We start from the raw sequence: 41,675 nt of genomic DNA on the forward strand, positions 1-41,675 counted from the left end.
CCCCGCCCCCCCCCCCCCCCCCCACCCCCCCCCCCCCCCCCCCTGACCCCTCCGCCTTTGGGGCGGGGGGCGGCCGCCCCGGCCGGGGGGGGCGCCCCCCCCCCCCCCCCCCCCCCCCCCCCCCGCGTCGGGGTTCAGTGCGATGTCAGGCTGCGAGCGCTGTGGCGCTGCGGGTCGTCACCGTCACCGGTGCGATTCCGAGGTCCTCGGTCGCGACATCCTTGGTCTCCCGCGCGGTGAGGGCCGCCGCGGCCGCGATCAGGCAGATCGTCGCGGTGAAGATGCTGATCACCACCCAGCCGCCGTCTCCGACGCCTCCCAGCGCGGTCACGATCGACGGTGCGAAGCCCGCCATGAGGAATCCGAGCTGGGTACCGATCGCGAGGCCGGAGAACCGGACCCGGGTGGAGAACATCTCGCCGTAGAACGCGGGCCACACGGCGTTGGCCGCTGCATAGCCGAACGAGAAGGTGAGCACGGCGAGCACGAAGGTCAGCAGGTGGTTGCTCTGACTCATGGAGAGCATGTAGAAGGGCATCAGGAAGGCCGAGGCGAGTGCGCCATAGATGAAGACGGGCTTGCGTCCGATGCGGTCGGCAAGGGCGCCGAACAGCGGCTGGGTGATCAGCGCGCCGATATTGGCGACGACCACGAGCCAGAGGGTGAGTCCGGCGTCGAGCCCGACATGCTTGCCGTAGGCGAGAGCGAGATTGGCGAAGACCGTCGAGACCGCGGCGATGAACGCGCACAACACAACCCGTGTGACATCGCGCCAATGGTCACGCATCAGGGGCACCAAAGGCAGGCGTGCGATCTCGCCGGATTCGCGAGCCTCGGTGAATTGCGGGGTCTCGTGCAGTCGACGTCGGATGAAGAATGCGACGAGAACGACGACGGCCGACAGCCAGAACGGAATGCGCCAGCCCCACGAATACTTCGCGTCGTCGGGAAGTGCCATGAAGGGGATCAGGACGAGCGAGGCCAGGATGAGTCCGCCCTGGGTTCCCGTCAGCGTCCACGAGGTGAAGAACGCACGGCGGTGGTCGGGTGCGTGCTCGAGTGCGAGCGAACTGGCGCCTGCCTGTTCACCGGCGGCTGAGAATCCTTGGAGGAGACGGCAGATCACGAGCAGTACGGGAGCCAGCCAGCCGATCTGATCGAAGGTCGGCAGGCAACCGATGACGAACGTCGACAGCCCCATCAGCACGAGCGTGAACATCAGTACCCGCTGGCGACCGATGCGATCACCGAAGTGGCCGAGGATCAACGCTCCGATCGGGCGTGCGATGTAGGCGACACCGAACGTGGCAAATGACATCACCAGTGCCGCGTTGTCGTCGGATGGGAAGAAGACGTGCGGGAAGATCAGTGCTGCCGCGGAGCCGAACAGGAAGAAGTCGTAGTACTCGACGGCACTGCCCATGAACCCCGCGAGTGCGGCGTGTCGTGGTGTGCGTTTCCCGACGGCTCCGGTGCCGTCGGATTCGGTTGTGGTCATTGGGTGCTCCTCTGGTGCGATTGTGCCTGGTGGCAGGCGGTTCAGGACGCGTTTGCGACGAGTTGGCGGAAGTGGCGGGTCATCCGATCGGCATCCGGGTGCAGCCCGGTGATCAGCGCGAATGCGTCGACGGCCTGGTAGACGGCCATGTGGCCTCCGTCGAGGGTCGGTGCGCCCGCTGCGCGCGCGGCCTGCAGCAGCGCGGTGTCGAGGGGGCGATAGACGATGTCGGCCACCCAGAGGTCAGGCCGGAGCAGTGAGGCGTCGAACGCGATGCCGGGATGTTCGGCCATGCCGGTTGGTGTCGCGTGGACGACGCCGGAACTCTCCGGAAGCAGTGCGGGGAGCTTGTCGAACGCCGCGGCGTCGACACGTGGCAGTGGGTGGCGGGTGGCCAGGTCGTGTGCGAGGGCTCCGGCGCGGTCGACGTCGAGGTCGACGACGGTGAGATGGGCGGCACCGAGCCGCAACAGCGCATCCGCGACCGCCGTTCCCGCGCCGCCCGCGCCGACCAGCACGACGTCGGCGAGGTCGGCGTTGGGCAGCCCCTCGGTGAAGCCGTGTGCGAATCCCGTTGTGTCGGTGTTGTATCCGACGTCGCCGTTGTCGGTGAACAGAACCGTGTTCGCCGCGCCGAGTGTGGCCGCGACGGGATCGACATGGTCGAGGTGCGCCATGACCAACTGCTTGCACGGGTGGGTGACGTTGACGGCGTCGAATCCGAGCGCGCGCGCCCAGGACAGCACCTCGCCGATGCGGTCGGGGGAGATGCCCGCCGCGGTGAGGTCGATCGGGCGGTAGCTGTAGTCGAGCCCGAACGCGCGGCCTTCGGCCATGTGCATCGCCGGGGTCAACGACGGCCCGACGCCGGTGCCGATGAGTCCGACCAGAAAGCTGGTCTCGGAAGGTTCCATGAGCTGTCTCCGTAATGTACGAACTAGTACGTTCGCAATCGAGTAGAGCACTGTGCTCCGCGTCTCGTCAACAGTTTCGTGTGATTGGAATCGCACAAGAAGACGCAGAGACTCCCGTTGGGCGGGGTGTGTTCAGGCGTTGGTGGTGAGCCACCCGACGACGACGTCGCCGATCATTCTGCGCAGGTGAGCGCGGTTCGACGTCTCGGTCAGATCGAGGTCGAAGAGGTAGCCGAAGGTGTAGCGATTGGCCACCTGGAACACGCAGTACGAGCTGATCACCAGGTGGACGTCTAGCGCGCTGACGTCGGTCCGGAACAAGCCGGCCGTCCGACCGTCGGCGAGGATGTCGTCGAGGAGCGACGTTGCGGGGGCGCTCAACTGGGGGAGGTCGGTGAGTCGTCGGATGAAGTCACCGCGATGGATGTTCTCGATCGAGACCAGACGGATGAAGTCGTCGTTGTCGATGTGGTGGTCGAAGGTGACCTCGGCGAGTCGTCGGATCGCCTCGATCGGATCTGCGTGGTCGACGCGCAGCTTCTGTTCCGCCTGACGGATTCCGCGGTACGCCCGGTCCAGAACTGCCAGGTAGAGGCCCTCTTTGCCGCCGAAGTAGTAGTAGATCATGCGCTTGGTGGTGCGCGTGCGTTCGGCGATCTCGTCGACCCTGGCGCCCGAATATCCCGATTCGGCGAAGACCTCGGTGGCAACGTCGAGCAGTTCGGCACGCGTGCGCTCGGGATCGCGCTGGAGTTCGGATTTCGGCTTGGCGGCCACGATGGGAGCTTACTTGCGAGGCATCTGCCCACGACGAACCATTGCCACCACTATGTACCAATTGGTACATTGATGTGATGAAGACCTCGATCGCGACCGTCTCGGTGTCTGGCTCACTTGTCGAGAAACTGCACGCGTGCGCCGCAGCGGGCTTCGACGGTGTGGAGATCTTCGAGCCCGATCTCATCGCCGCCGATCAGTCGCCGGAGGAGATTCGAGCTCTCGCACAAAGGCTCGGCCTGGCGCTGTATCTCTATCAACCGTTGCGCGACATCGAAGGTGTCAGTGAAGCGAGATTCGTCGACAACCTGCGACGCGCTGATGCGACATTCGCCACAGCTGCGCGACTCGGCATCGACACGGTTCTCGTCTGCAGCAATGTCGCCACCACGACCATCGACGACGACGCGGTGTCCGCCGATCAGCTCCGACGTGTGGGCGACCTCGCCGCCGGACACGGACTGCGCATCGCCTTCGAAGCCCTCGCCTGGGGAAGGTTCGTCGACGACTACCGACGTTCGTGGCGGATCGTCGAACTCGCCGACCATCCGGCAGTGGGTCTGTGCCTCGACAGTTTTCACGTGCTCTCCCGCGGGCATGATCCGTCGGAGATCCGCGCGATCCCAGGGGAGAAGATCTTCTTTCTCCAGCTCGCCGACGCCCCGGCGCTCTCCATGGACGTCTTGTCGTGGAGCAGGCACCATCGCTTGTTCCCTGGCGAGGGCGCATTCGATCTGGAGGGCTTCGTCGGTCATGTTCTGGCTGCCGGCTACACCGGCCCGTTGTCGTTGGAGGTGTTCAACGACACGTTCCGGCAGACCGACCCGGTGCCGACCGCGGTGCACGCGCACCGGTCACTGCTGTGGTTGCAGGACCGGCTCGACCTGATCGACATCCCCGACCCCAAGCCTCCGTCAGGATTCGACTTCGTCGAGATCAAGGCCGAGGACACCCGTGAGGTCGAGGCGATGCTGCACCAGTTGGGCTTCGTCGGACGGGGCCGACATCGGAGCAAGCCGGTCACCCTGTGGACAGCAGGTCAGGCGCGAGTAGTTCTCAACGAGCAACAGGCGCGCGACGAGTCGCCGCACATCGCAGCCATCGGACTCCAGGTATCCGACCCGGACGCGGTGAGCAGACGCTCCGCAATCCTCGGCGCCGCCGCCGTCAACCGCCGCACACACGCGTCGGAGCACGCGTTCGGCACGACAATCGTGCCCGGCGGCACCGAGGTCTTCTGGACAGGAGACACGCCCGACCAACCCGGTTGGGTCGACGAGTTCGACGACGGGCTGCCGACGACGCCCACGTCGATTCGCGTCATCGACCACGTCAATCTCACCCAGCAGTGGGAGACCGCCGACGACGCACGGCTGTTCCTGATGAGCGTGTTCGGTCTCGACGTCGACGACCCGGTCGAAGTGCCGGGGCCACGCGGGCTGATCCGCAGCGAGGTGCTGCGTTCTGTCGACGGCGGCGTGCGGATTCCACTCAACGTCGCCCCGCACGTCCTCGACTCCGAGGCCATTGCGCAGCATGTCGCATTCGCGTGCGACGACGTGCTCGGACTCGCGCGTCGCGCGCACGAGGCCGGCCTGCAGTTTCTGCGCGTTGCGGACAACTACTACGACTACGTTCGTGGACGCTTCGGCATCGACGAGGAACTGCTGGCGCAGCTGCGTGAGCTGGGGGTGCTCTACGACCGCAGTTCCGATCCGGCGGGCGGGTACCTGCTGCACTTCTACACACGCACGGTTGGCCGGGTCTTCTTCGAGTTCGTCCAGCGGTTCGACGGCTATGACGGGTACGGCATCGACAACGCACCCGTGCGACTCGCCGCGCAGCAGTAGCGCAGCAGCCCTCCGAGTAGCGTGAGTGGCATGCTCACAGCTCCGTTGCCCGATGAATTCGCGCGTCGTCGCGAGCGGTTTCGTGCACTGATCTCGACCGGCCCGGCGCCCGTCGACGTCTTCGTGGTCTCCGACCTCACCAACATTCGCTACCTGAGCGGGTTCACCGGCTCCAACGCCGCGCTGTCGATCTCCGCCCTAGGCAGCGACGGCGACCGGATCTGCACCGACGGGCGCTACCTGACGCAGGTCGCCGAACAGTCGGGAGACCTCGTCGCTGTCATCGCGCGCAACTGCACCGAGGAGCTCATCGGAGCCGCTATCGCCGCGGGTGCCTCGCGGGTCGGCTTCGAGTCGGATGTCCTCACGGTTGCCGCACATGCCACTCTGACGGGCGGTCTCGGGCAGGGGAGTGAACTCGTCGGACGGACCGGACTCGTTGCCGAGTTGCGTGAGGTCAAAGACGACGCAGAGGTCGAACTGCTGCGGCGGGCCTGTGCCATCGGCGACGTCGCACTCGCCGAGATCATCTCCGACGGTGTGATCCGTGCCGGGGCCACCGAACGCGAGGTGGCACGTGCGCTCGAGAACGCGATGTTCCGCCACGGTGCCGACGAGATCTCCTTCGAGACCATCGTCGCGGCGGGTGCCAACTCGGCGATCCCGCACCACCGCCCGACGTCGACGGTCCTCGCAGACGGTGACTTCGTGAAGATCGACTTCGGGGCCGTCGCGGGCGGCTATCACTCGGACATGACCCGCACCTATGTGCTCGCGCGCGCAGCGGACTGGCAGCGCGAGATCTACGACCTGGTGTTGACGGCACAGACTGCGGGCCGTGAGGCGCTGAAAGCGGGCGCCGACCTCAGGTCGATCGACGCCGCGGCGCGGTCGATCATCGCCGACGCCGGCTACGGGGACCAGTACGTGCACGGCCTCGGCCACGGCGTCGGACTCGAGATCCACGAAGCGCCGGGCATCGGAAAACTGGCGACGGGTACACTACCTTCCGGCGCAGCGGTGACTGTGGAGCCCGGTGTCTACCTCCCCGGAAGAGGTGGCGTCCGGATCGAGGACACGCTCATCGTGACAGATGGCGAGCCCGACCTGCTGACCACCACCGACAAGACCTTCACCGTCATCTGACGGCCCGCGCACGCCGATGCGCAGGAGATGCACACATACCGACGTAGAAGATTGAGGAACTGATTCATGGCGACCACCGCCGATTTCAAGAATGGTCTCGTACTCCGCATGGACGATCAGCTTTGGCAGATCCTGGAGTTCCAGCACGTCAAGCCCGGCAAGGGACCCGCGTTCGTGCGTACCAAGATCAAGAACGTGCTCAGCGGTAAGACGGTCGACAAGACCTTCAACGCAGGCGTGAAGGTCGAGACCGCGACCGTCGATCGTCGCGACATGCAGTTCCTGTACAACGACGGCACCGACTACGTCTTCATGGACGCACAGGACTACGAGCAGTACCCGATCGCGCCGGAGACCGTCGGCGACGGCGCACGCTTCCTGCTCGAGAACATGACCGTCCAGGTCTCCCTCAACGAGGGTCAGCCGCTGTTCGTCGAGCTCCCGGTCACGGTCGAGCTCGTCGTCACGCACACCGACCCGGGTCTGCAGGGTGATCGGTCGACCGGCGGCACCAAGCCCGCAACGGTCGAGACCGGCACCGAGATCCAGGTGCCGCTGTTCATCAACACCGGCGACAAGCTGAAGGTCGACTCGCGCGACGGCAGCTACCTCGGCCGCGTCAACAGCTGACCGCCCGGCTCCGTCAGCGAAGGTAGATCAGTGAAGCAACCCGGAACCCGGCACAAGGCCCGCCGCCGCGCGGTGGACCTGTTGTTCGAGGCTGAAGCCAAGCAGGTCAGCCCCGCGCAGCTCGTCGCGGAACGGCGCGAATTCGTGCGCGACGACGAGAGCGTCGGCGAGATCCACGACTACACCGCGACGGTCATCGAGGGGCTCGCCGACGACCAGGCACAGATCGATTCCGTCGTGGCGTCGCATCTGAAGGGCTGGACGCTCGAGCGGCTTCCCGCCGTCGACCGTGCGATTCTCCGTCTCGCGACGTGGGAGCTGTTCAACTCGACCGACGTCGATCCGATCGTGATCGTCGACGAGGCCGTCGAATTGGCCAAGGAACTGTCCACCGACGACTCACCCGCGTTCGTCAACGGTGTGTTGGCAAAGATCGCCGAGCTCGCCCCGCAGGTACGGGCGGCGCAGGCGGCCGGGTCCGACGGGCAGGGCTAGAACAGCCCTATGCCTACCGGCGTGTAAAGTATTCGGCGACAGACATCCTTTAACGATCCGTCCCGTGAGGCGGAGAAGGAGGTCCATACATGGGCGAACGTGTTCTGCTCGACGCCGCGGATGTGTCCCGCACCATCGCGCGCGTCGCGCACCAGGTCATCGAGAAGACGGCTCTGGGCTCACCCGATGCACCCCGCGTGGTAATCATCGGAATCCCGACGCGTGGAACAACTCTCGCCGATCGGCTGGCCGCGAGGATCAAAGAGTTCTCCGGCGTCGACGTTCCCGTCGGATACCTCGACATCACGCTCTATCGTGATGATCTCCGTGCCAAGCCGCACCGCCCCCTCGAACGCACGATGGTGCCCGCCGGTGGCGTCGACAACGCCGTCGTCGTCCTCGTCGACGACGTGCTCTACTCGGGCCGAACCGTCCGCGCGGCACTCGACGCGCTCCGCGACCTCGGCCGTCCGGCGGCAGTCCAGCTCGCTGTCCTCGTCGACCGTGGGCACCGCGAACTACCGCTACGCGCCGACTACGTCGGAAAGAACATCCCCACCTCGCGCGACGAGACCGTGTCGGTACACCTGACCGAGCACGACGGCGTCGACGAGGTCGTGCTCGGCTCGAAGGGGTCGAGCGACGAGCAGGCGGATCAGTGATGCGCCACCTACTCTCGACTGCCGACCTGACCCGCGACGACGCCACCGATCTTCTCGACGAGGCCGAGCGCTTTGAACAGGCGCTGACCGGCCGCGAGATCCGCAAACTCCCGACGCTGCGCGGACGCACCGTCATGACCGTGTTCTACGAGAACTCCACCCGCACAAGGGTTTCTTTCGAGGTCGCGGGCAAGTGGATGAGCGCCGACGTCATCAACGTGAGCGCGTCGAGCTCGTCGGTCAACAAGGGCGAATCGCTGCGCGACACCGCGAAGACGCTGCGGGCTGCGGGAGCCGATGCGCTCATCGTGCGGCATCCCGCGTCGGGCGCGGCACATCAGATCGCCGCCTGGACCTCCGGCGGATTCGGCCCGGACGGCCCGGATGCGGAGGGCACCGGACCCGCGGTGATCAACGCGGGTGACGGCACCCATGAGCATCCGACGCAGGCGCTGCTCGACGCCCTCACGCTTCGTCAGCGACTCGGCAGTATCGAGGGACGTCGAATCGCGATCGTCGGGGATGTACTGCACTCGCGCGTCGCGCGGTCGAATGCGCATCTGCTCTCCACCCTCGGCGCCGACGTCGTGCTGGTCGCGCCGCCGACGCTGCTCCCGGTGGGTGTCGACGAGTGGCCGGTCGAGACGTCGGGCAACCTCGATGCCGAACTCCCGGGCGCCGACGCCGTGATGATGCTGCGGGTGCAGGCGGAGCGCATGAACGGTGGCTTCTTCCCGTCCGCACGCGAATACTCGGTGCGCTACGGCCTCAACGAGCGTCGGATGGGGTTGCTGTCCGACGACGCCGTCGTGCTGCATCCGGGTCCGATGCTGCGCGGCATGGAGATCGGTTACTCGGTGGCCGACTCGCCGCGCGCGACCATTCTCGAACAGGTGCGCAACGGCGTGCATGTCCGCATGGCGGTGCTCTTCCGGCTGCTCGCGGGCACAGAATCAGGAGGTGCGCTGTGACCGGCCCCAGCTCGGCAGCAGGATCGGTTGCCACGGGATCGGTGCTGATCCGCTCGGTCCGCCCGTACGGCGAGGGCGACCCGGTCGACGTACTGGTCACCGACGGCGAGATCGCGGAGATCGGAACGTCGATCGACGCCCAGGGCGACATCGAGGTCGTCGACGGCAACGGTGCCATCGTGCTTCCCGGCTTCGTCGACATGCACACGCATCTGCGCGAACCCGGCCGCGAAGACACCGAGACCATCCGAAGTGGTTCTGCCGCAGCAGCTCTCGGCGGATACACGGCCGTGTTCGCGATGGCCAACACAGCTCCCGTCGCCGACAACTCGACGGTGACCGACAACGTCTGGCGTTCTGGACGCGAAGTCGGACTCGTCGACGTCTACCCGGTCGGGGCCGTCACCGTCGGACTCGAGGGCAAGCAACTCGCCGAGATGGGCATGATGGCGTCGGGAGCTGCGGGCGTCCGGATGTTCAGTGACGACGGAAAATGCGTCTCCGACCCGCTGCTCATGCGTAGGGCACTCGAATACGCCAAGGGGCTCGGCGTGCTCATCGCGCAGCACGCAGAAGAGCCACGCCTGACTGTCGGGGCCGTCGCGCATGAGGGTCCGACGGCGGCACGGCTCGGACTCGCGGGCTGGCCGCGCGCGGCCGAGGAGTCGATCGTCGTCCGCGACGCCCTGCTGGCTCGCGACGCCGGGGCGCGGGTGCACATCTGCCACGCGTCGACCGAGGGCACCGTCGCACTGCTGCGCTGGGCCAAGGAGCAGGGAATCGACGTGACCGCAGAGGTCACCCCGCATCACCTGCTGCTCGACGACTCGCGGCTGCTGGGCTCCGGGAGCGAAGCGAGCGGGCCAGGTTTGGGAGCCTACGACGCGATCAACAAGGTGAATCCGCCGCTGCGTGAGGAGCGCGACAACGTGGCGCTGCGTCAGGCCCTGGCCGAGGGGATCGTCGACTGCGTGGCGACCGATCACGCGCCGCATGCCGCGCAGGAGAAGTGCTGCGAGTTCACGCAGGCCAAGCCAGGAATGCTCGGGCTGCAGACCGCGCTGCCGATCGTCGTCGAGACCATGGTCACTCCGGGTCTGCTCGACTGGCGTGGCGTCGCCCGCGTCATGAGCGAACGTCCTGCGCAGATCGTCGGGCTCACCGATCAGGGCCGCCCGATCGCTGTAGGGGAACCCGCGAATCTGACGCTGGTCGACCCGGAGACGTCGTGGGTGGTGCACGGGCGCGAGCTCGCGAGCCTCTCCGACAACACCCCCTACGAGTCGATGTCGATGCCGGCGACCGTGGTGGCGACGCTGCTGCGCGGCGTGGTCACGGCACGCGACGGCGAGGTGACCCGGTGAGTGCGTCGGAGATCATCATCGTGATCGTCGTCGTGCTGGTGTGGCTCGGACTCATCTCACTGGTCCTGCGCGGATGGCGCAACCGGGGTCGTCGCCAGGCCGAGTTGATCGGCGAGATGCCCGTTGCCCCAACCGAACTCGGCGAGCCGCAGCTCGGCCCCGACTCAGGTTTGTACGTCGGCTCGACGCTCGCGCCGAGTTGGCAGAACCGAGTGGCAGTCGGCGACGTCGGGGATCGCGCCACCGCGACCATCTCGGCCTACCCCGACGGTGTGCTGCTCGAACGGCGTGGAGCCAGCGACATCTGGATTCCCCGCTCGTCGATCACCGCCCTCCGCACCGAGCGAGGGCTCGCGGGCAAGGTCATGACGGCCGACGGACTGCTGGTGATCCGCTGGGTGCTGCCGACCGGAACCGAGATCGATTCAGGAATGCGTGCGGACGACAAGACCGTCTACCCGGGATGGGTGGCCGCATTCGACACACAGCCCGATACAGAACAGAGGAAAGACCAATGACCGCAGCGGTTCTGGTGCTCGAGAACGGCCAGGTGTTCCGCGGCCGGGAATACGGCGCCGTCGGCGAGACGCTCGGCGAAGCGGTGTTCTGCACCGCGATGACCGGCTACCAGGAGACACTGACCGACCCCAGCTACCACCGACAGATCGTCGTAGCCACTGCTCCGCAGATCGGTAACACCGGTTGGAACAACGAGGACGGCGAATCGACCGGCAGTGCGGGCAGCGAGGGCGAGGTCGGCGACTCGGGCAAGATCTGGGTCGCCGGGTACGCGGTGCGCAATCCCACACGGCGCGTGTCGAATTGGCGCGCGACAACGTCCCTGGAAGACGAACTCGAGCGTCAGGGCATAGTCGGAATCTCGGGTATCGACACGCGGACCGTCGTGCGCGTGCTGCGCGACCACGGATCGATGCGAGCCGGGGTCTTCTCGGGTGGTGCGCTTGCCGCCGACGACGAACTCATCGCCCGGGTGCGCAGCCAGCCCTCGATGAAGGGCGCGAACCTCGCGGGTGAGGTCAGTACCGACACGGGTTACCTCGTCGAACCGGCTTCCGACCCACGATTCACCGTCGCCGCAATCGATCTCGGCATCAAGACCAACACCCCGCGCATGTTCGCCGAACGCGGCGTCGCCGTGCACGTGCTGCCCGCGGAGGCCGGTTTCGACGCGATCGCCGAGTTGAAGCCCGACGGCGTGTTCCTGTCGAACGGCCCGGGCGACCCGGCGACCGCCGACGAAGCCGTTGCGCTGACCCGACAGGTCCTCGGCGCCGATCTGCCGCTGTTCGGCATCTGCTTCGGTAACCAGATCCTCGGCCGCGCGTTTGGCCGGAACACCTACAAGATGAAGTTCGGTCACCGCGGCATCAACATCCCGGTGATCGACGCGGCGACCGGCAAGGTGTCGATCACCGCACAGAATCACGGATTCGCGCTCGAGGGCGAAGCAGGCGAAGAGTTCGACACCGACTTCGGCCGTGCCCGCGTCAGCCACGTCTGCGCCAACGACGGAACCGTCGAGGGCGTCGAATTGCTCTCCGGCCGAGCGTTTTCGGTCCAGTACCACCCAGAAGCGGCGGCCGGCCCACACGACGCCGCCTATCTGTTCGACAGATTCGTCTCTTTGCTGGAGGCAGATCGCGCACACGGAACGAGGTCCTAATGCCGCGCCGCGACGACATCAATCACGTCCTGGTGATCGGCTCCGGCCCGATCGTCATCGGACAGGCCTGCGAGTTCGACTACTCGGGCACCCAGGCATGCCGCGTGCTCAAGGCCGAGGGCCTGCGCGTGAGCCTGGTCAACTCCAACCCGGCGACGATCATGACCGATCCGGAGTTCGCCGACGCCACCTACATCGAGCCGATCACGGCCGAGTACGTCGAGAAGGTCATCGAGGCCGAGCGCGACTCCGGTCATCCGATCGACGCCGTGCTCGCCACCCTCGGCGGACAGACCGCGCTGAACACCGCTGTCGCCCTGCATGATCGGGGTTCGCTCGAGAAATACGACATCGAACTCATCGGTGCCGACTTCGACGCCATCCAGCGCGGCGAGGACAGGCAGATGTTCAAGGACATCGTCGCCAAGGTCGGGGGAGAGAGCGCGCGGTCGCGCGTCTGCCACACCATGGAAGAAGTGCGCGAGACCGTCGCCGACCTCGGGTATCCCGTGGTCGTGCGCCCGTCGTTCACGATGGGTGGCCTCGGTTCGGGTATGGCCTACAACGAAGACGACCTCGACCGCATCGCCGGTGGAGGCCTCGCGGCGTCGCCGACCGCGAATGTGCTCATCGAGGAGTCGATCCTCGGGTGGAAGGAATACGAACTCGAGTTGATGCGCGACAACCGCGACAACGTGGTCGTCGTGTGCTCGATCGAGAACGTCGACCCGGTCGGAGTGCACACCGGCGATTCGATCACCGTCGCACCGGCGATGACCCTGACAGACCGTGAATACCAGAAGATGCGCGACCTCTCGATCAACATTCTGCGCGAGGTCGGCGTCGACACCGGCGGCTGCAACATCCAGTTCGCGCAGGACCCGCGCGACGGACGACTCATCGTGATCGAGATGAATCCGCGAGTGTCCCGCTCGTCGGCATTGGCTTCCAAGGCAACGGGTTTCCCGATCGCGAAGATCGCCGCGAAGCTCGCCATCGGCTACAGCCTCGACGAGATCACCAACGACATCACGAAAGAAACGCCTGCCTGCTTCGAGCCGACGCTCGACTACGTCGTGGTCAAGGCACCCCGTTTTGCGTTCGAGAAGTTCCCCGGCGCCGACGACACGCTGACCACCACGATGAAGTCGGTGGGCGAGGCGATGAGTCTCGGCCGCAGCTTCGCCGAGGCATTCGGCAAGGTGATGCGTTCGCTCGAGACCAAGGCGGCCGGATTCTGGACCGAGCCGAACCGGCCCGATCCGGCGACCGTCGACCTCGACGCCCTGCTGGAGGAGATCGCGACCCCCAAGGACGGTCGCATCTACAAGGTGATGCTCGCGTTCGACGCCGGGGCCACGATCGAGCAGGTCTATGAGGCGACCGCCATCGACCCGTGGTTCCTCGCCGAGATCGCTGGGATCGGCGCGCTCGGCGCGCAGATCCGCGACGCCGCCGAGCTCACCGAGGATCTGCTCCGCGACGCGAAGTCGAATGGCTTCTCCGATCGTCAGATCGCCGCTCTGCGTGACGATGTCGCCGACGAGAATGCCGTTCGCGCCCATCGCCACGAGCTCGGCGTCCGGCCCGTCTACAAGACCGTCGACACCTGTGCCGCCGAGTTCGAGGCGAAGACGCCCTACCACTACTCGACCTACGAGCTCGATCCAGCGGCAACCAGCGAGATCGCTCCGCAGACCGAGCGGCCGAAGGTGCTGATCCTCGGCTCGGGTCCCAACCGCATCGGTCAGGGCATCGAGTTCGACTACTCGTGTGTGCACGCGGCGCTGACCCTGTCAGAGGCCGGCTACGAGACCGTCATGGTCAACTGCAACCCGGAGACGGTCTCGACCGACTACGACACCGCCGACCGCCTCTACTTCGAGCCGCTGACCTTCGAGGATGTGCTCGAGGTGTACCACGCGGAGTCGCAGTCGGGCACCGTCGCGGGAGTGATCGTGCAGCTCGGCGGGCAGACACCGCTCGGACTCGCCGACCGTCTCGAGGCCGCCGGGGTACCGATCGTCGGAACCAGCCCTGCGGCAATCGATCTCGCCGAGGACCGTGGCGAGTTCGGCAAGGTACTCACCGCAGCCGGACTGCCCGCGCCCGCGTTCGGCACGGCGACCTCGTTCGAGGAGGCCCGCGACACCGCCGCCCGGATCGGCTACCCGGTACTGGTGCGCCCGTCCTACGTGCTCGGCGGTCGCGGCATGGAGATCGTGTACGACGAGGCATCGCTTGCCGACTACATCTCGCGCGCAACAGAATTGACGCCCGACCACCCGGTGCTCGTCGACTGCTTCCTCGAAGACGCGGTCGAGATCGACGTCGACGCCCTGTGTGATGGCACCGAGGTGTACATCGGTGGCGTCATGGAGCACATCGAAGAGGCCGGTATCCACTCCGGTGATTCGGCGTGCGCGCTGCCGCCGATCACGCTGGGCCGATCGGATCTCGAGATGGTCCGACGCTCCACCGAGGCATTGGCCAAGGGCATCGGCGTTCGTGGACTGATGAACGTGCAGTACGCGCTCAAGGACGACATCCTGTATGTCCTGGAAGCGAATCCGCGTGCAAGCCGCACCGTGCCGTTCGTGTCGAAGGCGACGTCTGTCCCGCTCGCGAAGGCGTGCGCGCGCGTCATGCTCGGCGAGACCATCGCCGAACTCCGCGAGCAGGAACTGCTGCCCGCCACCGGCGACGGCGGCACCGCGCCGATCGACGCTCCCATCGCGGTCAAGGAAGCAGTGTTGCCGTTCAACCGCTTCCGCCGCTTCGACGGCACGGGCGTCGACGCGCTGCTGAGCCCGGAGATGAAGTCGACGGGCGAGGTCATGGGAATCGACGCCGATTTCGGTCGAGCCTTTGCCAAGTCGCAGACCGCGGCATACGGCTCACTGCCCACGCAGGGCGCCGTCTTCGTGTCGGTGGCCAACAAGGACAAGCGCGCGCTGCTGTTCCCGGTCAAACACCTCGCCGACCTCGGGTTCACCATCCTGGCCACCGAGGGCACCGCAGAGGTGTTGCGACGCAACGGAATCGTCGCGACGACAGTGCCCAAGCACTTCGAGGCCAAGCCGGGGGAGCGTACGATCGTCGACGCGATTCTCGCCGGTGAGGTCGCGATGGTGATCAACACGCCCTACGGCCAGTCGGGGCCGCGTGTCGACGGCTATGAGATCCGCAGTGCTGCGGTCACCGCCGGAATTCCGTGCATCACCACCGTGCAGGGAGCCAGCGCTGCGGTGCAGGGCATCGAGGCTGCGATGCGAAAAGAGATAGGCGTCGAATCGCTGCAGCGTCGGCACGCGACGCTGATCAACGAGGGGTGATGAATGTGACACGTTCGGACACAACAGGTTTCGCGGTTCACTACCGATCTGCTGTTGCCGAACGTGGCAGGCTGTGCGCCGGGATCGATCCCCACGTCGAGCTGCTCGAGCAGTGGGGGTTGCCCGTCGACACCACTGGGCTGCGGCAGTTCGCCGACATCTGCGTCGACGCGCTCGGCCCTGTTGCAGCCGTGATCAAACCGCAGGTGGCCTTCTTCGAGGCGTTCGGCGCGACTGGATTCGCAGTGTTGGAGTCTGTCATCGCGGGGTGCCGCGCGGCGGGTGCCGTCGTACTCGCCGACGCCAAACGCGGCGACATCGGCTCGACGATGCAGGCGTACGCCCACGCGTGGCTCGACGAACGGTCACCGCTGTGCGCCGACGCCGTCACCGTCTCGCCGTATCTGGGATTCGGCTCACTGTCACCCGCGATCGACGCCGCGCGGCGCGGCGGGCGCGGAGTCTTCGTGCTCGCACGCACATCCAACCCCGAGGGGGCGGGCGTGCAGCTCGCCGCGACGGGGGACCGGGCCGTCGGACAGACGATCGTCGACGACGCCGCTGAACAGAACGCTGACGGATCGGCGACGGTCGGGCTTGTCGTCGGAGCAACCCGTGCGCATGGGCTCGATCTGAGCGCACTGAAAGGCCCCATCCTGGCTCCCGGTCTCGGGGCGCAGGGTGCGACGGCCGCCGACCTCCCCGAGGTTTTCGACGGCGCCGATCCGGCCTGGGTACTGCCCGCGAGTTCCCGCGGGGTGCTGCGCGCGGGTCCCGATGTTGCGGCGCTGCGGACGGCGTTCGCGCTCGCTCGCGACGAGGTAGAGGCCGCTCTGGGCTGATCGTCGGAGTTCCGAGGGCTCCGACGACGAAATGCCCGCCCGACACTGTCTGTGCCGGGCGGGCGCCTGCTCGTTCCTATCACCAGAGGTCGTAGACAGCGTTCGCGTTGGGGAATCCGCTCGCGACCGAGGCATTGACGAAGTAGTGACCACCGGTGGTGCCGGTCATGTTGGTGTTCACATCGCCGCGGACGTTCTCCAGCTCGTAGATCGCACGCGGGCCGAAGGCGCCGACCTGGTAGTTGACGAACACCGTCTCCGACGGTGCGTTCGGTGCGCTCGCGGTGACGACCTCGCTGGCCCCCGGGGCCAGAGCGAACTGAGGTGCGTTGATCCACTGACCGGAGCCAGGCGTACCGCCCGCGTAGAACTCGGTGTGATTGGTGCGGTTGGTGATGGTCATGGCGACGGTCGGCTCTCCCGGATGGTTCACCGGCAAGGTGCCCGCGTGTGCCGCGCCGACTCCGGCGGCGGCCAGTGTGCCGGCAATGCCGAGTCCTGCGACAACGGCTGCGGTGCGGATCGCGAAGGCCTTCCGGTGACGCGGCTTGGTCTGCCCGGTGCTTGCGGCGGCGGTGTTGGCCTCGGGGGTGGTGTTGTTGGCGTTCATGGTGTTTCTCCTTGCGACGGGGCCGCGTCCTTGGGGGGCGTGGTCGCTGTTTCTGACACCAATGACTTTGCCGCTCAGAAGCCCTTCGCAACCTCCGCCGACGGGCTGATCAGCAGGATGATCAGCGCATCCCCCGATCGGTGGATGTGGGCGTCAGCAAAGGGGAGCGTCGAGGACGCGGGCGCGCGACACGCTCAAGCAGTGCATCAATTCGTGGAGTTTGTCGGTCGCAACTGCTGTCACAGCAGTACCAGGCGGAATTCGACGAGCATCGACGAGGTCGAGGCGTCCGGAACACACGTGTCGCGCAGCTGAGCCTTTGACCAGCTGTTTTGTTCGGATTCGCGATCTGTCACAGCGGACGCGTAGGCTCTGCCGGGTCGTCGGTGAGCAGGGAGTTTCCCAACCCTCTACATCACCGAGGCCGACCGAAAACGCGGGGGTGCCTCTCGCAAATGCCTGTTCAGATGGGTACGGTCGCTTTCGCTGCAGTCATTCGACGTGATGGTGCCCCTGATCGGGCGAGTACACGTCGAGACACGCGGCCACACGCCACCGGAGCCTGCCCCGGGCGCCGGTGTAGTCAGTTCGAGAACGAAAGACGGAGGAACCCGTGGCGCTTCCCCAGTTGACAGACGAGCAGCGCGCCGCTGCGTTGGAGAAGGCAGCTGCCGCTCGCCGAGTACGCGCCGAGCTCAAAGAGCGTCTCAAGCGCGGTGGCACCGATCTCTCGCAGGTGCTCAAGGATGCCGAGACCGATGAGATCCTCGGCAAGATGAAGGTCTCGGCTCTGCTCGAGGCGTTGCCGAAGGTTGGCAAGGTCAAGGCGCAGGAAATCATGACCGAACTCGAGATCGCCCCGACGCGCCGCCTGCGCGGCCTCGGCGATCGTCAGCGCAAGGCGCTGCTCGAGAAGTTCCCGTCCTGAGCGGGCAGAACACACACACGAGGGGCCGACTGGTTATTCTGGTCGGCCCCTCGGCCGTGGGTAAGTCGACCGTCGTGAGGCGAGTCCGCGAGCTCGTGCCCACTCTGTTCTTCAGTGTCTCCGCCACGACCCGCGCCCCGCGCCCCGGCGAGGTCGACGGGCGTGACTACTTCTTCGTGTCCGACGCCGAGTTCGATCGCATGATCGCCGAAGACGAATTCCTCGAGTGGGCAGAGATCCACGGCGGACTCCAGCGATCGGGCACGCTGGCGAAGCCTGTCGAAAACGCCCTCGCGACCGGTCAGCCGGTACTGTTGGAGGTCGACCTGGCTGGCGCACGCAACGCGGTACGCCGACTTTCCGAGGCCATCACCGTCTTCCTCGCGCCGCCGAGTTGGGACGATCTCGTCGAACGACTCGCAGGTCGCGGCACCGAAACACCCGAGGCGGCGCAGCGTCGTCTCGAAACCGCCAGAACCGAAATGGACGCGCAGGGCGAGTTCGACCACGTGGTGGTAAACAACGAAGTCGACTCAGCCGCCCGCCAGTTGGTATCCTTGCTGGTTGGATCCGACAATACAAAGCAGGAGTTCGCGTGAGCACGCAGACCAATTTCGACACCCCCGAGATCGTCGACGCACCGTCGTACGACACCCCACTCGGTATCACCAACCCTCCGATCGACGATCTGCTCGAGCGCGCGTCGTCGAAGTACGCCCTGGTGATCTACGCAGCCAAGCGCGCACGTCAGATCAACGATTACTACAACCAGCTCGGCGACGGCATCCTCGAGTACGTCGGTCCGCTGGTCGAGCCGGGTATGCAGGAGAAGCCACTGTCGATCGCCATGCGCGAGATCCACTCGGATCTGCTGCAGCACACCGAGGGCGAGTAGCACTCACAGGAGATGTCCACTCCGGACGCCAAGCGGCGCATTCTGGTCGGTGTCGGCGGCGGGATCGCCGCATACAAGGTGTGCTCGGTCATCCGACACTTCACCGAGGCCGGACACGAGGTGCGGGTCATCCCGACCCGTGCAGCACTCGAGTTCGTCGGCAAGGCAACCCTGGAAGCGCTGTCGGGTCATCCCGTCTCGACCGAGGTCTTCGACCACGTCGACGAAGTGCCGCACGTGCGATTGGGTCAGGCTGCCGACCTGGTGATCGTCGCACCGGCCACAGCAGACCTGATGGCCCGTGCCGCGATGGGACGGGCCGACGACCTCCTCACCGCGTCGCTACTGACGGTCATCTGTCCGGTGATGTTCGTCCCCGCCATGCACACGGAGATGTGGGAGCACCCCGCAACGCAGGCCAACGTCGCCACGTTGCGTGAGCGCGGCGCCACTGTCGTGACGCCGGCGTCCGGTCGGCTGACCGGTCGCGATACCGGCGCTGGGCGCCTCCCCGAGCCGCAGGAGATCGCACTGCTCGGCGAGTTGCTGCTCGACCGCTCCGGCGCGCTGCCCTACGACCTCGCGGGTGCGCGCATCGTGATCAGCGCGGGAGGTACCCGTGAGCCGCTCGACCCCGTGCGCTACCTCGGCAACCGCAGTTCCGGTAAACAGGGCTTCGCACTCGCACGCGCAGCGGCACAGCGTGGCGCTCATGTCACCGTCGTCGCGGGTTCGACCAATGAGGCAGGCGAGCCGGCAGGCGTCGAGGTGGTCCATATCGAGGACGCGCGCCAACTCGCCGACGAGATGACCAAGCGTGCCGCAGACGCCGACGCGGTGATCATGGCCGCTGCTGTCGCCGACTTCCGTCCGGTCACCGTCAACGACACCAAGATCAAGAAGAACGACGATGGCCCCGCACCCATCGAGCTGACGACCAATCCCGACATTCTGCGGGGACTCGTGCAGTCCAGGGAGTCCGGTGCCATCCCGTCCGAGGTCGTGATCGTCGGCTTCGCCGCGGAGACGGGCGACGACCAGGGTGGTGTGCTCGACCACGGCCGCGCGAAGCTGCGTCGGAAGGGCTGCGACCTGCTCGTCGTGAACGCGGTCGGCGACGGCAAGGCGTTCGGCACCGAGGACAATACGGGCTGGTTGCTCGCGGCGAACGGCAACGAGACGTCGCTTCCCTACGGTTCGAAAACACTCATGGCGAGCCGAATACTAGACGAAGTTCGCGCTTTGCTGCCTGATTAGGTTCGCCCTCCACCTCGTCAATCGAATGTCGGGGCGAGTGTGTAGGTTTGTAATCCACGAGACCACCAACGGCGACCATTCGAGTTTGCCGTGTGCTCCCACTGGGGGACACGAGTTTGAGAGGATCAGATGACCAGCTCTGCGTCACGCCTGTTCACCAGTGAGTCGGTCACGGAGGGCCATCCGGACAAGATCTGCGACGCGATCAGCGATTCGGTGCTCGACGCCATCCTCACCGACGACCCGAAGGCCCGCGTTGCCGTCGAGACCCTCGTCACCACCGGCCAGGTACATGTGGCAGGAGAAGTCACGACGACCGCCTACGTCGACATCCCCGGCATCGTCCGCAGCAAGATTCTCGAGATCGGCTACGACTCGTCGACCAAGGGCTTCGACGGTGCGTCGTGCGGTGTGAACGTGGCGATCGGTGCGCAGTCACCCGATATCGCGGGTGGTGTCTTCAACTCGCACGAGAGCCGCAGCGGCATCTCCGAGGACGAGATCGACGCGCAGGGCGCGGGCGACCAGGGACTCATGTTCGGGTACGCCACCAACGAGACCCCCGAGCTGATGCCGGTTCCGATCGCGCTCGCTCATCGGTTGTCACGTCGGCTGACCGAGGTTCGTAAGAACGGCACGCTGCCGTACTTGCGCCCCGACGGAAAGACCCAGGTCACCATCGAATACGACGGCGACAAGCCGGTCCGACTCGACACGGTCGTCGTCTCGACCCAGCACGCAGCCGATATCGACCTCGAGAAGATGCTCACCCCTGACATCAAGTCGCAGGTGATCGATCCGGTCCTCGCCGAGCTGGATCTGCCCGGCTTCACCACCGAGGGCTACCGACTGTTGGTCAACCCCACGGGCAAGTTCGTACTCGGCGGTCCGATGGGCGACGCAGGCCTGACCGGACGCAAGATCATCGTCGACACCTACGGCGGCATGGCTCGCCACGGCGGCGGTGCCTTCTCGGGTAAGGATCCGTCGAAGGTCGACCGCAGCGCGGCGTACGCGATGCGCTGGGTCGCCAAGAACGCTGTCGCCGCCGGTCTGGCCAGCCGCATCGAGGTGCAGGTCGCCTACGCCATCGGCAAGGCAGCTCCCGTCGGACTCTTCGTCGAGACCTTCGGCACCGAGAAAACCGATCCCGAGGTCATCCGCAAGGCGATCTCCGAGACGTTCGATCTGCGCCCGCTCGCGATCATCCGCGATCTCGACCTGCTGCGTCCCATCTACGGCCCGACCGCGGCCTACGGCCACTTCGGGCGCACCGATCTGGACCTGCCCTGGGAGAACACCGACCGGGCCGACAAGCTGCGCTCGGCAGCGGGTCTCTAAGACATAAGCCGCAGTTCTGCAGAAAGAACGTGCAGCGTCGAAGCCGGTCGCGAAGGTTCTGCCCATGCTCGGGCTGGCCCATCTCGACCGGCCTTTCGATTATCTGATCGACGCCGAGCAAGATTCCGATGCCGTCCCGGGAGTCCGCGTGCGGGTTCGGTTCTCTGGCCGACTCGTCGACGGCTTTCTTCTCGACCGCGTTGAGGAATCCGAGCATCCCGGCAAGCTGGGGTGGCTCGAACGGATCGTCTCGCCCGAGCCGGTGCTCTCGCCCGAGATGATGCTCGTCTGTCGTGCGGTGGCCGAGCGCTACGCGGGCACGATGTCCGACGTGATCCGACTCGCGGTGCCGCCACGACACGCGCGCACCGAAAAGGAGGAGACGCCTGCGCCGACGTCGGACGTCGTCGTTCCCGAACGTGACGGGTGGCGTGCGTATCTCAACGCCGGCTCGTTCCTCGACTCGCTCGCCGAAGGTGCTCCGCGGGCGTTGTGGCAGGCGACGCCGGGGGAGGACTGGCCGGCACGACTCGCCGAACTCGCGGCGCACGTCGCCGCGGCGGGGCGCGGCGTGGTCGTCGTAGTACCCGATCAACGTGATCTCGACAGATTGTCGGCAGCATGTGAGCCGCTGCTCGACGACCGGTGCGTCACGCTCGCCGCAGGACTCGGCCCGACCGCCAGGTATCGGCGATGGTTGGCGGTGCGTCGAGGCGCGGCCGACGTCGTACTCGGTACCCGCAGTGCGGTGTTCGCGCCCGTGCACGACCTGGGGCTGATGGTCATCTGGGACGATGGCGACGACAGCCTCGATGAGCCGCGAGCGCCGTATCCGCACCCACGCGAGGTCGCGGTGTTGAGGGCGCACATCGAGCGCGCCGGACTCGTGATCGGTGGTTTCGCACGAACCGCCGAGGCACAGGTACTCGCCGAGGCCGGCTGGGCCCACGACCTCGTTGCCGCGCGAACGACGGTCCGCGACCGCAGCCCCAGGATCGACGCGATCAGCGACGAGGATGCGCGCGTGGCACGTGATCCGTTGGCGCACAGCGCACGCATACCCGAGGTGGCGTTCGACGCCGCGCGGAAAGCCATCGCCGCCGACGCCCCGGTCCTGTTCAGCGTGCCTCGGCGCGGATACATCCCGTCGCTCGCGTGCGCGCGATGTCGTACCCACGTGCGCTGTAGGTCGTGTCACGGGCCGGTGCAGATGGGCGCCGACCAGCAGCTCACCTGCCGATGGTGTGGCCGGATCGAGCTGCGCTTTCGCTGCGTCGAATGTGGCGGTATGCAGGTCAGGGCGCTCACGACGGGCGCACGCCGTACTGCCGAGGAGTTGGGACGTGCCTTTGCGGGTGTCCCGGTGCTCACCAGTGGCGGCTCGTCGATCCACGACCGAGTCGACGGTGGGGCGCGCGTCGTCGTGTCGACGCCGGGTGCAGAACCAATTGCCGACGGCGGTTACGGAGCGGCGATCGTCCTCGACACGTGGGCCCAGCTCGACCGCTTCGACCTGCGCGTCGACGAGAACGCGGTGCGCCGCTGGATGGCGATCGGTGCGCTGATCCGTGCGCGCCACGACGGCGGTGCGATGGTGATCGTCGCCGACGCGTCGCTGAGCCCGGTGCAAGCGGTCATCCGGTGGGATCCGGTGGGTTTCGCCGCGCACGAACTCGGCAATCGGGTCGAGTTGGGTTTTCCGCCCGCGGTGACGATGGCCTCGATCGACGGCGACACCGCGTCGATCAACGCGTTCACCGATCTGATCGAATTGCCTTCTGGTGCAGACGTTCTCGGTCCGGTGCCACTGCCACCGGGCGTCCGTCCCCCCGCTGGTGTTCCCGACGGCGCCGAGATCGAACGCATTCTGGTGCGCACCGACCGCCGACACGGGCGAGAGCTGACGGCGGCGCTGACCGAGGCGCAGGTGCGCCGCAACACACATCACGAGACCGGGCCGATCCGTGTGCAGGTCGATCCACCTACCATCGGATGAGCGCAATGTCTGCGCCCAACGACGCCGAAGGAGTCTGACGTGCGGATCGTGTTCGCCGGAACACCCGAGGTCGCGGTGCCCTCATTGCAGCGACTGCTCTCCTCGGCCGACCATGAGGTCGTCGGTGTGATCTCGCGACCCGATGCGGTCGCGGGGCGTGGTCGTAAGGTGTCGCGGTCACCGATCGCCGAACTCGCCGATGCGAACGGCATCGAGGTCATCAGCCCGCGTCGGATGTCCGACGCGGAGGTCGGCGACGCACTCGCGCGGTGGCAACCCGACGTCGGAGCCGTGGTCGCCTATGGCGGGCTGATTCCGCCGGACGTTCTCGAGATCCCGCCGCACGGCTGGATCAATCTGCACTTCTCGGTGTTGCCCGCGTGGCGTGGGGCCGCACCGGTGCAGGCCGCGATCGCCGCCGGTGACGAGACCACGGGCGCCAGCACCTTCCTGCTGGAGAAGGGCCTCGACACCGGCCCTGTCTGCGGTGTGCTGACCGAAACGATCCGGCCGACCGACACCAGCGGAGACCTGCTGGACAGGCTGTCCGACGCAGGGTCGACGCTCCTCGCGTCCACTCTCGACGGGATCGCCGCGGGTGCGTTGTCGCCGGTGCCGCAGCCCGCAGAGGGAGTCAGCCACGCACCCAAGGTCGAGGTCGACGACGCGCGGGTCCGGTGGGATCTGCCCGCGCACCTGCTCGATCGACGTATCCGTGCGCACACTCCCGCACCTGGCGCGTGGACGACACTCGGCGACGCGCGCGTGAAGCTCGGCCCGGTCGGCCTCGTCGGCTCCGACGACCCGTCCGCGCCGAAGGATCTGGCGCCCGGGCGCGTCGTCGTCACCAAAAAGGTGGTGTTCGTCGGGACGGCCACCGATCCCGTGCGGCTCGGGTGGGTGCAGCCGCCGGGCAAGAAGCAGATGCCCGCCACGGATTGGGCGCGTGGTGCGCGACTCGACGAGGAGACGGTGCTGTCATGAGTGATCCGAAACTGCGAAAGAAGGCCGCCGATCCGGTCCGCGAGGTCGCCCGCGACGTCCTTCGCGCAGTCCGTGAGCGCGACGCCTACGCCAACCTCGTACTCCCGAAGCTGTTGCGGGAGCGCAAGATCACCGGACGCGACGCCGCGCTGGCGACCGAGCTGACCTACGGCACAGCGCGTGCACTCGGCACTCTCGACGCGATCATCGCCGCGGCGGCGAATCGTCCGGTGTCCGAGATCGACGGCGACGTTCTCGACGTGCTGCGTCTCGGTGCCTACCAGTTGCTGCGTACCCGCATCGGGGCGCACGCGGCGGTCTCGACGTCCGTCGATCTTGTTCGTAGCGAAAAGGGCATGGGGCCATCGGGTTTCGTGAACGCTGTGCTGCGCAAGATTTCTCAGCGCGACGAGGATCTGTGGGTCGACGAACTCGCTCCGCCGATCTGGGAGGATCTCGTCGGCAATCTCGCGTTCCGGTACGCCCATCCGCGGTGGATCGCGGAGGTGTTCTCCGACGCACTCGGGGGCTCCGCAGGCGAGCTGCAGGCCGCACTCGCCGCCGACGACGAGCGCCCGCCGGTGCACCTCGTCGCGCGTCCGGGATTGATCACTGCCGAGGAACTGGCCCTCACGAGCGGTGGCGAGGTTGGTCGCTACTCGCCGTACGCGGTGTACCTGCCGGGCGGCGACCCTGGCGACATCGAGGCTGTGCGCCAGGGGTATGCGGGAGTTCAGGATGAGGGGAGTCAGCTCGTCGCACGGGCTGTCACCGCCGCCGACATCGGCGAGGACGGCGGCCGATGGTTGGACATGTGCGCAGGCCCCGGCGGTAAAGCCGCGCTGATCGGCGCGATCGCCGACATCGACGGGGCACACGTCGACGCCGTCGAGGTGAGCGAACACCGCGCCGACCTGATCCGCGGTGTCACCCGCGACATGCCTGTCGACGTCCACGTCGGCGACGCGCGCACTCTCACGCCCGAGACGGGATTGGCCCCCGGCTACGACAGAATTCTGCTCGACGCCCCGTGTTCGGGACTCGGCTCGCTTCGTCGTCGACCGGAGGCCCGCTGGCGGCGCACTCCCGAGGACGTCACCGAGCTCGTGGGACTTCAGCGTGAATTGCTCACGGAGGCTTTGCGAATGGTGCGCCCCGGCGGCGTCGTCGTCTATTCGACGTGCTCGCCGCACCCCGCGGAGACGACCGAACTCGTCGCCTCTGTTCTCGACGACGTCCCGGAGGCTCGGCAGCTCGACGCCCGGCCACTGGTGGGCACCGAGGAGATCGGCGACGGCCCGCACGTACAACTCTGGCCCCATCGGCAGGGCACCGACGCGATGTTCCTGGCCGCGCTGACGAAGGAGTGACAGTCGGAGGGCGGTGCCGGGTCAGGCGACGCGGGCTCCTCCGTCGGACTCGATGACGGTGCCGGTGATGTTCGGGTTGGTGGCGAGTAGTTCGATGACCTGCGCGATATCGTCGGCGGCCGCGATTCTCTTGGTCGGCAGCCCGTCCGCGATCTGTTTGAAAACAGCAGGGCGGGCGTCGTCGTCGAGCATGCTCCACCAGGGGGTGTCGACATAGCCGGGCGAGACAGCGTTGACACGCACCGGCGCCAACTCGGCGGCAAGTGGTGCCACTAGTCCCTCCACTGCGGCGTTGAGAGAACCAATGCCGGCTGTCTCCGGCATGCCGATGCGGGCGGTGATCGCACCGACCAAAGTGACCGATGCGCTGTGTGCGAGATGCGGTAATGCGGCTTTGAGAGCTGTGATGGTCGGCCAGAGCTTCTCGTCGAAGGCCGAGCGCAGGCGTTCGAGGTCCAGGTCGGCGAGCGGTCCAACTCCCTTGTTGCCGCTCACCGTCACGATGAGACGATCGACGACGCCCACGCCGGCGGCCAGGGAGGCAACAGCATCAAAGTCGCCCGCGTCGAGTTCATGCGGGATCAGCGACGGATGCTGGCGCGTGGCCTCAGACAGAGATTTCACGTTGCGACCAGCGATGTGGACGATGTCGCCCAGGGTGCTGAGTCGGGCGGCGGTGGCGAGACCAATTCCGGAGCTCCCGCCGATGATGAGCGATGTAGGCATGAGACAAATCCCTTCACGAGACGTTGCGGTTCGTATTTACGTTAGCGGCAATTGCGGACCATCGCGTCTCGTGATTGCTAGGGTTGTTGGCATGTCGGACCAATCAGCGAGTCGCCGAGGTCCCAAGCGCAACGAACACGCGAGGAGTGCAATCCTGTCGGCCGCATTTCAGCTCACGCAGGAAGTGGGTTTTGGGGGTCTGACGATTGAGGGCATTGCTACTCGTGCAGGTGTCGGTAAGCAGACGGTGTACCGATGGTGGCCGACGAAGGCTGACGTGCTTCTCGAAGCTGGTGCCTCGAAGGCCGACCTGAGTGTCTCGCACGACGACCATGGCACCTTCCGTGACGACATCGAACACTTCCTCCGAGATTCGCTCAGGTTGCTAGCAGTGCCGGGAATCGCAGACACGCTGCGTAGCCTCATGGCGGAGTCGCAGGTCAATCCCGAGTTCGCTCAACGGTTTCGTGAAGGATTCTTGAACCGTCGACGTGAGGCGCTCATCGAGATCGTGGACCGTGCCGCAGCGCGTGGCGATTTTCCTGGCCACCTGTCGGCGGAACTCGTTGCCGACGTCGTGTTCGGTGTCATTTGGTATCGCGTACTGGCGACAGAGCGACCGATGGTGGATGACGATGTCAGGGCACTTGTCGACCTACTCGCCCCGGCGCCATTTTGATCGAAAATGATTGCAGCAAGGCTACATTCAGCGTAGACTAGAACAAACATTCGACGACGTCGGGAGCCTCATGTTTGCAGAAACCAGCGAGCTGGAATCGCTGGTTTCTGCGCTCGGTGAGATGTCGGCTGCGGAGTCCGAAGCCGATGCCGCCGCCCGGCTCACCGTGCTGGAAGAGATCAAATCCGCCTGTGCTGCAGCGCAGGCCCGTGAGGCCGCGCGGTTGGATGAACTCCGTCGCGCCGATGAGGAGCTGCGTGGCATACCGAAGGCGAGGCTGGGTCGGGGACTCTCGGCCGAAATCGGAATCGCGCGAAAAGCCTCTCCGCAGAAGGGGTCTCAGTACCTCGGATTCGCGCGGGCGCTCCACCACGAGATGCCGCACACGCGCGATGCGCTGGCATCGGGCCGACTGACCGAGTGGCGCGCCACAATTCTGGTCCGCGAGACCGCCTACCTCACGCGCGAAACGCGTGAGGAGATCGACCGTCGGGTCTGTCAGGATCCGGAGACCCTCGCAGGCGTCGGCGATCGGCAACTCGAGGCGTTGGCGAAGCAACACGCATACGAGTTGGAACCCCGCGCCGTCGTCGATCGAAAGGCCAAGGCGGAGAAGGATCGTCGAGTGTCAGTTCGTCCGGCGCCGGATCTGATGACGCAGTTGTCCGCGCTGCTGCCGATGAAGCAGGGAATCTCGGTCTACGCGGCACTCAAGCGGTACGCCGACTCGGTCGTCGGTGCAGACGACCGCAGCCACGCGCAGATCATGGCCGACACGCTCGTCGAGCGGGTCACGGGACAGGCGTCAGCCGATGCGGTCCCGGTCGCTGTCGACCTGGTGATGTCAGCGGAGACGATGCTCGGGGGTGAGAAGGCGGCGGAGGTTCCGGGATACGGGCCGATTCCGGCGTCGATCGCACGCCAGCTCATCTCGGAAGGCTTCGATCCTGACAGCGAGACCGCATCGAGCCTGCGCCGCCTCTACGCCAGGCCGTCCGACGGCACGTTGGTCTCGATGGACGCCAGGTCGCGGTGCTTCCCGTCGGCATTGGCGCTCTTCGTCGCCCGGCGTGACAGGCGGTGTCGGGTTGCCTACTGCAACGGCCACGTCGAACACATCGATCACGTCCTCGCCCATCGCAGTGGTGGAGAAACGACTGCTGAGAACGGCGAGGGGCTGTGCCGCCTTCACAATCTGGTCAAGGAACTGCCCGGTTGGAAGTACCGTCGGCGCACTGAGTTCGGCGACATCACCGTGATCGACGTCATCACCCCCTCGGGGTGCGAGCATCGGAGCACCTCACCGCCCACCGTCGGATTCCGGCCGGGGGGGAGAGCGCGCTCGAGACCGAACTGGCGGCACCGATCAACGCTGCGTGACGTCAGTTGCGTAGCCGACGCCTACGAGGGTTCCGCTGACCTCGTCGTCGACGATGACGCGCGTACATCGCCTATGGCAGATGGGCGAAATGCTGCGCATTCAGAGGGCACAAATATCATCACTTCCGACGGCGCGCTGATTCTCGGTGCGGGAGTTTGAGCGTTGACCACGTATATTGCCCATACGTGAACGATCTTCGCGCAGCCCGGTACGCCGAACACATACGTAGCATGGGCCAGTTTGTCCGTTTCGGCATTGTCGGAGCGTGCGGAGTCGTCGTCAATATGGTCGTCGCTATCCTGCTGAACAAGGCCCACGGCGGTACCACCAAGGCGAACGACGTGGTGTGGCACGTCAGCGGCACCGACTTCAACCTTCGCTATACGGTTATCGTCTGGATCGTCGGATTTCTCGTGGCGAATTGCGTGAATTTCCAGCTGAACCGCACATGGACCTTCAAAAGTGCCAAGCATGCGAGTTGGTGGTCGGAGTTTTGGCCATTTCTCGCCGTCGGCAGCGTCGCTGCGATCGTCGGCATGTTCCTGAAGGTGGGCTTCACCAATCCGACGTCGCCGATCTACCTCTCGTCGTCGTTCTTCCACGAGGGCGCAGGTCTGCATTCGCGTGAGTACTGGGCCCAGATCATCACGATCGTGATCACGATGCCCATCAACTTCGCCGTCAACAAGCTGTGGACGTTCCGCGCGGTGCGGTCACCGATCGCCGCGCGTGAAGAGCAGGTGCCGCCGGCTGCCTCCGCAGAACCTGCCACATCGTCGGGTCCGGTGGACAGTTAGATTGGCTGCCATGAGTGACGCCAACACGCCGATGATCGCGCCGTCGATTCTCTCCGCCGATTTCGCCAATCTCGCAGCCGAATCTGCTGCGGTCGCGCATCCGGGCAGCACTCGCGCCGACTGGCTGCACGTCGATGTGATGGACGCGCATTTCGTCCCCAACCTCACGCTCGGGCTCCCGGTCGTCGAGAGCCTGCTCAAGGCAACCGACATCCCCCTCGACTGCCACCTGATGATCGACGACCCCAAGCGCTGGGCGCCGCCGTACGCCGAGGCCGGTGCCTACAACGTCACCTTTCACGCCGAGGCGACGTCGGATCCCGTCGATGTTGCGCGTGACATCCGCGCGGCAGGAGCAAAGGCCGGCCTCGCGATCAAGCCGAACACGCCGCTCGAGCCGTACCTGGAGATCCTGCGCGACATCGACACGTTGCTCGTGATGAGTGTCGAGCCGGGCTTCGGCGGACAGAAGTTCATCGCTGAGGTGCTGGAGAAGGTCAAGATCGTGCGCACGATCGTCGACTCGTCGGATCTGCGACTGCTCGTCGAGATCGACGGCGGAATCAACGCCGACACCATCGAGCAGGCCGCCGAAGCGGGCGTCGACTGCTTCGTCGCGGGTTCGGCTGTCTACGGTGCCGACGATCCCGGTAAGGCTGTCGCAGCGTTGCGCGAGCAGGCCGCCACGGCCAGGGCTCGTGTCGACTGACAAACCCCTGCTCGATTCCTCGATGCGGTCAGCCATCGAGGAATCGGTCGGCGCACTGGGGCTCAGCTCTCCCAATCCGCCCGTCGGGGCGGTGATCGTGTCGCCTGATGGCGAGATCGTCGCGCGCGGCCACACACAGCCACCTGGTGGGCCGCATGCCGAGATCATGGCGCTGCGTGCTGCGGGGGACGCCGCGCGCGGCGCAACCGCGGTGGTGACACTCGAACCCTGCAATCACACCGGCCGCACCGGCCCGTGTTCGCAGGCCCTGATCGACGCGGGGATCGCGCGCGTGGTGTTCGCTGTTGCGGACCCCAATCCCACCGCCAGCGGGGGAGCCGGGCGGCTGCGCGACGCGGGCGTCGACGTCGAATCCGGTCGCCTCGACGTCGAGGCGCGCACCGGTCCACTGCGCCACTGGCTGTTCACGCAGGAGCACGGCAGGCCGTTCGTCACCGCGAAGATCGCGTCGACGGTCGACGGCCGGGTGGCCGCACCCGACGGCACGAGCCGCTGGATCACCGGCCAACAATCACGGGCGCGCACACACCTCCAGCGCCGGCAGATCGACGCCATCGTCGTAGGCACCGGAACCGTGCTCGCTGACGATCCCTCTCTCACCGCACGCCTGCCCGACGACACTCTCGCGCCACTCCAACCGGTCCGGGTGGCGATGGGGTTGCGCGACGTCGACACGTCGGCCCGCATACGCGACGACGCCGCGCCGTTTCTGCAGGTGCGCAGCCACGACCCGGCAGACGTCCTCGCCGCCCTACCCGACGCCACCTGGGTGCTGGTCGAGGGCGGACCGGCGATCATCGGCGCCTTCATCGACGCGGGTCTCGTCGACGAAATCGAGGCCTACGTCGCACCGACAGTGCTCGGCGCAGGTGCTGCTTCGGTCGACCGGCCAGCGCTCAGGACCCTCGCGCAAGCGAAGCGATTTGTCACCACCGACGTCGAGCGACTCGGTGACGACGTTCTCATCCGCATGGCGCGTGACTGAACCTACTTGCGCTTCAAGCGGTTCCGGCCGATGAACCATCCTGCGATCACGCCCGCGAGCGCGATGATCGTGAGGACCAGCCACAACGACGCTCCGACGTGGAAGAACAAGAAGTTGATGCGCACATGCTGGGTGTTCTGCGCGATGAAGATGACTCCCAGAACGATGAGCAGAAGCGGAATCCAGTTACGTGCGGCGAGTCCGAGGAGCTTCGACGACGTCGTCTGCCCTGTTGAACTCTGCTCGGTGTTCGCGGTCATGGCGACACCGCCTTCCCATGGGGTTGAACAATGTGGTTGAACACTGCGGCGTGGGCGATGAACGCCCGCTGATCGGAATTATCACCCGGTGAGGGGCGCCGGAGGCGGTTTGCGGGTTTCGGGTGAGTGTCGGACCCCTTCACCTGCGTGCTAGCGTCGAAAGTGACGTTCTCGGGGCGGGGTGAAAGTCCCCACCGGCGGTGAGTGGTCGCGATCAGGTCGCTTCGACAAGCCCGCGAGCGCCCGGCCGCAAGGTCGGGGTCAGCAGATCCGGTGTGAATCCGGAGCCGACGGTCATAGTCCGGATGCGAGAGAACAAGACGGCACAGGTGTGCCGCCCTGTCCGCCCCACGCGGGTTGCCCAGTGTGTTCGCTCAGAACACGTCGGGTTATCCGGAACGCAGTGGGTCGCCCGCAATGAGGGCAGGACAGGAGCGCATATTGTTCACCGGCATCGTCGAAGAACTCGGCACGATCGTCGCGCGCGACGACCTTTCGGATTCGGCCCGATTCACCATTTCCGGACCGCTGGTCACCTCTGACGCCTCACACGGCGACTCGATCGCGGTCAACGGTGTGTGCTTGACCGTCGTGGAGTTGTCGTCTGATGGCGCGTTCACGGTCGACGTGATGGCCGAATCCCTCAATCGCAGCTCGCTCGACGTCCTTGCGACCGGCAGCCGCGTCAACCTCGAACGCGCCATGGCCGCAGACGGCCGCTTCGGCGGGCACATCGTCCAGGGCCACGTCGACGGAACCGGCACGGTGACCTTGGTGACGCCCTCTGAGCACTGGACCGTCGTGCGGATCGCCGTTCCAGACTCGTTGTCGCGCTACCTCGTCGAGAAGGGATCGATCACCGTCGACGGTGTGTCCCTCACCGTGTCCGCCATCGGTGGCGACCCCGGCGGGCAGGGGCAGAGCTGGTTCGAAATTTCCCTGATCCCCACCACGTTGAACGAGACGAACTTGGGTACGGCGCAGGTGGGTGCCGTGGTCAACCTCGAAGTCGACGTCATCGCCAAGTACGTCGAACGTCTTGCGTCGGCGAACACCACCGCAACACCCGCGGACGCAGCAGGAGTGAAGTGACACAGATGAGTACCGATAACACCGTCACCGACGGCACGGCCACGCACACGACGGTCGACTTCGACACCGTCGAGCGCGCCATCGCCGACATCGCCGCCGGCAAGGCAGTCGTTGTGGTCGACGACGAGGACCGCGAGAACGAGGGCGACCTGATCTTCGCCGCCGAGAAGGCAACTCCGGAGCTCGTTGCTTTCATGGTGCGCTACACGTCGGGCTACCTGTGTGTGCCGCTCGACGGCGACACCTGCGACAGACTCGGCCTGCCCCCGATGTACTCGGTGAACCAGGACAAGCACGGCACCGCCTACACCGTGACGGTCGACGCGCGTGAGGGCATCGGCACCGGCATCAGCGCGTCCGACCGCGCGACGACCATGCGCAAGCTCTCCGACCCGGAGAGCACCGCGAACGACTTCACCCGACCCGGCCACGTCGTGCCGCTCCGCGCCAAGGACGGGGGAGTCCTTCGACGCCCCGGACACACCGAAGCCGCTGTCGACCTCGCGCGCCTCGCGGGCTTCACTCCCGCGGGCGTGATCTGCGAGATCGTCTCGCAGAAGGACGAGGGTTCGATGGCGCAGACTCCCGAACTGCGGGTCTTCGCCGACGAACACGACCTCGCACTCATCTCAATCGCCGACCTCATCGCGTGGCGTCGTCGGCACGAGAAGCACGTCGTGCGCGTCGCCGACGCACGCATCCCGACCCGGCACGGAGAGTTCCGCGCGGTCGGCTACACGAGCATCCACGACGACGTCGAGCACGTCGCGTTGGTCATGGGCGACATCGCGGGAGACGACGGAACCGGCAGCGACGTCCTGGTGCGTGTGCACTCCGAATGTCTGACCGGTGACGTGTTCGGATCGCTTCGCTGTGACTGCGGTCCGCAGCTCGACGCTGCGATGGAGATGGTCGCCGCGGAGGGCCGCGGTGTGGTGCTTTACATGCGTGGTCACGAGGGCCGCGGCATCGGGCTGATGCACAAGCTGCAGGCCTACCAGCTGCAGGACGCAGGTTCTGACACCGTCGATGCCAACCTTCAGCTCGGGCTGCCCGCCGACTCGCGCGACTACGGACTCGGAGCGCAGATCCTCGCCGACCTCGGCGTCACCTCGATGCGATTGCTGACCAACAACCCCGCCAAGCGGGTCGGACTCGACGGATACGGTCTGCAGATCGTCGAACGGGTACCGATGCCGGTGCGTGCGAACAAGGAGAACCTGCGGTATCTGCGAACCAAGCGCGACCGCATGGGCCACGACATCATCGGACTCGACGAACCGCTCGCCGACGGCGCAGCGGTCGCTGGTGAGGCAGGACAGGCATGAGCGGCGCGGGCGAACCCGAACTCGACCTCGGCGATGCAGGCGACGTCTCACTGGCGATCGTGTCATCCCAGTGGCACGCGACGATCTGTACGGCACTGCTCGACGGCGCACTGCGCGAAGCACGGAAGAACGGCGTCGACGATCCGACGGTCGTGCAGGTCGCGGGTGCCATCGAACTGCCCGTCATCGTGCAGGCGCTGGCCCGGACCCACGACGCCGTGGTGGCACTCGGCGTCGTGATCAAAGGCGAGACGCCACATTTCGAATACGTCTGCGACGCCGTGACGGCCGGACTGACCCGTGTCTCGCTCGACGAGTCGACGCCGGTCGGCAACGGCGTCCTGACCACACTCAACGAGCAACAGGCACTCGACCGCGCCGGTCTGCCCGACTCCAAAGAGGACAAGGGTGCGCAGGCGACGGCCGCAGCGTTGGCGTCGGCGCTCACGCTGCGTGCGTTGAGCACCGCCGGATCGCCCACGTGACCGAGAGCCGTCAGCACATGGCGTCGACCGACACGTCTGAGCGCGGCGAGGCCGAGTGGGACATGGTCTACCGACCACGCCGACTCGCGCGGATCGCCGTCGTCGTCGCCGTCGTCGTGCTGGCCATCCACATCGTCTTCGGTGTGCTGCTGACGATCTCCGACACCGGCCCGGAGAACATCGGGGCGTCGGACCAGGCGGCGATCATCATCATCGGACTGATCATCGCGGCCGCCATCCTGCTGTTCACTCGACCGCGGCTGCGCGTCGGCAAGCAGGGAGTGTCGGTGCGCAACCTGTGGGGAGACCGGCTGTTCGAGTGGGATCGGGTGCGCGGTCTGACCTACCCCGACCGCGGGTTCGGTGCGCAGTTGCTCCTGCCGGCAGACGAGCACATCCCGGTGCTGGCGGTCCAGGCGGGCGACGGGGACAGGGCCGTCGAGGCGATGGATCGCTATCGCGAACTCGCGGCGCGTTACCAGAGCGGTTCGGCACAGACCTGACCGGCGGGTGCACCGCTGCGGTCGGTGCCGCGTACTAGCCTGGAATCCGTGGCAGACCCGACTACCTACCGTCCCGCACCGGGGACGATTCCGACCGACCCCGGGGTCTACCGTTTCCGCGATGCACATGGCCGCGTCATCTATGTCGGCAAGGCCAAGAACCTCCGCTCGCGTCTGACGTCGTACTTCGCCGACGTGGCGTCGCTGCATCCACGTACGCGCCGGATGGTCACCACCGCGGCGTCGGTCGAATGGACGGTCGTCGGCACCGAGGTCGAGGCGCTTCAGCTCGAGTACAACTGGATCAAGGAATTCGATCCTCGGTTCAATGTCCGCTATCGCGACGACAAGACCTACCCGATGCTCGCGGTCACCATGAACGAAGAGTATCCGCGGCTGTTCGTCTACCGGGGTCCGCGTAAGAAGGGCGTCCGGTACTTCGGTCCCTACTCCCACGCCTGGGCGATCCGCGAGACCGTCGACCTCCTCACCCGCGTCTTCCCGGCCAGAACCTGCTCGGCAGGCGTGTTCAAACGTCACCGCCAGATCGATCGTCCGTGCCTGCTCGGCTACATCGACAAGTGCGCTGCACCGTGCATCGGACGTGTGAGTGCCGACGAGCACCGTGCAATCGTCAACGACTTCTGCGACTTCCTCGCCGGACGCACCGACCAGATGATCCGACGCCTCGAACGCGAGATGAACACGGCGGCAGAGCAACTCGACTTCGAACGCGCGGCACGGCTGCGCGACGACGTCGGCGCGATGCGACGCGCGATGGAGAAGCAGGCCGTTGTGCTCGGTGACGGCACCGACGCCGACGTCGTCGCGATGGTCGGCGACGACCTCGAGGTCTCCGTGCAGATCTTTCACGTCCGCGACGGGCGCGTGCGCGGGCAGCGAGGGTGGGTCGTCGAGAAACCCGACGACGAGTCACCCGCCGAGCAGGTCGCGCAGTTCCTCACCCAGTTCTACGGTCGGCAGGACGATCTCGACGGCAGCGAGGCGATCCCGCGAGAAGTACTGATCCCTGAGCTGCCGCCAGACGAGGAGCAACTCACCGCGTGGCTGTCGGGGTTGCGCGGGTCGAAGGTCAGTCTGCGCGTGCCGCAGCGTGGCGACAAGCGCGCACTCTTCGAGACCGTCGAGCGTAATGCGGGCGAGGCGCTCGCCCAGCACAAGCTCAGGCGCGCAGGCGATCTCACCACCAGGTCGGCCGCACTGACCGAATTGCAGGAAGCGCTCGGACTCGACCAGGCCCCCCTGCGCATCGAATGCGTCGACATCTCGCACGTCCAGGGAACCGACGTCGTCGCATCGCTCGTCGTCTTCGAGGACGGACTGCCCCGCAAGTCCGACTACCGGCACTATTCGATTCGGCAGGCGGCGGGCGACGGACACTCCGACGACGTGGCATCCATCGCGGAGGTGACCCGCAGGCGGTTTCTGCGGCACCGCGCCGACCAGGACGCTGCCGCGGCGACCACGGTGCACGTGACGTCCGGCGAGATCTCCGCGCGTGCGGTCGATTCCGCGCCACCGCCGCCGAAGAAGTTCGCGTATCCGCCCAACCTCTACGTCGTCGACGGCGGCGCTCCTCAGGTCCATGCGGCGGCAGCCGTTCTCGACGAGCTCGGCGTCAACGACGTCTCCGTCGTCGGCCTCGCCAAACGCCTCGAAGAGGTGTGGGTGCCCGGCGACGACGACCCGGTCATCCTGCCGCGCAACAGCGAGGCGCTGTTCCTGCTGCAACGCGTACGCGACGAAGCCCACCGGTTCGCGATCACCTTCCACCGCAGCAAGCGCAGCAAGCGGATGACCGAATCGGTGCTCGACGGTGTCGCCGGTCTCGGGCGCGCACGCCGCACCGCTCTGGTCACCCATTTCGGTTCGGTTGCCCGACTGCGCGAGGCGTCGATCGACGAGATCGCACAGGTCCCCGGCATCGGTGAGGCGACGGCGCGCGCCGTTCACGAGGCGCTGGAACCGGTCAACGCGGGTGCTCCGGCCCAGAACGGTGTGTCAGATCAGAACGGTGTGTCAGAGCAGAACGGTGTCCCAAGTGTTCCAACCCAGACGGGAGCAGAGAGTGGCTGAGATCGCCGACGACGATCAACTCGTCGTGCTGTTCGTGGCAGGCATGTCGGGTGCGGGCCGATCGACCGTCGCCAACATCCTGGAGGATGACGGTTGGTACGTCGCCGACAACGTTCCCGCCCCGTTGCTCTCGACGCTGGTCGAGACCGTGCGCGAGTCCGACCCGCCGGTCACCCGGCTGGCGGTGGTGCTGCGGGCTTCCGATCCGTCGATCGGTGCGCAGTTGGAGTCCCTGCGCACCGAACTCGAACTCGCGGGGATCGCCACCAAGGTGTTGTTCCTCGATGCGACCGATCCTGTCCTGGTTCGCAGATTCGAGCAGGTTCGTCGTCGACATCCGTTGCAGGGCAAAGAGACTCTCGTTGAAGGTATCGCTCGCGAACGTGTCATCCTCGCCCCGATCAAGAACTCCGCCGACCTCGTCGTCGAGACGTCGTCGTTGACGGTGTCGAAGCTGCGTGAGCTCGTCGAGGAGGTTTATCCGCACGACGGCGAGCCACGACTGTCCGTCGCGGTGCAGTCGTTCGGGTTCAAGTACGGGTTGCCCATCGACTCCGACATGGTGGCCGACGTTCGATTCCTGCCCAACCCCTACTGGGTGTCGGAACTGCGCGAGAAGAACGGACGCGACGCACCGGTTCGCGACTACGTACTCGGGCACGACGAAGCGGGGCACTTCCTCGGCCTCTACACCGATCTCGTTGGGGTCGTCGGAAAGGGCTACCTGCGCGAGGGCAAGCGGTACATGACGATCAGCGTCGGCTGCACCGGCGGCAAGCATCGCAGTGTCGCGATCGCCGAAGAACTCGCGTCGCGGTTGAAAGCTGCGGGAGACGACGCCGGTTCGACGCGATACGACGTGCGTGTGATGCACCGCGATCTGGGGCGCGAATGAGCAGCCCGGACCGCATCGTCGCGCTCGGCGGAGGCCACGGCCTGTACGCGACGTTGACGGCGATGAGGTACCTCAGCCCGAACGTCACGGCGGTGGTGACGGTTGCCGACGACGGCGGTTCGTCCGGCAGGCTCCGAAGCGAACTCGACATCATCCCTCCCGGCGATCTACGGATGGCGATGGTCGCGCTGATGAGCGCACCCGCCGCGCTCGACGATCGAGGCGACAACCCCGAACCGGGCGCGATGGAACGCTCGCGTCACGAGCTGTGGGCACGCACGCTGCAGCATCGTTTCGGTGGATACGGCGCACTCGCAGGGCATCCCATCGGCAACCTGCTCCTCGCCGGCCTGTCCGAAGTTCTCGGCGACCCGGTCGCGGCCCTTGATGAATTGGGCAGACTTTTCGACGTCGACGGCCGGGTGCTTCCGATGTCGACCGGCCCGTTGGAGATCGAAGCGGATGTGTCCGGTCTCGAATCCGATCCACGGATCAGTCGGGTCATCCGGGGACAGGTCGCGGTCGCGACGACACCGGGCAAGGTGCGTCGCGTGCGTCTGCTGCCGCCCGACCCGCCTGCCTGTGACGATGCTCTCGACGCCATCGCCGCTGCCGACCTCGTCGTACTGGGGCCCGGCTCGTGGTTCTCGAGCGTCATCCCACACGTGCTCGTGCCCGCGCAGCGAAAGGCGTTGCGTCAGAGCGCAGCCCGCAAGATGTTGTTCGTCAATCTGGCGCCCGAGCCAGGGGAGACGCCAGGCTTCTCGGTCGAGCGTCACCTTCATGTCCTGCACGCGCACGACGACACGTTGTCGATCGATGACGTCGTCGTCGACTCGGCGTCTGTACCGTCGGGTGCCGAGCGTGATCACCTGGTGCGGGCGGCGAAGAATTTCGGCGCACAACTGCGCGTCGGGGATCTGGCCGTCCCCGGTCAGCATGTGCACGACCCCGTCAAGGTCGCGTCGCTGGTGAAGCAACTGTGCGAAGGTGAAGGCACCGACTAGGCTGGGTCCATTGTCTGAGGCACGGACGTTGCGAGACTCGGGTGTCTGAAGTATCGCCCGAGCGAGGGGTGTGGGAACCAGGTGACAGGAGGCAAGGGACCGGTGGCAATGACCGCGGCCGTGAAGGACGAGTTGAGCCGGCTCACGGTGACACAGGTGAGTTGCCGCAAGGCCGAGGTGTCTGCGCTGTTGAGGTTCGCAGGTGGCCTGCACATCGTCGCTGGCCGCGTGGTGGTCGAGGCCGAAGTAGACATGGGCAACGTTGCGCGCCGCCTGCGGCGCGACATCCACGACCTCTACGGCTATGCCTCCGAAGTTCACGTGCTGCGTAGCGGAGGCATCCGTAAGAGCGCTCGCTACATTGTGCGCGTCACCAAGGACGGCGAGGGGCTCGCGCGTCAGACAGGGCTTCTCGACCTGCGTGGCCGGCCGGTGCGCGGACTGCCCGCGCAGGTGGTCGGTGGCAGCGTCGCCGACGCCGAAGCTGCTTGGCGCGGAGCGTTTCTCGCGCACGGGTCACTGACCGAACCCGGTCGTTCGTCGGCCCTCGAGGTCAGTTGTCCCGGACCGGAAGCGGCCCTTGCACTCGTCGGGGCCGCGCGTCGGCTCGGTGTGTCTGCCAAGGCGCGCGAGGTGCGCGGTGCCGACCGCGTGGTGATCCGCGACGGCGAGGCCATCGGTGCGCTGCTCACCCGCATGGGCGCCCACGACACGCGATTGGTGTGGGAGGAACGACGGATGCGACGCGAGGTGCGCGCAACCGCGAACCGCCTCGCGAACTTCGACGACGCCAACCTGCGACGGTCCGCGCGTGCCGCCGTCGCCGCGGCCGCTCGTGTCGAACGGGCATTGGAGATCCTCGGCGACGAAGTCCCTGATCACCTCATCGCCGCAGGGCAACTGCGTGTCACGCACAGGCAGGCGTCGCTGGAGGAGCTCGGTCAACTCGCCGATCCGCCGATGACCAAAGACGCGGTCGCGGGACGGATTCGGCGCCTGTTGTCGATGGCCGACAAGAAGGCTCGCACCGAAGGGATTCCCGATACCGAATCGGCGGTCACGTCGGATCTCCTCGACGACGCCTGACGCTAGCGACCCTAATGGGTGCCGGAGGTGTTCGAGACCACTAGGCTGGACGGTGACTGGGTTCGCGGAGGCGCTTTGGCTCCGCCCCATGACCCGGGCCGTGAGGCCCGAGACCGATGAAACCGCTTAAGGAGCACACAGTGACTGTTCGGGTAGGCGTCAACGGATTCGGCCGAATCGGCCGCAATTTCTTCCGTGCCGTTGAGGCACAAAAGAAGCTGGGCCAGACCGACATCGAGATCGTCGCGGTCAACGACCTGGCCGACAACAAGTCCCTCGCACACCTGCTGAAGTTCGACTCCGTCGGCGGCATCCTCGACGAGGACGTGTCGCTCGAGGGTGAGGACACCATCGTCGTCGGCAACCAGAAGATCAAGGCGCTCGAGGTCCGCGAGGGTCCGGCAGCGCTTCCGTGGGGCGACCTCGGCGTCGACGTCGTCGTCGAATCGACGGGCATCTTCACCAACGCGGAGAAGGCGAAGGGTCACCTCGAAGCCGGCGCGAAGAAGGTCGTCATCTCGGCACCCGCGACCGGTGAGGACATCACCATCGTCATGGGCGTCAACGACAACAAGTACGACGGCAGCCAGAACATCATCTCCAACGCGTCGTGCACCACCAACTGCCTCGGCCCGTTCGCGAAGGTGATGAACGACGAGTTCGGCATCATCAAGGGCCTGATGACCACGGTCCACGCCTACACCGCCGACCAGAACCTCCAGGACGGACCGCACAAGGACCTGCGTCGCGCTCGCGCTGCCGCGATCAACATCGTGCCGACCTCGACCGGTGCGGCCAAGGCCATCGGCCTGGTACTCCCCGAGTTGAAGGGCAAGCTCGACGGATTCGCGCTGCGCGTCCCGATCCCCACCGGCTCGATCACCGACCTCACCGTCGAACTCGAGAAGACGCCGTCGGTCGACGAGATCAACGCGGCGATGAAGGCGGCAGCCGAGGGCCCGCTCAAGGGCATCCTCCGCTACTACGACGCTCCGATCGTGTCCTCCGACATCGTGGGGGATCCGCACTCGTCGATCTTCGACTCGGGCCTGACCAAGGTCATCGAGGGCAATCTCGCCAAGGTCAGCTCCTGGTACGACAACGAGTGGGGCTACTCCAACCGCCTCGTCGACCTCTCCGATCTGGTGGGTAAGTCGCTGTAATGAGTGTGAAGACTCTGAAAGACCTTCTGGCCGAAGGCGTTTCAGGGCGCGCGGTGCTGGTCCGGTCGGATTTCAACGTTCCGCTCGACGGAACGAAGATCACCGATCCGGGCCGCATCATCGCGTCGCTGCCGACGCTCAACGCACTGATCGACGCGGGCGCCAAGGTTGTCATCGCCGCCCACCTCGGTCGTCCCAAGGGCGAACCGGACCCGAAGTACTCGTTGGCGCCGGTCGCAGAGCGCCTCGGTGAAGAACTCGGACGCAACGTCCAGCTCGCCGCCGACGTCGTCGGACCCGATGCGCTCGCGCGCGCCGAGGGATTGACCGACGGCGACGTGCTGCTGCTCGAGAATGTTCGATTCGATGCCCGCGAGACGTCGAAGGTCAATGCCGAGCGCGAGTCGATGGCCGCCCAGCTCGCCGAGCTCGTGGGCGACGACGGCGCGTTCGTCTCCGATGGTTTCGGTGTGGTCCACCGCAAGCAGGCGTCGGTGTACGACGTCGCCAAGCTGCTGCCGCACTACGCGGGTCAGCTCGTCGAGCGTGAGGTCGACGTGTTGACGACGCTGACGACCGATCCGGCGCGGCCCTATGCCGTCGTGCTCGGTGGCTCGAAGGTGTCGGACAAGCTCGGCGTGATCGAATCGCTGGCCCCCAAGGTCGACACCCTGGTCATCGGCGGCGAACTTGTCGCCGACGACGACGTCGACCGGAAGGTGGATGACGTCGGCGAACCGGTCGAGCAGGTCTTTGCAGACGTCGATCTGATCTTCCTGCAGCAGCGACTTACCGACCGAATGTCCTTGCGCGGCAAGGAAAGTGAACGCCATACCGCCGCCGATGACCAGGGTGTCGACCTTGGGGGCCAGCGATTCGATCACGCCGAGCTTGTCCGACACCTTCGAGCCA

Annotated in this window: 39 protein-coding genes, 2 pseudogenes and 1 riboswitch; of the genes and pseudogenes, 34 read left to right on the forward strand and 7 right to left on the reverse strand. The window is 66.3% G+C overall.

The genetic code is table 11. The annotated features are described in order from the left end of the window. Positions 1 to 145 precede the first annotated feature (145 nt). The 3 genes from A5777_RS03985 to A5777_RS03995 all read right to left on the reverse strand — a co-directional run bounded on the left by A5777_RS03985 (position 146) and on the right by A5777_RS03995 (position 3,189). Positions 146 to 1,498 carry an MFS transporter gene (locus A5777_RS03985; protein ID WP_064861697.1) on the reverse strand — a complete coding sequence of 451 codons (1,353 nt, stop codon included), beginning with the start codon at positions 1,496 to 1,498 and terminating at the stop codon, positions 146 to 148. Between the two features lie 41 nt (positions 1,499 to 1,539). Next, positions 1,540 to 2,412 (reverse strand): shikimate dehydrogenase, encoded by an 873-nt coding sequence (locus A5777_RS03990; RefSeq protein ID WP_064861698.1) that lies wholly within the window; start codon positions 2,410 to 2,412, stop codon positions 1,540 to 1,542. A gap of 132 nt (positions 2,413 to 2,544) precedes the next feature. After that, complete coding sequence (locus tag A5777_RS03995; protein WP_064861699.1) at positions 2,545 to 3,189, reverse strand: TetR/AcrR family transcriptional regulator; 645 nt, start codon at positions 3,187 to 3,189, stop codon at positions 2,545 to 2,547. Between the two features lie 77 nt (positions 3,190 to 3,266). On the opposite strand from A5777_RS03995, the gene A5777_RS04000 reads away from it, so the two are divergent. The 11 genes from A5777_RS04000 (at position 3,267) to pyrF (ending at position 16,168) form a co-directional block, all read left to right on the forward strand. Beyond that, the gene (locus tag A5777_RS04000; protein WP_064861700.1) at positions 3,267 to 5,039 is read left to right on the forward strand and encodes a bifunctional sugar phosphate isomerase/epimerase/4-hydroxyphenylpyruvate dioxygenase family protein; all 1,773 of its coding nucleotides are present in this window, start codon (positions 3,267 to 3,269) and stop codon (positions 5,037 to 5,039) included. Positions 5,040 to 5,069: 30 nt separating this feature from the next. Further along, positions 5,070 to 6,185 carry a M24 family metallopeptidase gene (locus tag A5777_RS04005; protein WP_064861701.1) on the forward strand — a complete coding sequence of 372 codons (1,116 nt, stop codon included), beginning with the start codon at positions 5,070 to 5,072 and terminating at the stop codon, positions 6,183 to 6,185. 66 nt (positions 6,186 to 6,251) lie between these two features. Next, positions 6,252 to 6,815, forward strand: a complete 564-nt coding sequence (efp, locus tag A5777_RS04010) for an elongation factor P (protein WP_005173212.1) — start codon at positions 6,252 to 6,254, stop codon at positions 6,813 to 6,815. A 30-nt stretch (positions 6,816 to 6,845) separates the two neighbouring features. Then, complete coding sequence (nusB, locus tag A5777_RS04015; protein WP_005202675.1) at positions 6,846 to 7,310, forward strand: transcription antitermination factor NusB; 465 nt, start codon at positions 6,846 to 6,848, stop codon at positions 7,308 to 7,310. Positions 7,311 to 7,399: 89 nt separating this feature from the next. After that, positions 7,400 to 7,972: a bifunctional pyr operon transcriptional regulator/uracil phosphoribosyltransferase PyrR gene (gene pyrR, locus A5777_RS04020; RefSeq protein ID WP_005202678.1), complete on the forward strand. Its 573-nt coding sequence runs from the start codon at positions 7,400 to 7,402 to the stop codon at positions 7,970 to 7,972. Beyond that, positions 7,972 to 8,943 (forward strand): aspartate carbamoyltransferase catalytic subunit, encoded by a 972-nt coding sequence (locus A5777_RS04025; protein WP_005202679.1) that lies wholly within the window; start codon positions 7,972 to 7,974, stop codon positions 8,941 to 8,943. Before pyrR ends, A5777_RS04025 begins: the two co-directional genes overlap by 1 nt. Continuing rightward, positions 8,940 to 10,307 carry a dihydroorotase gene (locus A5777_RS04030; RefSeq protein ID WP_064861702.1) on the forward strand — a complete coding sequence of 456 codons (1,368 nt, stop codon included), beginning with the start codon at positions 8,940 to 8,942 and terminating at the stop codon, positions 10,305 to 10,307. The genes A5777_RS04025 and A5777_RS04030 overlap by 4 nt, the downstream gene beginning before the upstream one ends. Continuing rightward, positions 10,304 to 10,825, forward strand: coding sequence for a PH-like domain-containing protein (locus A5777_RS04035; RefSeq protein ID WP_064861703.1), 522 nt, complete (start codon positions 10,304 to 10,306; stop codon positions 10,823 to 10,825). The genes A5777_RS04030 and A5777_RS04035 overlap by 4 nt, the downstream gene beginning before the upstream one ends. Beyond that, the gene (carA, locus tag A5777_RS04040) at positions 10,822 to 11,991 is read left to right on the forward strand and encodes a glutamine-hydrolyzing carbamoyl-phosphate synthase small subunit (RefSeq protein WP_064861704.1); all 1,170 of its coding nucleotides are present in this window, start codon (positions 10,822 to 10,824) and stop codon (positions 11,989 to 11,991) included. The genes A5777_RS04035 and carA overlap by 4 nt, the downstream gene beginning before the upstream one ends. Further along, positions 11,991 to 15,326, forward strand: coding sequence for a carbamoyl-phosphate synthase large subunit (gene carB / locus A5777_RS04045; RefSeq protein ID WP_064861705.1), 3,336 nt, complete (start codon positions 11,991 to 11,993; stop codon positions 15,324 to 15,326). Before carA ends, carB begins: the two co-directional genes overlap by 1 nt. After that, complete coding sequence (gene pyrF / locus A5777_RS04050; protein WP_064861706.1) at positions 15,326 to 16,168, forward strand: orotidine-5'-phosphate decarboxylase; 843 nt, start codon at positions 15,326 to 15,328, stop codon at positions 16,166 to 16,168. Before carB ends, pyrF begins: the two co-directional genes overlap by 1 nt. A 79-nt stretch (positions 16,169 to 16,247) precedes the next feature. Here the strand turns inward: pyrF and A5777_RS04055 are convergent, their stop codons facing one another. Next, positions 16,248 to 16,778 carry a hypothetical protein gene (locus tag A5777_RS04055; RefSeq protein ID WP_197502285.1) on the reverse strand — a complete coding sequence of 177 codons (531 nt, stop codon included), beginning with the start codon at positions 16,776 to 16,778 and terminating at the stop codon, positions 16,248 to 16,250. 613 nt (positions 16,779 to 17,391) lie between these two features. Between A5777_RS04055 and mihF the strand changes: the two genes are divergently transcribed. The 8 genes from mihF to A5777_RS04100 all read left to right on the forward strand — a co-directional run bounded on the left by mihF (position 17,392) and on the right by A5777_RS04100 (position 25,549). Continuing rightward, on the forward strand, positions 17,392 to 17,706 hold the full coding sequence (gene mihF, locus A5777_RS04065) for an integration host factor, actinobacterial type (protein ID WP_005173231.1): 315 nt from the start codon (positions 17,392 to 17,394) through the stop codon (positions 17,704 to 17,706). Further along, positions 17,703 to 18,305, forward strand: coding sequence for a guanylate kinase (gmk, locus tag A5777_RS04070; protein WP_197502286.1), 603 nt, complete (start codon positions 17,703 to 17,705; stop codon positions 18,303 to 18,305). The genes mihF and gmk overlap by 4 nt, the downstream gene beginning before the upstream one ends. Continuing rightward, positions 18,302 to 18,601: a DNA-directed RNA polymerase subunit omega gene (gene rpoZ, locus A5777_RS04075; RefSeq protein ID WP_005202695.1), complete on the forward strand. Its 300-nt coding sequence runs from the start codon at positions 18,302 to 18,304 to the stop codon at positions 18,599 to 18,601. The genes gmk and rpoZ overlap by 4 nt, the downstream gene beginning before the upstream one ends. 12 nt (positions 18,602 to 18,613) lie before the next feature. After that, positions 18,614 to 19,858 (forward strand): bifunctional phosphopantothenoylcysteine decarboxylase/phosphopantothenate--cysteine ligase CoaBC, encoded by a 1,245-nt coding sequence (gene coaBC, locus A5777_RS04080; protein WP_005202697.1) that lies wholly within the window; start codon positions 18,614 to 18,616, stop codon positions 19,856 to 19,858. A gap of 129 nt (positions 19,859 to 19,987) precedes the next feature. After that, positions 19,988 to 21,199: a methionine adenosyltransferase gene (gene metK / locus A5777_RS04085; protein WP_064861709.1), complete on the forward strand. Its 1,212-nt coding sequence runs from the start codon at positions 19,988 to 19,990 to the stop codon at positions 21,197 to 21,199. A 64-nt stretch (positions 21,200 to 21,263) separates the two neighbouring features. Then, positions 21,264 to 23,195, forward strand: a complete 1,932-nt coding sequence (locus A5777_RS04090) for a primosomal protein N' (RefSeq protein ID WP_064861710.1) — start codon at positions 21,264 to 21,266, stop codon at positions 23,193 to 23,195. A gap of 39 nt (positions 23,196 to 23,234) precedes the next feature. Continuing rightward, positions 23,235 to 24,179 carry a methionyl-tRNA formyltransferase gene (gene fmt, locus A5777_RS04095; RefSeq protein ID WP_064861711.1) on the forward strand — a complete coding sequence of 315 codons (945 nt, stop codon included), beginning with the start codon at positions 23,235 to 23,237 and terminating at the stop codon, positions 24,177 to 24,179. After that, positions 24,176 to 25,549, forward strand: coding sequence for an RsmB/NOP family class I SAM-dependent RNA methyltransferase (locus A5777_RS04100; protein WP_064861712.1), 1,374 nt, complete (start codon positions 24,176 to 24,178; stop codon positions 25,547 to 25,549). The genes fmt and A5777_RS04100 overlap by 4 nt, the downstream gene beginning before the upstream one ends. Before the next feature lie 21 nt (positions 25,550 to 25,570). On the opposite strand, the gene A5777_RS04105 is transcribed toward A5777_RS04100, so the two are convergent. Then, the gene (locus tag A5777_RS04105; protein ID WP_064861713.1) at positions 25,571 to 26,275 is read right to left on the reverse strand and encodes an SDR family oxidoreductase; all 705 of its coding nucleotides are present in this window, start codon (positions 26,273 to 26,275) and stop codon (positions 25,571 to 25,573) included. A gap of 91 nt (positions 26,276 to 26,366) precedes the next feature. Between A5777_RS04105 and A5777_RS04110 the strand changes: the two genes are divergently transcribed. The 5 genes from A5777_RS04110 (at position 26,367) to ribD (ending at position 30,847) form a co-directional block, all read left to right on the forward strand. Beyond that, positions 26,367 to 26,954, forward strand: coding sequence for a TetR/AcrR family transcriptional regulator (locus A5777_RS04110; protein WP_064861714.1), 588 nt, complete (start codon positions 26,367 to 26,369; stop codon positions 26,952 to 26,954). Between the two features lie 70 nt (positions 26,955 to 27,024). Beyond that, positions 27,025 to 28,494 carry an HNH endonuclease gene (locus tag A5777_RS04115; protein ID WP_064861715.1) on the forward strand — a complete coding sequence of 490 codons (1,470 nt, stop codon included), beginning with the start codon at positions 27,025 to 27,027 and terminating at the stop codon, positions 28,492 to 28,494. A 71-nt stretch (positions 28,495 to 28,565) separates the two neighbouring features. Beyond that, positions 28,566 to 29,132 (forward strand): GtrA family protein, encoded by a 567-nt coding sequence (locus tag A5777_RS04120; protein ID WP_064861723.1) that lies wholly within the window; start codon positions 28,566 to 28,568, stop codon positions 29,130 to 29,132. Between the two features lie 10 nt (positions 29,133 to 29,142). After that, a complete protein-coding gene (rpe, locus tag A5777_RS04125) occupies positions 29,143 to 29,841 on the forward strand; it encodes a ribulose-phosphate 3-epimerase (RefSeq protein WP_372495399.1) in 699 nt (232 codons plus the stop codon). Positions 29,842 to 29,863: 22 nt separating this feature from the next. Continuing rightward, complete coding sequence (gene ribD / locus A5777_RS04130) at positions 29,864 to 30,847, forward strand: bifunctional diaminohydroxyphosphoribosylaminopyrimidine deaminase/5-amino-6-(5-phosphoribosylamino)uracil reductase RibD (protein ID WP_064861724.1); 984 nt, start codon at positions 29,864 to 29,866, stop codon at positions 30,845 to 30,847. A 2-nt stretch (positions 30,848 to 30,849) separates the two neighbouring features. Here ribD and A5777_RS04135 read toward each other — a convergent pair whose 3' ends face one another. After that, positions 30,850 to 31,107: a lipopolysaccharide assembly protein LapA domain-containing protein gene (locus tag A5777_RS04135; RefSeq protein WP_064861716.1), complete on the reverse strand. Its 258-nt coding sequence runs from the start codon at positions 31,105 to 31,107 to the stop codon at positions 30,850 to 30,852. A gap of 163 nt (positions 31,108 to 31,270) precedes the next feature. Beyond that, positions 31,271 to 31,428: riboswitch (FMN riboswitch) on the forward strand. A 120-nt stretch (positions 31,429 to 31,548) separates the two neighbouring features. On the opposite strand from A5777_RS04135, the gene A5777_RS04140 reads away from it, so the two are divergent. From A5777_RS04140 to A5777_RS04185, 10 genes and pseudogenes are all read left to right on the forward strand, one after another. Beyond that, the gene (locus A5777_RS04140) at positions 31,549 to 32,199 is read left to right on the forward strand and encodes a riboflavin synthase (RefSeq protein ID WP_064861725.1); all 651 of its coding nucleotides are present in this window, start codon (positions 31,549 to 31,551) and stop codon (positions 32,197 to 32,199) included. Between the two features lie 5 nt (positions 32,200 to 32,204). Next, positions 32,205 to 33,527, forward strand: a complete 1,323-nt coding sequence (locus A5777_RS04145) for a bifunctional 3,4-dihydroxy-2-butanone-4-phosphate synthase/GTP cyclohydrolase II (protein ID WP_231894933.1) — start codon at positions 32,205 to 32,207, stop codon at positions 33,525 to 33,527. After that, positions 33,524 to 34,012, forward strand: a complete 489-nt coding sequence (ribH, locus tag A5777_RS04150) for a 6,7-dimethyl-8-ribityllumazine synthase (RefSeq protein WP_064861718.1) — start codon at positions 33,524 to 33,526, stop codon at positions 34,010 to 34,012. The genes A5777_RS04145 and ribH overlap by 4 nt, the downstream gene beginning before the upstream one ends. Positions 34,013 to 34,029: 17 nt before the next feature. Beyond that, positions 34,030 to 34,515 carry a PH domain-containing protein gene (locus A5777_RS04155; RefSeq protein ID WP_156529280.1) on the forward strand — a complete coding sequence of 162 codons (486 nt, stop codon included), beginning with the start codon at positions 34,030 to 34,032 and terminating at the stop codon, positions 34,513 to 34,515. A 48-nt stretch (positions 34,516 to 34,563) separates the two neighbouring features. Next, positions 34,564 to 36,612 (forward strand): excinuclease ABC subunit UvrC, encoded by a 2,049-nt coding sequence (gene uvrC / locus A5777_RS04160; RefSeq protein WP_064861720.1) that lies wholly within the window; start codon positions 34,564 to 34,566, stop codon positions 36,610 to 36,612. Beyond that, positions 36,605 to 37,507 (forward strand): RNase adapter RapZ, encoded by a 903-nt coding sequence (rapZ, locus tag A5777_RS04165; protein WP_005202730.1) that lies wholly within the window; start codon positions 36,605 to 36,607, stop codon positions 37,505 to 37,507. Before uvrC ends, rapZ begins: the two co-directional genes overlap by 8 nt. Further along, positions 37,504 to 38,514, forward strand: a complete 1,011-nt coding sequence (locus A5777_RS04170) for a gluconeogenesis factor YvcK family protein (protein WP_005202731.1) — start codon at positions 37,504 to 37,506, stop codon at positions 38,512 to 38,514. Before rapZ ends, A5777_RS04170 begins: the two co-directional genes overlap by 4 nt. A 108-nt stretch (positions 38,515 to 38,622) precedes the next feature. Continuing rightward, positions 38,623 to 39,600: a DNA-binding protein WhiA gene (gene whiA, locus A5777_RS04175; RefSeq protein WP_039854557.1), complete on the forward strand. Its 978-nt coding sequence runs from the start codon at positions 38,623 to 38,625 to the stop codon at positions 39,598 to 39,600. 140 nt (positions 39,601 to 39,740) lie between these two features. Beyond that, entirely contained in the window at positions 39,741 to 40,763 is a 1,023-nt protein-coding gene (gap, locus tag A5777_RS04180) for a type I glyceraldehyde-3-phosphate dehydrogenase (RefSeq protein ID WP_064861721.1), read from the forward strand. Then, positions 40,763 to 41,449, forward strand: a pseudogene (locus tag A5777_RS04185) (phosphoglycerate kinase); the annotation flags it as partial. The gene gap and the pseudogene A5777_RS04185, both read left to right, overlap by 1 nt. A gap of 48 nt (positions 41,450 to 41,497) precedes the next feature. Here A5777_RS04185 and pgk read toward each other — a convergent pair. After that, positions 41,498 to 41,665, reverse strand: a pseudogene (gene pgk, locus A5777_RS25225) (phosphoglycerate kinase); the annotation flags it as partial. Positions 41,666 to 41,675: the final 10 nt, after the last annotated feature.

This window comes from Gordonia sp. 852002-10350_SCH5691597 (assembly GCF_001665715.1).
GTDB lineage: Bacteria > Actinomycetota > Actinomycetes > Mycobacteriales > Mycobacteriaceae > Gordonia > Gordonia sputi.

Bases quoted from the DNA above. Each gene is read 5' to 3' on its own strand.
- A5777_RS04105 (WP_064861713.1), bottom strand. From the start codon at position 26,275: ATGCCTACATCGCTCATCATCGGCGGGAGCTCCGGAATTGGTCTCGCC.
- A5777_RS04025 (WP_005202679.1), top strand. From the start codon at position 7,972: ATGCGCCACCTACTCTCGACTGCCGACCTGACCCGCGACGACGCCACC.
- A5777_RS04120 (WP_064861723.1), top strand. From the start codon at position 28,566: ATGGGCCAGTTTGTCCGTTTCGGCATTGTCGGAGCGTGCGGAGTCGTC.
- A5777_RS04000 (WP_064861700.1), top strand. From the start codon at position 3,267: ATGAAGACCTCGATCGCGACCGTCTCGGTGTCTGGCTCACTTGTCGAG.
- pyrR (WP_005202678.1), top strand. From the start codon at position 7,400: ATGGGCGAACGTGTTCTGCTCGACGCCGCGGATGTGTCCCGCACCATC.
- carA (WP_064861704.1), top strand. From the start codon at position 10,822: ATGACCGCAGCGGTTCTGGTGCTCGAGAACGGCCAGGTGTTCCGCGGC.
- A5777_RS04110 (WP_064861714.1), top strand. From the start codon at position 26,367: ATGTCGGACCAATCAGCGAGTCGCCGAGGTCCCAAGCGCAACGAACAC.
- A5777_RS04090 (WP_064861710.1), top strand. From the start codon at position 21,264: ATGCTCGGGCTGGCCCATCTCGACCGGCCTTTCGATTATCTGATCGAC.
- A5777_RS04155 (WP_156529280.1), top strand. From the start codon at position 34,030: ATGGCGTCGACCGACACGTCTGAGCGCGGCGAGGCCGAGTGGGACATG.
- A5777_RS04005 (WP_064861701.1), top strand. From the start codon at position 5,070: ATGCTCACAGCTCCGTTGCCCGATGAATTCGCGCGTCGTCGCGAGCGG.
- A5777_RS04135 (WP_064861716.1), bottom strand. From the start codon at position 31,107: ATGACCGCGAACACCGAGCAGAGTTCAACAGGGCAGACGACGTCGTCG.
- A5777_RS04115 (WP_064861715.1), top strand. From the start codon at position 27,025: ATGTTTGCAGAAACCAGCGAGCTGGAATCGCTGGTTTCTGCGCTCGGT.
- metK (WP_064861709.1), top strand. From the start codon at position 19,988: ATGACCAGCTCTGCGTCACGCCTGTTCACCAGTGAGTCGGTCACGGAG.
- A5777_RS04055 (WP_197502285.1), bottom strand. From the start codon at position 16,778: ATGAACGCCAACAACACCACCCCCGAGGCCAACACCGCCGCCGCAAGC.
- coaBC (WP_005202697.1), top strand. From the start codon at position 18,614: ATGTCCACTCCGGACGCCAAGCGGCGCATTCTGGTCGGTGTCGGCGGC.
- whiA (WP_039854557.1), top strand. From the start codon at position 38,623: ATGACCGCGGCCGTGAAGGACGAGTTGAGCCGGCTCACGGTGACACAG.
- A5777_RS04145 (WP_231894933.1), top strand. From the start codon at position 32,205: ATGAGTACCGATAACACCGTCACCGACGGCACGGCCACGCACACGACG.
- A5777_RS03985 (WP_064861697.1), bottom strand. From the start codon at position 1,498: ATGACCACAACCGAATCCGACGGCACCGGAGCCGTCGGGAAACGCACA.
- ribH (WP_064861718.1), top strand. From the start codon at position 33,524: ATGAGCGGCGCGGGCGAACCCGAACTCGACCTCGGCGATGCAGGCGAC.
- carB (WP_064861705.1), top strand. From the start codon at position 11,991: ATGCCGCGCCGCGACGACATCAATCACGTCCTGGTGATCGGCTCCGGC.
- A5777_RS04100 (WP_064861712.1), top strand. From the start codon at position 24,176: ATGAGTGATCCGAAACTGCGAAAGAAGGCCGCCGATCCGGTCCGCGAG.
- A5777_RS03990 (WP_064861698.1), bottom strand. From the start codon at position 2,412: ATGGAACCTTCCGAGACCAGCTTTCTGGTCGGACTCATCGGCACCGGC.
- pyrF (WP_064861706.1), top strand. From the start codon at position 15,326: ATGAATGTGACACGTTCGGACACAACAGGTTTCGCGGTTCACTACCGA.
- efp (WP_005173212.1), top strand. From the start codon at position 6,252: ATGGCGACCACCGCCGATTTCAAGAATGGTCTCGTACTCCGCATGGAC.
- ribD (WP_064861724.1), top strand. From the start codon at position 29,864: ATGCGGTCAGCCATCGAGGAATCGGTCGGCGCACTGGGGCTCAGCTCT.
- A5777_RS04170 (WP_005202731.1), top strand. From the start codon at position 37,504: ATGAGCAGCCCGGACCGCATCGTCGCGCTCGGCGGAGGCCACGGCCTG.
- rpe (WP_372495399.1), top strand. From the start codon at position 29,143: ATGAGTGACGCCAACACGCCGATGATCGCGCCGTCGATTCTCTCCGCC.